General features: G+C 65.1%; 49 protein-coding genes, 3 tRNA genes and 3 pseudogenes (1 of these 55 cut by a window edge). 22 read left to right on the top strand and 33 right to left on the bottom strand.

Translation table 11 applies throughout. The features are described from left to right. Positions 1–427 precede the first annotated feature (427 nt). Positions 428–503 (top strand) — tRNA-Ala (locus tag DYQ94_RS12120). 48 nt (positions 504–551) lie between these two features. Further along, positions 552–627: transfer RNA gene (locus DYQ94_RS12115), tRNA-Glu, on the top strand. Positions 628–835: 208 nt separating this feature from the next. Here the strand turns inward: DYQ94_RS12115 and DYQ94_RS12110 are convergent. Next, positions 836–1,012 carry a hypothetical protein gene (locus DYQ94_RS12110; protein ID WP_043889232.1) on the bottom strand — a complete coding sequence of 59 codons (177 nt, stop codon included), beginning with the start codon at positions 1,010–1,012 and terminating at the stop codon, positions 836–838. A 346-nt stretch (positions 1,013–1,358) separates the two neighbouring features. Then, a tRNA-Leu gene (locus tag DYQ94_RS12105) sits at positions 1,359–1,445 on the bottom strand. 139 nt (positions 1,446–1,584) lie between these two features. On the opposite strand from DYQ94_RS12105, the gene DYQ94_RS12100 reads away from it, so the two are divergent. The 4 genes and pseudogenes from DYQ94_RS12100 to DYQ94_RS12085 all read left to right on the top strand — a co-directional run. Next, a complete protein-coding gene (locus DYQ94_RS12100) occupies positions 1,585–1,965 on the top strand; it encodes a response regulator (protein WP_046342825.1) in 381 nt (126 codons plus the stop codon). A gap of 197 nt (positions 1,966–2,162) precedes the next feature. Next, a pseudogene (locus tag DYQ94_RS12095) lies at positions 2,163–2,591 on the top strand (histidine kinase); the annotation flags it as partial. Positions 2,592–2,603: 12 nt separating this feature from the next. Continuing rightward, positions 2,604–2,948, top strand: a pseudogene (locus DYQ94_RS12090) (PAS domain-containing protein); the annotation flags it as partial. A gap of 6 nt (positions 2,949–2,954) precedes the next feature. Continuing rightward, a pseudogene (locus DYQ94_RS12085) lies at positions 2,955–5,936 on the top strand (PAS domain S-box protein); the annotation flags it as partial. 387 nt (positions 5,937–6,323) lie between these two features. Here DYQ94_RS12085 and DYQ94_RS12080 read toward each other — a convergent pair. Continuing rightward, positions 6,324–8,690 (bottom strand): Tex family protein, encoded by a 2,367-nt coding sequence (locus DYQ94_RS12080; protein WP_126966116.1) that lies wholly within the window; start codon positions 8,688–8,690, stop codon positions 6,324–6,326. A 244-nt stretch (positions 8,691–8,934) separates the two neighbouring features. After that, entirely contained in the window at positions 8,935–9,162 is a 228-nt protein-coding gene (locus DYQ94_RS12075; protein ID WP_016904406.1) for a hypothetical protein, read from the bottom strand. A 192-nt stretch (positions 9,163–9,354) separates the two neighbouring features. Between DYQ94_RS12075 and DYQ94_RS12070 the strand changes: the two genes are divergently transcribed. Then, positions 9,355–10,566 carry an NAD(P)/FAD-dependent oxidoreductase gene (locus tag DYQ94_RS12070; protein WP_126966115.1) on the top strand — a complete coding sequence of 404 codons (1,212 nt, stop codon included), beginning with the start codon at positions 9,355–9,357 and terminating at the stop codon, positions 10,564–10,566. On the opposite strand, the gene DYQ94_RS12065 is transcribed toward DYQ94_RS12070, so the two are convergent. The 5 genes from DYQ94_RS12065 to DYQ94_RS12045 all read right to left on the bottom strand — a co-directional run bounded on the left by DYQ94_RS12065 (position 10,524) and on the right by DYQ94_RS12045 (position 14,272). Continuing rightward, positions 10,524–11,039 (bottom strand): hypothetical protein, encoded by a 516-nt coding sequence (locus DYQ94_RS12065; protein WP_104574702.1) that lies wholly within the window; start codon positions 11,037–11,039, stop codon positions 10,524–10,526. The genes DYQ94_RS12070 and DYQ94_RS12065 overlap by 43 nt on opposite strands. Beyond that, positions 11,009–11,209: a PspC domain-containing protein gene (locus DYQ94_RS12060; protein ID WP_102256626.1), complete on the bottom strand. Its 201-nt coding sequence runs from the start codon at positions 11,207–11,209 to the stop codon at positions 11,009–11,011. Before DYQ94_RS12060 ends, DYQ94_RS12065 begins: the two co-directional genes overlap by 31 nt. A 103-nt stretch (positions 11,210–11,312) precedes the next feature. Then, on the bottom strand, positions 11,313–12,389 hold the full coding sequence (locus tag DYQ94_RS12055) for a class III poly(R)-hydroxyalkanoic acid synthase subunit PhaC (RefSeq protein ID WP_160954524.1): 1,077 nt from the start codon (positions 12,387–12,389) through the stop codon (positions 11,313–11,315). Next, complete coding sequence (phaE, locus tag DYQ94_RS12050; RefSeq protein WP_160954587.1) at positions 12,386–13,555, bottom strand: class III poly(R)-hydroxyalkanoic acid synthase subunit PhaE; 1,170 nt, start codon at positions 13,553–13,555, stop codon at positions 12,386–12,388. The genes DYQ94_RS12055 and phaE overlap by 4 nt, the downstream gene beginning before the upstream one ends. A gap of 54 nt (positions 13,556–13,609) precedes the next feature. Continuing rightward, positions 13,610–14,272, bottom strand: coding sequence for a CDP-alcohol phosphatidyltransferase family protein (locus tag DYQ94_RS12045; protein WP_180497015.1), 663 nt, complete (start codon positions 14,270–14,272; stop codon positions 13,610–13,612). An 82-nt stretch (positions 14,273–14,354) separates the two neighbouring features. Here DYQ94_RS12045 and DYQ94_RS12040 point away from each other — a divergent pair, with 82 nt between their 5' ends. Next, complete coding sequence (locus tag DYQ94_RS12040; protein WP_126966112.1) at positions 14,355–15,116, top strand: 3-hydroxybutyrate dehydrogenase; 762 nt, start codon at positions 14,355–14,357, stop codon at positions 15,114–15,116. A 321-nt stretch (positions 15,117–15,437) separates the two neighbouring features. Here the strand turns inward: DYQ94_RS12040 and DYQ94_RS12035 are convergent, their stop codons facing one another. The 3 genes from DYQ94_RS12035 to ppsR form a co-directional block, all read right to left on the bottom strand. Beyond that, positions 15,438–15,926, bottom strand: coding sequence for an NUDIX hydrolase (locus DYQ94_RS12035; RefSeq protein ID WP_024939182.1), 489 nt, complete (start codon positions 15,924–15,926; stop codon positions 15,438–15,440). Positions 15,927–15,990: 64 nt separating this feature from the next. Next, positions 15,991–16,500, bottom strand: coding sequence for a DUF1249 domain-containing protein (locus DYQ94_RS12030; protein WP_016904415.1), 510 nt, complete (start codon positions 16,498–16,500; stop codon positions 15,991–15,993). Positions 16,501–16,697: 197 nt separating this feature from the next. Beyond that, positions 16,698–17,519, bottom strand: coding sequence for a posphoenolpyruvate synthetase regulatory kinase/phosphorylase PpsR (gene ppsR / locus DYQ94_RS12025; protein WP_024939184.1), 822 nt, complete (start codon positions 17,517–17,519; stop codon positions 16,698–16,700). A 142-nt stretch (positions 17,520–17,661) separates the two neighbouring features. Here ppsR and ppsA point away from each other — a divergent pair, with 142 nt between their 5' ends. After that, positions 17,662–20,040: a phosphoenolpyruvate synthase gene (gene ppsA, locus DYQ94_RS12020; protein WP_102581613.1), complete on the top strand. Its 2,379-nt coding sequence runs from the start codon at positions 17,662–17,664 to the stop codon at positions 20,038–20,040. Next, positions 20,040–21,005 (top strand): mechanosensitive ion channel family protein, encoded by a 966-nt coding sequence (locus DYQ94_RS12015; RefSeq protein WP_126966110.1) that lies wholly within the window; start codon positions 20,040–20,042, stop codon positions 21,003–21,005. Before ppsA ends, DYQ94_RS12015 begins: the two co-directional genes overlap by 1 nt. A 196-nt stretch (positions 21,006–21,201) precedes the next feature. Here DYQ94_RS12015 and orn read toward each other — a convergent pair whose 3' ends face one another. The 3 genes from orn to mntR form a co-directional block, all read right to left on the bottom strand. Beyond that, complete coding sequence (orn, locus tag DYQ94_RS12010; protein WP_024939185.1) at positions 21,202–21,786, bottom strand: oligoribonuclease; 585 nt, start codon at positions 21,784–21,786, stop codon at positions 21,202–21,204. Positions 21,787–21,856: 70 nt separating this feature from the next. Beyond that, on the bottom strand, positions 21,857–22,360 hold the full coding sequence (gene tadA, locus DYQ94_RS12005) for a tRNA adenosine(34) deaminase TadA (RefSeq protein WP_425519419.1): 504 nt from the start codon (positions 22,358–22,360) through the stop codon (positions 21,857–21,859). Between the two features lie 8 nt (positions 22,361–22,368). Then, positions 22,369–22,836: a manganese-binding transcriptional regulator MntR gene (gene mntR, locus DYQ94_RS12000; RefSeq protein WP_024939187.1), complete on the bottom strand. Its 468-nt coding sequence runs from the start codon at positions 22,834–22,836 to the stop codon at positions 22,369–22,371. Between the two features lie 144 nt (positions 22,837–22,980). Between mntR and DYQ94_RS11995 the strand changes: the two genes are divergently transcribed. Both DYQ94_RS11995 and DYQ94_RS11990 read left to right on the top strand, forming a co-directional pair. Further along, positions 22,981–24,327: an Nramp family divalent metal transporter gene (locus DYQ94_RS11995; protein WP_126966109.1), complete on the top strand. Its 1,347-nt coding sequence runs from the start codon at positions 22,981–22,983 to the stop codon at positions 24,325–24,327. Positions 24,328–24,850: 523 nt separating this feature from the next. Then, positions 24,851–25,675, top strand: coding sequence for an alpha/beta fold hydrolase (locus DYQ94_RS11990; protein ID WP_024939189.1), 825 nt, complete (start codon positions 24,851–24,853; stop codon positions 25,673–25,675). 662 nt (positions 25,676–26,337) lie between these two features. Here the strand turns inward: DYQ94_RS11990 and DYQ94_RS11985 are convergent. The 5 genes from DYQ94_RS11985 to DYQ94_RS11965 form a co-directional block, all read right to left on the bottom strand. Beyond that, positions 26,338–27,966, bottom strand: coding sequence for an MFS transporter (locus DYQ94_RS11985; RefSeq protein ID WP_047128763.1), 1,629 nt, complete (start codon positions 27,964–27,966; stop codon positions 26,338–26,340). Between the two features lie 85 nt (positions 27,967–28,051). Then, entirely contained in the window at positions 28,052–29,893 is a 1,842-nt protein-coding gene (locus DYQ94_RS11980) for an amidohydrolase (protein ID WP_184429100.1), read from the bottom strand. A 113-nt stretch (positions 29,894–30,006) separates the two neighbouring features. Then, entirely contained in the window at positions 30,007–30,444 is a 438-nt protein-coding gene (locus tag DYQ94_RS11975; protein ID WP_126966107.1) for a DoxX family protein, read from the bottom strand. After that, positions 30,441–31,097: a hydrolase gene (locus DYQ94_RS11970; RefSeq protein WP_039521767.1), complete on the bottom strand. Its 657-nt coding sequence runs from the start codon at positions 31,095–31,097 to the stop codon at positions 30,441–30,443. Before DYQ94_RS11970 ends, DYQ94_RS11975 begins: the two co-directional genes overlap by 4 nt. Beyond that, positions 31,094–31,567: a helix-turn-helix transcriptional regulator gene (locus DYQ94_RS11965; protein ID WP_047128765.1), complete on the bottom strand. Its 474-nt coding sequence runs from the start codon at positions 31,565–31,567 to the stop codon at positions 31,094–31,096. Before DYQ94_RS11965 ends, DYQ94_RS11970 begins: the two co-directional genes overlap by 4 nt. A 462-nt stretch (positions 31,568–32,029) precedes the next feature. On the opposite strand from DYQ94_RS11965, the gene DYQ94_RS11960 reads away from it, so the two are divergent. The 4 genes from DYQ94_RS11960 (at position 32,030) to DYQ94_RS11945 (ending at position 37,971) form a co-directional block, all read left to right on the top strand. Next, complete coding sequence (locus DYQ94_RS11960) at positions 32,030–35,122, top strand: triple tyrosine motif-containing protein (RefSeq protein WP_126966106.1); 3,093 nt, start codon at positions 32,030–32,032, stop codon at positions 35,120–35,122. Beyond that, positions 35,115–35,756 carry a response regulator gene (locus DYQ94_RS11955; protein WP_024939195.1) on the top strand — a complete coding sequence of 214 codons (642 nt, stop codon included), beginning with the start codon at positions 35,115–35,117 and terminating at the stop codon, positions 35,754–35,756. Before DYQ94_RS11960 ends, DYQ94_RS11955 begins: the two co-directional genes overlap by 8 nt. Before the next feature lie 413 nt (positions 35,757–36,169). Further along, entirely contained in the window at positions 36,170–37,297 is a 1,128-nt protein-coding gene (locus DYQ94_RS11950) for a Cache 3/Cache 2 fusion domain-containing protein (protein WP_065031540.1), read from the top strand. Positions 37,298–37,341: 44 nt separating this feature from the next. Beyond that, positions 37,342–37,971, top strand: coding sequence for a DUF8082 domain-containing protein (locus tag DYQ94_RS11945; RefSeq protein WP_102256639.1), 630 nt, complete (start codon positions 37,342–37,344; stop codon positions 37,969–37,971). 89 nt (positions 37,972–38,060) lie between these two features. On the opposite strand, the gene DYQ94_RS11940 is transcribed toward DYQ94_RS11945, so the two are convergent. Further along, positions 38,061–38,624 carry a TetR/AcrR family transcriptional regulator gene (locus DYQ94_RS11940; protein ID WP_024939198.1) on the bottom strand — a complete coding sequence of 188 codons (564 nt, stop codon included), beginning with the start codon at positions 38,622–38,624 and terminating at the stop codon, positions 38,061–38,063. 85 nt (positions 38,625–38,709) lie between these two features. Here DYQ94_RS11940 and DYQ94_RS11935 point away from each other — a divergent pair, with 85 nt between their 5' ends. Further along, positions 38,710–39,453, top strand: a complete 744-nt coding sequence (locus DYQ94_RS11935; RefSeq protein WP_160954526.1) for an SDR family NAD(P)-dependent oxidoreductase — start codon at positions 38,710–38,712, stop codon at positions 39,451–39,453. Between the two features lie 366 nt (positions 39,454–39,819). On the opposite strand, the gene guaA is transcribed toward DYQ94_RS11935, so the two are convergent. From guaA to folD, 3 genes are all read right to left on the bottom strand, one after another. Beyond that, the gene (gene guaA / locus DYQ94_RS11930; protein WP_160954527.1) at positions 39,820–41,385 is read right to left on the bottom strand and encodes a glutamine-hydrolyzing GMP synthase; all 1,566 of its coding nucleotides are present in this window, start codon (positions 41,383–41,385) and stop codon (positions 39,820–39,822) included. A gap of 100 nt (positions 41,386–41,485) precedes the next feature. Then, complete coding sequence (gene guaB, locus DYQ94_RS11925; protein WP_016903541.1) at positions 41,486–42,943, bottom strand: IMP dehydrogenase; 1,458 nt, start codon at positions 42,941–42,943, stop codon at positions 41,486–41,488. Positions 42,944–43,033: 90 nt separating this feature from the next. Continuing rightward, entirely contained in the window at positions 43,034–43,918 is an 885-nt protein-coding gene (folD, locus tag DYQ94_RS11920) for a bifunctional methylenetetrahydrofolate dehydrogenase/methenyltetrahydrofolate cyclohydrolase FolD (RefSeq protein ID WP_054591959.1), read from the bottom strand. A gap of 49 nt (positions 43,919–43,967) precedes the next feature. On the opposite strand from folD, the gene DYQ94_RS11915 reads away from it, so the two are divergent. Then, complete coding sequence (locus DYQ94_RS11915) at positions 43,968–44,288, top strand: DUF1244 domain-containing protein (protein ID WP_016903543.1); 321 nt, start codon at positions 43,968–43,970, stop codon at positions 44,286–44,288. Positions 44,289–44,415: 127 nt separating this feature from the next. On the opposite strand, the gene DYQ94_RS11910 is transcribed toward DYQ94_RS11915, so the two are convergent. The 9 genes from DYQ94_RS11910 to cmk all read right to left on the bottom strand — a co-directional run bounded on the left by DYQ94_RS11910 (position 44,416) and on the right by cmk (position 54,744). Next, on the bottom strand, positions 44,416–46,272 hold the full coding sequence (locus DYQ94_RS11910; protein WP_160954528.1) for a monovalent cation:proton antiporter-2 (CPA2) family protein: 1,857 nt from the start codon (positions 46,270–46,272) through the stop codon (positions 44,416–44,418). Positions 46,273–46,444: 172 nt separating this feature from the next. Next, on the bottom strand, positions 46,445–47,338 hold the full coding sequence (gene galU / locus DYQ94_RS11905) for a UTP--glucose-1-phosphate uridylyltransferase GalU (RefSeq protein WP_016903544.1): 894 nt from the start codon (positions 47,336–47,338) through the stop codon (positions 46,445–46,447). Next, positions 47,338–49,245, bottom strand: coding sequence for a polysaccharide biosynthesis protein (locus DYQ94_RS11900; protein ID WP_024939212.1), 1,908 nt, complete (start codon positions 49,243–49,245; stop codon positions 47,338–47,340). Before DYQ94_RS11900 ends, galU begins: the two co-directional genes overlap by 1 nt. 13 nt (positions 49,246–49,258) lie before the next feature. Further along, positions 49,259–50,236 carry an MraY family glycosyltransferase gene (locus DYQ94_RS11895; protein ID WP_160954529.1) on the bottom strand — a complete coding sequence of 326 codons (978 nt, stop codon included), beginning with the start codon at positions 50,234–50,236 and terminating at the stop codon, positions 49,259–49,261. Further along, positions 50,236–51,414: a lipopolysaccharide assembly protein LapB gene (gene lapB / locus DYQ94_RS11890; RefSeq protein WP_016903547.1), complete on the bottom strand. Its 1,179-nt coding sequence runs from the start codon at positions 51,412–51,414 to the stop codon at positions 50,236–50,238. The genes DYQ94_RS11895 and lapB overlap by 1 nt, the downstream gene beginning before the upstream one ends. Positions 51,415–51,420: 6 nt before the next feature. Next, entirely contained in the window at positions 51,421–51,726 is a 306-nt protein-coding gene (locus tag DYQ94_RS11885; RefSeq protein WP_024939214.1) for a lipopolysaccharide assembly protein LapA domain-containing protein, read from the bottom strand. Positions 51,727–51,791: 65 nt separating this feature from the next. Continuing rightward, on the bottom strand, positions 51,792–52,103 hold the full coding sequence (locus DYQ94_RS11880; protein ID WP_016903549.1) for an integration host factor subunit beta: 312 nt from the start codon (positions 52,101–52,103) through the stop codon (positions 51,792–51,794). 88 nt (positions 52,104–52,191) lie between these two features. Then, positions 52,192–53,877 carry a 30S ribosomal protein S1 gene (rpsA, locus tag DYQ94_RS11875; RefSeq protein WP_016903550.1) on the bottom strand — a complete coding sequence of 562 codons (1,686 nt, stop codon included), beginning with the start codon at positions 53,875–53,877 and terminating at the stop codon, positions 52,192–52,194. 183 nt (positions 53,878–54,060) lie between these two features. Then, a complete protein-coding gene (gene cmk / locus DYQ94_RS11870; RefSeq protein ID WP_024939216.1) occupies positions 54,061–54,744 on the bottom strand; it encodes a (d)CMP kinase in 684 nt (227 codons plus the stop codon). A 172-nt stretch (positions 54,745–54,916) separates the two neighbouring features. Between cmk and ykgO the strand changes: the two genes are divergently transcribed. From ykgO to DYQ94_RS11850, 4 genes are all read left to right on the top strand, one after another. Beyond that, on the top strand, positions 54,917–55,042 hold the full coding sequence (gene ykgO / locus DYQ94_RS11865; RefSeq protein WP_005913193.1) for a type B 50S ribosomal protein L36: 126 nt from the start codon (positions 54,917–54,919) through the stop codon (positions 55,040–55,042). A gap of 240 nt (positions 55,043–55,282) precedes the next feature. Beyond that, a complete protein-coding gene (locus DYQ94_RS11860; RefSeq protein ID WP_039515118.1) occupies positions 55,283–55,612 on the top strand; it encodes a hypothetical protein in 330 nt (109 codons plus the stop codon). A gap of 264 nt (positions 55,613–55,876) precedes the next feature. Further along, positions 55,877–56,911, top strand: coding sequence for an agmatine deiminase family protein (locus DYQ94_RS11855; protein ID WP_102581598.1), 1,035 nt, complete (start codon positions 55,877–55,879; stop codon positions 56,909–56,911). 80 nt (positions 56,912–56,991) lie between these two features. Continuing rightward, positions 56,992–57,671, top strand: partial view of a carbon-nitrogen hydrolase gene (locus DYQ94_RS11850; protein ID WP_160954530.1) — the 5' portion only. The gene runs 205 nt beyond the window's last position; only the first 680 of its 885 coding nucleotides appear in the window; its start codon is at positions 56,992–56,994; its stop codon lies off the right edge, out of view.

Genomic DNA, 57,671 nt, shown 5'->3' with positions numbered 1-57,671 from the left:
CACGCAGTGCTCGTGGTGTGGCGTGTCATCTGTCGATATCGATGATGCAACAGCTCCTCATCAACGTAGTGCGCCTTGGAGCTTTGCACCTCACCTGCTGCAGCTGCCGGCACGGCTACGCGTATGCCGGTGCAAGCAAACGCGGGATGTTGCGATGCGGATCGAATGTTGTGCGCAGACTGTTGCATATGACCGACGTGCAAAAACTGCCACGGCCACTGCATCGCCACACCTTACGCAATCAGACATCGTGCATGCAGACGACATCTAGGTCGATCAGTTTGCGACGCGCGCACTCATCAAGCGCTCGCAAAGGCACGCGCCACATTGGTCCCAGCCACTGGCGAATCGGTCGCGCAAACTTTTTTGCACACACCACTTCCCAAGTGTCATCGATGTCGCTATGATTGCCGGCTCGCAGCATCGTGGGGCCATAGCTCAGCTGGGAGAGCGCCTGCATGGCATGCAGGAGGTCGGCGGTTCGATCCCGCCTGGCTCCACCAAATTCCGGACATAGGCCGTCTGGAATCTACAACCAGGTTTTGATACGCGTCCCCATCGTCTAGAGGCCTAGGACACCACCCTTTCACGGTGGACACCGGGGTTCGAATCCCCGTGGGGACGCCAATCATCCGAAAGCCTCGGCACTGCCGGGGCTTTTTTTTGCATCTAACTCAGAGCGCCCTGTTCCACCGCATGCAGTCGGTGGCGGCACGATACGAGCGCATCGTGTCACTCCATCCACACTCACGCATACGCGGATCGACGGTGTAATGCACTCCGCGATGAAGCCCCTGCCGCACTCGCGCGTCGAACGAATCCGCACAACGACGGATCAGGTCTGGCCGGCATCCAGCGCCTTGCGGCCTTCGTGGGTGAGATCGATGTCGCCGTCTTCGGCCTGGGTCGCATAGCCGGCACGCACTGCCCAGTTGGCCTCTTCGTCGGCGACCGGCGTGGTGTCATGGATGTCGCGCAAGATGCGCAGTTGCTGCGAAGAATCGAAATCCATGGGAAGCCACCTGCTTGAAAAGAGCTTTCCAAGGTACGCATCGCGCGTGATGGCTGCGTGCCTGCAGACGCATGGTGGCAATTCATGCTCATCCCGGCGGAATTTTCAGCAACCATGCTTCATCGATAAGAGGCAATGGAACACGCCGCCATGCGGTGAAGAAAGGTGACGCCGCTGCATCAGCAGCTGCGCCACGTCCACGGCAAAATGCTCTATTTTTGACGGCATCCTCAGGCGCGACGATGCAGCAGCTGCCAACGTTCGCCGGTTCCGGCGACTATCGAGCGCACAAAAGAAAAGCCCCTCTGACCGTCGCCAGAAGGGCTTTGCTTGTACCGCTACATCCTGGTGCCGAAGGTGGGACTCGAACCCACACGCTTTTAAGGGCGGCGGATTTTGAATCCGCTGCGTCTACCGATTCCGCCACTTCGGCGTGGCCGCGCAGTATAGCGACTTACGCATGAAACGAACAGTGTCAGAACGCGCCTGACGAATTCAGCTGCAAGCAATGGCGTCAGCGCTGCGGTGGAGCAGTGTCGATATACTGGCCGACTTAGGTGAAGGAGTAAGCAATGTCGGTGTTGCGTGGAGTTCGGGTGCTGGTGGTCGAGAACGACCAGATGAATGCCATGCTGCTCGATCTGCAGCTCGTCCAGGCTGGCGCGGTGGTGCTGGGTCCGGTCGGGGAAGTTGCGCAAGCGCTGACCCTGATTCAGGCCGATGCGCCGGAGATCGCAGTGCTCGACTACCGCCTCGGCAATGGCGAGACCAGCGAGCCGGTCGCCCGGTTGCTGTCGGAGCTCGGGATTCCGTTCGTACTGGCGACCGGTGTTGCCAGTGGCACCATCCCCAGCGGCTTCGAGCGCGGCGTGATCCTGACCAAGCCCTATTTGTCAGACGAACTGATCAGCGCTTTGGCTAGGGCACGGCAGCTGAGCGGCGCCGCCAGCTGAAAGCTCCGACCAGCCCCTGGGTCGCCAGCATGCGGGCCCGGCCGATGCCCTCATTCATCGCCAGCCACACCTGCAGACCGCCCGCCTGCTGCGCTTAACGTAGGCTCATCGCGCGGTCGCGCCGGCTGCCACACCCCCTCGATCACGGCCCGCTTGCCACTAGAATCGTGCATCCAGGCATGATGGGCAGGTCACCAATGGATATCGCCGTGTCGCCGTTTGCCGGTCTGTTGCCGGAGACGTGCGAGACAGCCGGGCTGTTGCTGGCATCGTCCGCATGCGCCGCCGACCCGCTGCTACGCGACAGCCCAGCGCTGCGCACGACGCTTTCGCTGTGCCTGCATGCACAGGCGCCAATGTTGCTGGTCTGGGGCGAGCAGTCGCGCTGCATCTACAACGATGCCTGCGCCGCGCTGTTGGGTGAACGCCACCCGGCAGCATTCGGCCAACCCTTCGCGGAACTTGCAGACGGCGCTGAAGCCAACCACAGCGATGCCGATGCGCGTGCAGCATTGACGCTGTCGACGTGGTCCTGCAGCCCGGTGCTGCAGGCGGGCAAACCTCTGGGCATGCTGTATGTCGCCGGCACGCCCGCCCCTGCTGCAGGGCCGCCCCGTCGCGAGTCCGCGCCCGCAGCGGTGTCGCCTTCGCTCGACCAGGCGCCGGCCTTCATGGCGGTGCTGCGGGGACCCGGCTACATCATCGAAAGCGCGAACCAACGCTTCCACGAGCTGGTCGGCCAGCGACCGTTGCTCGGCCGTCCGTTGCTCGAGGCGATGCCGGAAGTCGCAGACCAGGGCTATCTCGAGCTGCTCGATGAGGTGCGGCGCAGCGGCCGCCCCTTCATCGGCGAGTCGATGTCCGCCTATCTGCAGCGCACGCCTGGCAATGTGCTCGATCAGACCTTCGTTGATTTCCTGTATCAGCCGATGCGCGAGCGCGACGGCCGTATTGACGCGATCCTGGTGCACGGATTCGATGTCACCCAGCAACGCAGCATGGCAAGTCGCGACAGTTTCCTGCTGATGCTCGAAGACGCGCTGCAAAACGTTTCCGATCCGCGTCAGATCATCGACACCAGCGTGCGCTTGCTGGGCGAGCATCTGCAGGTCAATCGCTGCGCGTTCGGCCTGGCGGCGGCCGACGGCAGAACCATGCACGTGATCAGCGACCATGTGCAGGACATGCCTAGCCTGCAGGGCGATTTTCCGCTGGAAGTGGCGCAGGGCCTGCGCGACGCCTTGCTGGAAAACCGCCCCTGGTTCACCACCGATGCGATGGCGCCCGGCGCACCGGACTACGTGGCGCAGCAGTACCGACGCTCCGGCCTGCGCGCGTCGCTGGCGATTCCGCTGCACAAACACGGCCGCCTGGTCGCGGCCATCGGCGTGCATCAGCGCGCACCGCGGCGCTGGCTGTCCGCCGAGATCGAGCTGGTCCGCCTGGTTGCGGCGCGCTGCTGGGAATCCATGCAACGCGCCAAGGCGCAGCAGCAACTGGCCGCCAACGAGGCGCGGCTACGCCGACTGGCCGATACGCTGCCACAGATCATCTTCATTGCCGACCCGGAGGGTGAGCCGCATTACTTCAACCGGCGCTGGTACGAATACACCGGACTGGATCCTGCCGACCACCAGACCGCCGCGTGGCATCAGGCACACACCGCCGATGGCCTGCAGCTGTCCGCGCAGGCCTGGGCGTTGGCCATCGAGGGCGAACGCGCCTACGAAATGGAGTGCGAGCTGCAACGCCACGATGGCCAGCGGCGCTGGCATCTGGCACGCGCCCTGCCCGTGCGCGGCGACGACGGCAGCATCAGCGAGTGGATCGGCACCTACACCGATATCCATGACCGCCGTGCGTTCGAGCAACAGCTGCGCGAAAGCGAAGTGCGCTTCCGCGCCTTGTGCGAGACGGTGCCGGCAATGATCTGGATGGCCGATGCGCAGGGCGACTGCGTGTACTGGAATCCGCGCTGGTACCACTTCACCGGGCAGGCCGAAGACCAGGCAATGGACCAGGGCTGGTGGGATGTGATGCATCCGGACGACGCCGAACGCGTGCGCCACGCGTTCGGCCAGGCCTTGGAGCAGCGAGGCGAGTTCCTGGCCGAGTACCGCGTATGTCGTCACGACGGGCAATACCGTTGGTGCATCGATACCGCGTCGCCGCATTTCGCCAGCGACGGACGCTTCCTCGGCCATATCGGCTCGCTGACCGATATCTCCGAACGCAAGCTGATCGAGGATGAAACCGCCTCCGATCGCGCCATCCTGAGCCTGATCACCACCGGCGCGCCGCTGCCGGTGGTGCTGGACGCCATCGCAGCGAGCGTGGAAGCGCGTGGCGAGATTGCGCTGTATTGCGCGGTGATGGTGCTGGATGACGTACGCAAGATGCTGAGCTTCGGCTCGGCGCCGCATTTTCCGGTCGAGTACCGCGGGCATTTCGAAGCCTCGCCGATTGGACCGAACGGGCCGCCCTGCGCGCGCTCGGCCTATCTCGGTCAGCAGGTGATCTGCGAGGACATCCAGGCCGACCCCAGCTTCAGCGACCACCACGCGATTTCGGCGGCGCTGGGCATCGTCGCCTGCTGCGTGACGCCCATCCTGGACAGCAACGGCCAGGTGCTGGGCACGCTCAACATCTACTACGACCGCGTCCACCTGCCCTCGCTGCGCGAACAGGCGATGGCGCGCTCTGCATCGCATCTGGCCGGCATCGTCATCGAGCGCACGCGCGTGGATGCCAAGCTCAAGCAATCGCTGCAGGCCGAGACTGTCGCACGCAGCCAGGCCGAGCATGCCAACCGGGTCAAGGACGAGTTCCTGGCCACGCTCAGCCACGAATTGCGCACGCCGCTCAATGCCATCCTGGGCTGGTCGAGGTTGATGCAGTCGGAGGTGTTCGAGCCGGCCAATCTGGGCAAGGGGCTGGTCATCATCGAACGCAGTGCGCGTGCGCAGACGCAGATCATCGACGACCTGCTCGACATGAGTGCGATCCTGTCCGGCAAGATCCGCCTGCAGGCAGAGCACTTCGATATCGCAGGACTGATGCGCAGTACGGTGGAGTTGATGCAGCCGTCTGCACTGGCGCGCGACATCGCGCTGGAACTGGATGCACCCGGCGAGGGCGAGCTGTGGTTCTTCGGCGATGCCGGGCGGCTGCAGCAGGTGCTGTCCAACCTGCTCAGCAATGCGCTCAAGTTCACCTCACCCGGCGGAACGGTGCGGGTGGCGCTGGACATCGAGGACGAACGGCTGCGACTGTGCGTGCAGGACACCGGCATCGGGATTGCGGCCGAGTTCCTGCCGCATGTGTTCGACCGCTTTCGGCAGGCCGATGCCGGCACCACGCGGCGCGTGGGCGGGCTGGGGCTGGGCTTGTCGATCTCGCGCCAGTTGGTCGATCTGCACGGCGGCAGCCTGGGTGCCTCCAGTGCGGGCGAAGGCAAGGGGTCGACCTTCACCATCGTGCTGCCGTTCCAGCACGGGGTCAGCGATCTGCGTCCCGCGTCGGCCGGGTCGCTGCAGGTCGGTCCGCTGCCGAGTGATTGTCTCGGGCGCCTGGATGGCGTGCGCCTGCTGCTGGTCGACGACGACCAGGATTCGCGCGAGGCGGTGGTGCAGTTTCTGATGCTTGCCGGCGCGCAGGTGCAGGCGGCCGGCTCGGTGGAAGCGGCCGAACAATGCCTGGCAGAGACGCCCTTCGATGTGCTGGTCAGCGATATCGCCATGCCGGTGCGCGACGGCTACGACTTGATCCGCACGGTGCGCTCCGGCCGCGCCGACCTGCCGCGGCACATCCCCGCGATCGCCCTCACCGCCTATGTGCGCGAAGAAGACCGCGACCGCGCTGTGGTCGCCGGATTCGATGCGCACATGGGCAAGCCGGTGGAACCACCCGGCCTGGTCGACCTGATCGAACGCCTGATCTTGCCGACGCGCGCGCTACGCAGCGAGGCGTGAGATCGCCTGGAAACGCAATAAAACAGCGTGGTCAACCACGTGCTGCTTGCAGCACACACACACAGACCATCCCAACAGGTCCTTGCCCGCCCACCGTCGCGGGACCTTACGCGGCATGGATGCCGCGTAAGAGCCTACAAGGACGTACTTGCGGCGTGTCCTGCGATGGTGGGCGGACAAGGGCCCTGCAGCAAGGCCTCAGACCAGCCGCCTTACGACTGATCGTATCTGCATAGGCGCACCGCGGTGGTCGGAGTGCACGGACCCGCAGCCAAGTTGCAGATCAGCCTGCCCAAGCGCGATCCAATCGCAGCCGGACCCGCCGCCTTGCGAGCGGGTTTATCTACACTGCCCGGCCACGCCAGGACAGCCGCCGGGCACGCTGGCTCAGCCGCGCTTGGCGCGCGCGAATGCCGCGGCCAGCGCGTTGTCGGCCGGCGGCGCAGTGGTGCGCGGCTTGCTGTTGCCCTGCGCCGGGCCACGCCCACCGCCACCCTCGCGCCGGCCCTGCCCCGCGCCGCCGTTGCCGCGCTGATCGCGCGATTGGGCTGCAGCATCGGCCGGCGGTGGCGTATCGGACAGACGGCAGGTCAGCGCGATGCGTTTGCGCGCCACGTCCACTTCCAGCACCTTGACCTTGACGATGTCGCCGGCCTTGACCACATCACGCGGATCCTTGACGAAGGTGTCCGACAACGCGGAGATGTGCACCAGGCCATCCTGATGCACGCCGATGTCGACGAACGCACCGAATGCGGCCACGTTGCTGACCACGCCTTCAAGCACCATGCCGGGCTTGAGGTGCTTGATGTCCTCGATGCCTTCGGCGAACTGTGCCGCCTTGAACTCGGGGCGCGGATCGCGGCCGGGTTTTTCCAGCTCCTTGAGGATGTCGCGCACGGTCGGTACACCGAACTGCTCGTCGGTGAACAGCTCCGGCTTGAGTCCACGCAGGAAGCTGCCATCGCCCAGCAGGGCCTTGATCGGCTTGCCGGTGCTGCCGACGATGCGCTCGACCACCGGATAGGCTTCCGGATGCACCGCCGACACGTCCAGCGGCTCGTCGCCATCGGCGATGCGCAGGAAACCGGCGCACTGTTCGAAGGTCTTGTCGCCCAGACGCGGCACCTTGAGCAGGTCCTTGCGGCGCTTGAACGGACCGTTGTCGTCGCGATGGCGCACGATGTTTTCCGCCACCGTGCTCGACAGCCCGGACACGCGCGACAGCAGCGCCGCCGACGCGGTATTGACGTACACGCCGACCGCATTGACGCAGTCTTCCACGCGCGCCTCCAGCGCCTTGGCCAGACGATATTGATCCACGTCGTGCTGGTACTGGCCCACGCCGATCGCCTTGGGCTCGATCTTGACCAGCTCGGCCAGCGGATCCTGCAGGCGCCGCGCAATCGACACCGCACCGCGCAGCGACACGTCCAGATTGGGGAACTCCTTGGCAGCAAACTCGGACGCCGAATACACCGACGCACCGGCTTCGCTGACCACGATCTTCTGCAGCTTGCTCGCCCCGCACAGCGCGATCGCCTCACCGGCGAGCTTGTCGGTCTCGCGGCTGGCGGTGCCATTGCCGATCGCGATCAGCTCCACGTTGTGCTGCATGCACAGCTTCTTGATCGTCTGCAGCGACTGCTCCCATTGCCGCTTGGGCTCGTGCGGGTAGATCGTCTCGGTGGCCACCAGCTTGCCGGTGGCATCGACCACGGCGATCTTGCAACCGGTGCGGATACCCGGGTCCAGCCCCAGCACCACGCGCGGGCCGGCCGGCGCGGCCAGCATCAGGTCCTTGAGGTTGTCGCCGAACACGGCGATCGCCTCGGCCTCGGCCTTCTCCCGCGCCTGGTTGAACAGGTCCAGCAGCAGATGCATGTGCAGCTTGGCGCGCCAGGTCAGCCGGCAGGCATCCAGCAACCAGCGATCGGCCGGACGGTTCTGGTTGGAGATGCCGGCATTGCGCGCCACACGGCCTTCGGCGTACTGATGGCCGGCCTCGGCATCGTTGCCCGGCTCCAGATCCAGGTACAGGAACTCCTCGCGGCGCGCACGAAACAGCGCCAGCAAGCGGTGCGAGGGAATCTTGGACAGCGACTCGGCATGATCGAAGTAATCGCGGTACTTGGCACCGGCCTCTTCCTTGCCCTCGGCAACGCGCGCGCGGATCACGCCGTTGTCGTTCAACCAGCTGCGCAGCTCGCCCACCAGGGCGGCGTCTTCGCCCCAGCGCTCCATCAGGATGGCGCGTGCGCCTTCCAGCGCTGCCTTGATATCGGCCACGCCCTTTTCTGCGTCAATGTACGCCGCAGCAGCGACTTCCGGCGCCTGGTTCGGGTCGGCCATCAGGCCATCGGCCAGCGGCTCCAGACCGGCTTCGCGCGCAATCTGCGCACGCGTACGGCGCTTGGGCTTGTAAGGCAGGTACAGGTCTTCCAGCCGCGACTTGCTGTCGGCCGCCACGATCTCGGCGCGCAATTCGTCGCTGAGTTTGCCCTGCTCGCCGATGCTGGACAGGATCGCCGCGCGGCGCTCTTCCAGCTCGCGCAGATAGGTCAGGCGCGTTTCCAGATTGCGTAGCTGGGTGTCGTCCAGCCCGCCGGTGACTTCCTTGCGGTAGCGCGCGATGAACGGAACGCTGGCGCCTTCGTCGAGAAGGGCAATGGCGGCGCGCGCCTGGGCGGGTTGGGCACCGATCTCGTCGGCGATGGTGCGAGCGATTTGCTGGGCAAGCTGGCTGTCGTGCATGGCGGCGCGGCCGGAGCCGCTTCACTGAAAAAAGCATTTTCGCAGTGCTGGCCCGCCGCGGGAACCCGTTGACAGGATCGCCATAACCCTATGCCGGCGCGCCCGTCGATGGCTGACAAGCGCTAGCGGGCGATCGTCAGGTGGTTACCGATGGTGCGGAAGCGCTGAAGTACCGTTGCGATACCTGCAGCAGTGGACACTTGGCGCCCACTGACGGTGGGCGCACTCGTCCGGTCGGCTGCGCTTAGCTGGCGCGACCTGCGTAATGCGTGGCCGCACGCTCGACCAGAATGCTTTCGTGCAGCGATTCCAGTGCCATCACGCGGATCTTGCCGACGTCCTTCAACGGCACCATGCGCTCGACATAGATCTCCGGGCCGGCGTCGGTCATCGCGCGCGACTTGCTGAACCCGTAAGGCACAACTCCCTTGTCGCCATCTTTGCTGCCACCGACATACAGAACGATCGACATGCCCACACCCTCATTAACAACTGTGACTACGTTAGTGGCGCGAGCATAACGACCGTGCCGTGAGGAGCTTTCCACGCACGTTAACGCCGGCTGTTTGCGGTTTGGTGACGGCGGGATCCCCTCGCCTGTCTGCACAACCGCTTCACCCGACCTGCCGGTCCAATTGCGCTCCTCCCGCACGTACGACACCGCATGGACCTCAAGAGTGGCTACCCGTTCTGGTCGATCCGCAACGGGTTGATGCGCGCCTATCCGCGTCTGGAGCGGGACACCGATTGCGAGGTGGCCATCATCGGCGGCGGGGTCACCGCCGCCCTGATCGCGCACGAACTGCTTAAGCACGGGCACGAGGTGGTGGTGGTCGAGCAGCGCGAGATCGGCTGGGGCAGTACCTCGGCCAGTACCGCCTTGCTGCAGTACGAAATCGACACACCGATGATCGAGTTGGCCAGGCATTACGGCATGCCGGCGGCAGCGTTGGCATACGCTGCGTGCGCGCAAGCCATCGTCGACCTGCAAGGCCTCTGCAATACGCTGGGCGGTTGCGACTTCAGCCGTCAGGACAGCCTGTACTACGCCAGCCGGTCGCGGGATCTCGACGACCTACGCAGCGAACTGCAGGTGCGAAAGACCCACACCCTTCCGGTCGAATGGATCGAGCGCGCGCCGTTGTGGCACAACTACGGCGTACGCTCCGAGGGCGCGATCCTCAGCCGCCTGGCCGCCAGCGTCGATCCGTATCGGCTGTGCTACCGCCTGTTTGCAGAAGGCGAGCACTACGGCGCGCGCATCTACGACCGCACCACGATTGCCACCCTCACACCCCACGACCGGCATGTCGCGTTGCGCACCCGCGACGGGGTCACGCTGCGCGCCCGGCACGTCATCATGGCCGCAGGCTACGCAAACCAGCAGTGGCTGTCGCAGCGCGTGGCACGTAACCGCAGCAGCTACGCATTCGTGACCGATCCGCTGCACGACGGCGAGATGGGCGCGCTCAAGCACACCATGATGTGGGAAACCGCGCGTCCCTATCTCTACCTGCGCAGCACGCCGGATGGACGCGTGGTGGCCGGCGGCGAAGACGACAACATCGATCTGCCCGCACGTCGCGACGCACGTGTCATGCGCAAGCTGAAGACGCTGCTGAAGAAGATCCACCAGACGATGCCGGACATCAGCCTGCGCCCGGTGTTCGCCTGGGGAGGCACCTTCGCCGAAACCGCCGATGGACTGCCATTCTTCGGCCCGCATCCGCAACATGGGCCGCGGGTGTCGTTCGCGATGGCATACGGCGGCAACGGCATCACCTATAGCGCGATCGGCGCAGGCTTATTGCGCGCGCAACTGGAAGGCAGGCCTCACCCGTTGTCGGACCTGTTCGGTTTCTCGCGGTTGCGCTGAGATCCCCACGGCCACCAGCCGTGGCCATGCAGAGCATATGCGTCGGCGGCCCGTTCCAGCGGATTGCGTACGTGGATGCCGCCGCACAGCAGATACACCGGCAAAAACAACGGTCCGAGCAGCATGTACTGGTAGACATGCGCACGTTCGTGGTCGCCCAGGCGCACCGGCGGGTGCTGACAATGCCCTGCCGCATGCGCATACGTGCTGCACTGCAGATCCAGTGAGGCGCCCTTGAGCAGGATCACATTGCCTAGCGTCATTGCCCCGCCCGGTCCCCATGGCCAGGCATGGAACACCACGGCCAGTTCCTGCCCGGACCAGCGCGGACGCGCGCCGAAACAGCTGCCGGCGGCACCGATGGCAAGGCCGAGCAAGGTATTGGGCAGGGTCCACAACGCGCCCAGCACCTGCACGGACGACCACCGGCGCCGGGCGGGCGTCAGTCGGCCTGGTTGGGGATCAGCAGCCACAGGATCAGATAGACCAGGATGCCGGGGAACGCGGCCGAGGCGATCGACACGATCACGAACAGCACCCGCAACAGCGTGGAGCTCCAGCCGAAGCGGCGGGCGATGCCGCCGACCACGCCGGCGATCATGCGGTCGTTGAGGGAACGGGACAATGCGGTGGTCGTGACCATGGAAGGCTCCTTCAAACGTGATGCCCAGTCTAAAAAGCGCAGCGGCTGCGCCTTGTGACGGCTGCGGCTGCTCGCTGTAGGCACAGCGCACCCCCAAGCCGCGTCACGCGTTGTCGCCACGCTCCTGCAACCAGCGGTGGATCGCCACCGGCACCTCGCGCTGCGCACGTCCGGAGACGTAGATGCCGATATGCCCGCCGCGGAAACTCAGCTCGGTGTAATCGTCGCTGCCGACCAGGCCGCGCAATGCACGCGAGGCGTCGGGCGGCACCAGGTGATCGTGTTCGGCGTAGATGTTGAGCACCGGCATGTCCACCGCCTGCAGGTCGACCACCTCCCCGCCGATGCGCACCTGCCCGGTCACCAGCCCATTGCGCTGATAGAACTGGGTGACGAACTCGCGGAAGGCCTCGCCGGCCAGATCGGGCGAATCGAAGATCCACTTTTCCATGCGCAGGAAATCTTCCAGCGCCTGCTTGTCGTCGAGGATGTCGAGCAAGCCGACGTATTTCTGCAGGTTCAGCCGGAACGGCTTGAGCATCAGGTAACTGGCGTTCATCAGATCCGCCGGCACGTTGCCCATGGTGTCCACGAACAGATCCACATCGACCATGCGCGCCCAGTTGGAGAGCATGTTGTCGGGGGTGTGGAAATCCACCGGCGTGACCATGGTGATCAGATTGCGCACCTTCGGCCGCTGCAGCGCCGCATAGCACAGCGCAAACGTGCCGCCCTGGCAGATGCCGAGCACATCGACTGCCTCCAGCCCCGACTGCGCGCGCAGGTGATCTACCGCGCCATCGATATAGCGCAGCAGATAGTCCTCCAGGGTGAGGTAACGCTCGGAGCGGTCCGGGTAGCCCCAATCCAGCACGTAGACGTCCTGGCCGTGGCCCAGCAAGCCCTTGACCAGCGAGCGGTCGGCCTGCAGATCGACCATGTAGGGGCGGTTGACCAGCGCGTAGACGATCAGCAGCGGCGTCCTGGCCACCGGCGCCTGCTCGCCGACAAAGCGGTACAGCACCACCTTGCCGTCGCGCCAGATTTCCTCGCGCTCGGTCACGCCGTAATCCACGTCTTCCACGCCGGGCAGCAGCTTGAGCCCCTCGCGCAGCTTGCGCTGCATCGACAGGGTTTCCTGCATCAGGTCTTCGGCGCTGAATCCCAACGGGCCTTTCATGTCTGCGCTCCACGTGGCTTGCGTGCGGTCGACTTACCGGAAGCTGTGCCGGCCGATGGCCTGGCGGCGCTTTTGGCCGCCTTCGTGTTCTTGGCTGGGGCGGTTTTCGCTGGCGGTTTCTTGGCCGGGCTGGTCGCCGCTGCCGGCTTGGGCGCAGTGTCCGCCCTGGATGCCGGCGCGCCCCTGGCCGTGGCCGGCGCAACCGGGTCAGCTGCCGCTGCAGCGGGCTTGCCGGCCGGGCTGGCCGCAGTGCGCAGCATGCGCCGCACCGCACGTTCCAGCTCGGCGATGCGGCGATGCGCGGCGTCCATCTCCGAACGCGTCGGCATCCCGAAACGCTCGCTCAACTGTTCCACTTCTTCCTGCAACGCGGCGCGCAGGCGCATATGCGCATTGGCAAAGCCGCCGTACACCTCGCGAAACTGGTCGGACAAGGCGACGTCGGCATACGACTCTTCGGCGGCCTCGATCCACAGATCGAACAAGGCACGCGCACTGGTCAGCTGACTGCCGCTGCTTTCGTGCTCACCCAGCTTGGAGGCGAACCGGCCGAACGCCTGCTCGATGGCCGACTTGAGTTGTTCGCCGTAGGCCTGCGATTGCGCCTGGTACTCCTGCTGCGCACGGGCCAGCGTCTGCAGGCGTGCCTGGTGATTGCGGCTCACGCCGAATGCCGGCATGTCCAGCCAGGGCGCGTTTTCTTCCCGCCACTTCGCCAGCGCCTGCGCGGCGTCCTGCAGCCACGGGTCGAAGCCGCCGGGGCTGCCGCCACGCAGCGAGCCCAGCGTCCACTGCATCAGCTGCTCGCCCTGCCCCTGCACGGCGCGTCGCCAGGCTTCGGAGACCTCATTGGCCGAGGTGTCGCGCCCGGCAAACTGCGCGGCCACCTGCTGCATGGTGCCGAACCAGTCGCCGGCCTGATGACGGAAGCGGTCGATGGCCTCCTGCGCCTGCGGTGCGGCCTGGGTGGGCAGCAGTTGCGACCACCAGTCCATCGCCTTGCGCCAATCCTGCGGTGCGTCGCTGCCCGGCCCCGCCCCGAGAACGGCGCCGGGCTGCGCAGCGGCGCCGGACTGGCCGTGGCGCATGGCATCTCCCCAGGCGCTCCAGTACTGGCGCGCCTTGTCTTCGAAGTTGCCGTTGTCCGAACCGCTGGTTGCCATGATCCCTTCCCGTGACTGTCCACCAGCCATCCTACCGCGTGTGCCCGGCCGTACCGGTCAGGGTTTGGGGATGCGCAGCGTCTTGCTGATCATCAACGAGCCGGACACCGCAAACAGCAGCACCAGCGGGTGGAATTGCCACGGCCCGAGCTGCCACTGGCCCCACCACAAGGTCTGGCCGATATGGCCGCTGCTGGCAGCCACCGCCAGCAGGATCACCAGCAGCAGGCTGGTGGGGATCGGGGTGCCTTCGAAGTACGGCACCTTGTCGGCCTCGCCGGCGATCTCTTCGGCAGTCACGTTGTAGCGAGCCAGCCGGCTCACGCCGCAGCAGACGAAATAGCTCAGCACCAACCAATCCCAGCCGCCGCGCATGCCGCAGGCATAGCCCAGCGCCGCCGGCGCCACCCCGAACGAGATCACGTCGGCCAGTGAGTCCAGCTCGCGGCCCAGGGTCGAGGACGCCTTGCGCCAGCGCGCCACATGCCCGTCCAGCGCATCGAACACGAACGCCAGCGGGATCAGCGCCATGCCCAGCAGCAGGTCGCCGCGATGGCCTTCCTGCAGGAAGCGCATCGACGCAAATACCGCGCCGGTGCCGCAGAAGGCGTTGGCCAGGGTGAACCAGTCCGCGAGTTGGAAATCGCGCAGCATCGAGAAATGGCGTTTCATGCGGAACCTGAGAAGAGCAAGGCGCAAAGGGTAACGCGCGCACGCCATGCAGGCGACCGTTTCGCGCTATCGGCTAGGCTGGCGATCAGCGTGGCCGCTCCGGCCGGGCACGATCGACGACGAGGACAGCATGAAGCGCAGCATCCTGATCACCGGCGCAGGCAGCGGCATCGGCGCCGGCATCGCCACCGAGCTGGCCGCCGGCGGCCACCATCTGATCGTCAGCGATATGGACCTGGCGGCAGCCGAACGCACCGCGCAGCGCCTGCGCGACGCCGGCGGCTCGACCGAAGCACTGGCGCTGGACGTGACCGATGACCACGGCATCGCGCAGGCCTTGGCGCGCGTGACGCGCGCGCCGCAGGTGCTGGTCAACAATGCCGGCCTGCAGCAGGTTGCCGCGCTGGAAGACTTTCCGATGCAGCGCTGGGCCTTGCTGGTGGATGTGATGCTGACCGGCGCCGCACGGCTCAGCCGCGCGCTCCTGCCCGGCATGCGTGCGGCCGGCTACGGGCGCATCGTCAACATCGGCAGCATCCACTCGCTGGTCGCCAGCCCCTACAAGAGCGCGTATGTCGCCGCCAAGCACGGCCTGGTCGGCCTGGCCAAGGTCATCGCCCTGGAAACCGCCGACTGCGACATCACCGTCAACACGCTGTGCCCGAGCTATGTGCGCACCCCGCTGGTGGAGCGCCAGATCGCCGACCAGGCGCGCACGCGCGGCATCGCCGAAGACGCAGTGATTCGCGATGTGATGCTCAAGCCGATGCCCAAGGGCGCCTTCATCGACTACGACGAACTCGCCGGCACGGTCGCGTTCCTGATGTCGCATGCCGCGCGCAACATCACCGGGCAGGCGATCGCCATCGACGGCGGCTGGACCGCGCAGTGAGCACGGCTGGCGAAATTTTCACCAGCTTCCGTGGCCGCCTTACGCCGCAAGGCGCGCGCGCAGTTGTCCACAGACTTGCGCAGGATTCATCCACAACCGGTGTGGAGAAGTGCGTGGAGGCGGAATGCAGGCTGCAGGTCGCCACAGCGTGCAGCGCCGGCTTGCGGTTGCGCTCGCCAGGTCGATCGCATGCGCATTGGCGCCAGCAGATCGAAGTCCATTAAGGACGGCGGAGGCTTAACTTCGGCACTGCGTTGACCGCGCCAGCCAGCAGTAACAGCCGCGCTCGCCTGGGCGGCGGCGCACTCCCTCAATCCCCGCTCAGATGCGCGAATACGTCCACGACTGCATGCGCCCGTCGCGATACGGCATCACGCCATGAAACGGACGCGGGTCGCCATCGAAGACCAGTGGCAGGAAATTGCGGTCGCCTTCCCACATCGGTACCTGGTCCATGCGGTCGATCGCCACCCATTCCAGCGTGCCTTCCGGGTTGGAAGCCTGCGGCTCGCCTTGGAAGCTGCGGATCAGGAACACGAAGCCCAGCCAGTCCTCGCCCTGCTTGCCGAAGCCCGGCCAGCTGATGGTGCCGCGCAGCTGCATGTCGCCGCACTCCACGCCGGCCTCTTCGCGGATCTCGCGGCGCATGCCGGCCAGTACGTCCTCGTCCGGCTCCACCTTGCCACCGAGCCCGTTGTATTTGCCCAGGTGCTGATCGCCGGGGCGGGCATTGCGATGGATCATCAACACCTGTGTGCCGTCGGGCGACAACAGGTAGCCGAGCGTGGCGACGATGGGGGTATAGGGCATGGCGGGCGAGCTGGAATCGAGCGCATCAGTATGACCGATGCTGTGCAAGCGGCGTGGCGCAGCCTCAGCCGACCGCAGCCTGCGAGCCCGGGCGCGGTGGCGCAACGTAGTCGGTATCCAGACGCAAGGTAGCCACGCCATGGCCGCGCTCGGCCAGATAGTCCAGCCACTTGCCCAGGAACGTATTCATCCGCATGCGGTGGCTGATCAGCTCGGCCGGCGGCGGGAACATGCCCATCACGTCCTGCCAGCGACGGCCGACGTAGCAATGGGTGGTCTCGGCCTGGCGCGCATCGCGGTACAGGCGCACGTAGGCCGACGGGTCAGGCTCGCCGGTGACGGGATCGCACAGGTCGTAGGTCAGCCGCAGCTCGACCGTGTAGCGGTGGCACTCGATCACGTCCAGACGCAGGTCCAGGCCATCGCCGATCGACGAGACATAGGAGCCGGGAGCGAGATCGGCCGGTGCGAACAGCCGGGTCAGATGCTGGAAGTTTTCTGCGTACAAGCCCATCAGCCAGCCGAACCGGCTCAACTTGGGGATGCGTTCGAGTTTACTCAGTGCTTGCGCCATGAACCGATCCTACACGCTGCGCTGCCGCACGGGCAGCATTGACGACCGGCCACCGGCAGGCCTACCTTGGCGGAGCCCTGCCCCGCCCGCTTGATTTGCTTGACGCTCGCCGACCGGCCGCGACACGTCACGGCAGCCTTAGATAGTGAATACGCTACGCGCGGCCCAATCCCCAATCCCGCCAACCAGCTCCTGCCTCAAAACATCTCGCGCTGCAGCCCCAGCGTGGACAACACCTTGCTGGAAATTTCCTCGATCGAGGTATTGGTGGTGCTCAAGGTCGGAATGCGCTCCATCTGGAACATGCGCTCGGCGGTGGCCACCTCACGCCGGCAGGTCTCTGCCGCGCTGTAGCGTGAATTGGCGCGCCGCTCCTGGCGGATCTGCTGCAACCGCTCCGGGTCGATGGTCAGGCCGAACAACTTGCTGCGGTAATTGCGCAGGCGTGGAGGCAGGCGCTCGTTTTCCAGATCTTCCTCGGTCAACGGGTAGTTGGCGGCACGGATGCCGTAATGCAATGCCAGGTAGATGCAGGTCGGCGTCTTGCCGGCGCGCGACACCGCCACCAGGATCACGTCGGCCTCGTCGTAATTGAGTGCGATACCGTCATCGTGGCTCAGCGCGAAGTTCATCGCGTTGATGCGGCGGTGATAGGTCTCGAAGTCCACCATGCCGTGCGCACGGCCCACGCGCGAATGCCGCGGCGCATTGAGTTCGCGTTCCAGCGGCTCGATGAAGGGCGCGAACACGTCCAGCATCAAAGCGCCGCTTTCGGCCAGGATCATGCTCAGCTGGGGATCGACGCAGGAATTGACCACCACCGGGCGCACCTGGTACCGCTCACCTGCCGCACGCACCCGCAGCGCCGCATCGCGCGCTTTTTCTGCATCATCAATGAACGACATGCGGTCGGTGACGAAGTTGAATCCACTGAACTGCGTGAGCAGGCTATGCCCAATCGTTTCAGCGGTGATACCGGTTCCATCGGAGACGTAGAACACCGGTCGAATTGTTGACATCAAGACCACCTCTTTGAACTGGTGTCCAAAACTTACGGGTTCATGCTTGTGCAGATTCCGCTGTGCACTGCATCATAGCGGCTTCTTCCTACGGACGCGGCCATCCAGCCCGCTCGGGCGATGGCCATACGGAGCATCGCGCTTGAACGAGAATATCCTGTGGTTGCATGAGCTACGCCTGGCCGATCTGGCCCGCGTAGGTGGTAAGAATTCCTCGCTCGGCGAGATGATCGGCAACCTGGCCGGGCTTGGCGTTTCGGTTCCCGGTGGATATGCGACCACTGCCGAGGCTTTCAAGGACTTCATCGCGCATAACGATCTGTCCAAGCGCATCTTCGACAAGTTGGCGACGCTGGATGTCGAAGACGTGGCTGCCCTCACCGTTGCCGGCAAGGAAATCCGCGGCTGGGTGATCGATGCTCCGCTGCAGCCGGAACTGGACCGCGATATCCGCACCGCGTACGCACAGCTGTGTGCGGAAAACGGCGGTGGCGAAGTGGCCGTGGCGGTGCGTTCGTCGGCCACTGCCGAAGATCTGCCCGATGCCTCGTTCGCCGGCCAGCAGGAGACCTTCCTCAACGTGACCGGTGCCGACGATGTCGTGCACAAGGTCAAGGAAGTGTTCGCCAGCCTCTACAACGATCGCGCAATCGCCTACCGCGTGCATCATGGCTTCAAGCACGAAGACGTGTTCCTGTCGGCCGGCGTGCAGTTGATGGTGCGCTCGGGCGTCGGTGCGGCCGGCGTGCTGTTCACGCTGGACACCGAATCGGGCTTCCGCGACGTGGTGTTCGTCACCTCCAGCTTCGGTCTGGGCGAGATGGTCGTGCAAGGCGCGGTCAACCCGGACGAGTTCTACGTCTACAAGCCCACGCTGACCGCAGGCAAGCCGGCGATCCTGCGCCGCTCGCTCGGCAGCAAGGCGATCCGCATGGTCTACTCGGATGTGCCCGGCGAACGCGTGCGCACCGAAGACACGCCGGTGGAACTGCGCAGCACCTTCTCGATCAGCGATGAAGACGTGCAGGAGCTTTCCAAGCAGGCGCTGGTGATCGAAAAGCATTACGGCCGCCCGATGGACATCGAGTGGGCCAAGGACGGTGTCAGCGGCAAGCTGTTCATCGTGCAGGCGCGTCCGGAAACCGTGAAGTCGCGCAGCCACGCCACCCAGATCGAGCGTTTCTCGCTGGAAGCCAAGGACGCCAAGATCCTGGTCGAAGGCCGTGCGGTGGGCGCCAAGATCGGCAGCGGCGTGGCACGCGTGGTGCGCTCGCTGGACGACATGAATCGCGTGCAGGCCGGCGACGTCTTGATCGCCGACATGACCGATCCTGATTGGGAGCCGGTGATGAAGCGTGCATCGGCCATCGTCACCAATCGCGGCGGCCGCACCTGCCATGCGGCGATCATCGCGCGCGAACTCGGCGTGCCGGCCGTGGTCGGCTCGGGCAACGCCACCGATGTGATCAGCGACGGTCAGGAAGTGACGGTGAGCTGCGCCGAAGGCGACACCGGTTTCATCTACGACGGCCTGCTGCCGTTCGAGCGCACCACCACCGATCTGGGCAACATGCCGCCTGCCCCGCTCAAGATCATGATGAACGTGGCCAACCCGGAGCGCGCGTTCGACTTCGGCCAGTTGCCCAACGCCGGCATCGGCCTGGCGCGTCTGGAAATGATCATTGCCGCGCACATCGGCATCCATCCCAACGCGCTGCTGGAATACGACAAGCAGGACGCTGACGTCCGCAAGAAGATCGACGCCAAGACCGCCGGTTACGGCGACCCGGTGAGCTTCTACGTCAATCGCCTGGCCGAGGGCATCGCAACGCTGACCGCCTCGGTGGCACCGAACACGGTGATCGTGCGCCTGTCGGACTTCAAGTCCAACGAGTACGCCAACCTGATCGGCGGCTCGCGTTACGAACCGCATGAAGAGAACCCGATGATCGGCTTCCGTGGCGCCAGCCGCTACGTCGATCCGTCCTTCACCAAGGCCTTCGCGCTGGAGTGCAAGGCGGTGCTGAAGGTGCGCAACGAGATGGGCCTGGACAACCTCTGGGTGATGATCCCGTTCGTGCGCACGCTGGAAGAGGGCCGCAAGGTGATCGAGGTGCTGGAGCAGAACGGGCTCAAGCAGGGCGAGAACGGCCTGAAGATCATCATGATGTGCGAGCTGCCGTCCAATGCGCTGCTGGCCGACGAGTTCCTGGACATCTTCGACGGTTTCTCGATCGGCTCCAACGACCTGACCCAGCTGACCCTGGGCCTGGACCGCGACTCGTCGATCGTGGCGCATCTGTTCGACGAGCGGAACCCGGCGGTCAAGAAGCTGCTGTCGATGGCGATCAAGTCGGCGCGCGCCAAGGGCAAGTATGTGGGCATCTGCGGCCAGGGGCCGTCGGATCATCCGGAGCTGGCCGAGTGGTTGATGCAGGAAGGGATCGAGTCGGTATCGCTGAATCCTGACACCGTGGTCGACACCTGGCTGCGTCTGGCCAAGTTGAAGAGCGAGAGCTGATGGGCATGTTGGGTGCGGTGTTGGCGGCGGCTGCGGGAGCAGTCGCCGCAAGGCCGGTGGCGGCCAGGACGGTGGAGCCGGCGTTCAACTGGGCCAATATCCCGTGGGCGCAATACGCGCTCAACTGGGGGCTGGCCCTGCTGATCGTGGTGGTCGGCATGTGGCTGGCCAAGCAGCTCAGCCAGTGGCTGCACCGTGCGCTGACCCGCGCGCGCGTCGAGATCACGCTGACCAACTTCCTGCGCAACGTGCTGTACGCGTTGCTGCTGGTGCTGGTCTTCGTCAGCGCGCTGAGCAAGATCGGCGTGCCGCCGACCTCGCTGATCGCGGTGCTGGGTGCGGCCGGCCTGGCGGTTGGTCTGGCGTTGAAGGACTCGCTGTCCAATATCGCTGCAGGCGTGATGCTGATCGTGCTGCGGCCGATGCGCGATGGCGACCATGTGGTGATTGCCGGCCAGGAAGGCATCGTCGACGAGATCCGGATCTTCCAGACCCGGATCCGCTCGTTCGACGAGCGCATGATCACCCTGCCCAACAGCACCATCACCACCTCGCCGATCGTCAACTACAGCACCCTGCCCAACCGGCGCCTGGAAGTGACCGTGGGCGTGGGCTACGGCGACGATCTGAAGAAAGCCCAGCAGCTGTTGCTGCAGATCGCCAAGGACAATCCGAACCTCCTGGAGTCGCCGGCACCGTTCGTGCAGGTCACCAATCTGGGCGAAAGCACGGTGGATCTGATGTTGTTCGCGTATGCGACCAACGGCAATTTCGGCGCGGCCAAGAGCACCACGCTGGAACAGATCCGCAACCAGTTGCTGGAAAACGGGCTCAACATCCCGTATCCGCAGCGCGACCTGCACGTGTATCACCACGATGCCGACGGCAAGCCGATCTCCGACCTGCTGCTAAAAGGCATCGCCGACGACGGCGACCTGAGCAAGGGTCCGCCGCTGGCGCGCTGATGCATTGAATCGCTTGATGGAAAAGCAAAAGGCCGCATCGAACGATGCGGCCTTTTTATTGGATGCGTTGCAACTATGTGGCTTTTTGCCTGCCTGACCGGCAGCAAACGTTACCGGACATACACCTGCGCGTGATCCGCAACTGGGCGCCGTCAATCAACACGCCAACAGCGCGCAACGCCGCCGTCGCCAGCGCTCAGGCCGGCACGTCGGCCTGGGAATCGCCGCCCAGCGCGCCCATGAACTGGCGGTAGTGGCGCAGCTCGTCGATCGAATCGCGCACATCGCTCAACGCGGTGTGGGCCGAGCTCTTGGCAAAGCCATTGGCCACCGTCGGCGCCCAACGCCGTGCCAGCTCCTTGATGGTGGACACGTCCAGGTTGCGGTAGTGGAAGTAGCGCTCCAGGCGCGACATCTGGCGGTGCAGGAAGCGCCGGTCCTGGCAGATCGAATTGCCGCACATCGGCGAGGCGCCGGCGCGGATCCATTCACTCAGGAAGGCCACCGTCTGCGCCTCGGCCTGGGCATGGGTGACCTGGCTGTCGAGCACGCGCTGCCACAGCCCCGAACGGCGGTGCTGATTGCGGTTCCACTCGTCCATGGCTTCCAGCGTCGCCAGCGGGTGGGCGATGGCCAGCTCCGGCCCTTCGGCAAGCACGTTCAACTGCGCATCGGTCACGATGGTGGCGATCTCGATGATGGAATCGCGATCGGTATCCAGGCCGGTCATTTCCAGATCGATCCAGATCAGTCGGTCGTTGCCTGCAAGGGTGTCTGCCATATCGCCGTCCTGTGGAGGGCCGTCGCCGGCCGGATGCTGAAGGGCGCGCATCATACCGCGGCCGCGCCGCTCAGGGCGCGAGGGGCGGCTTGCCGCGCTTGGCCCTGAAGTAATTGGTCAGGCGCAGGCCGGCCTCGGCGGCCAGCACGCCACCGCTGACCTGCACGCGGTGGTTATGGCGCGGGTCGGCGGGCAGATCGAACACGCTGCCGCAGGCGCCGGTCTTGGGGTCGCTGGCGGCGAATACCACCCGCGCGATGCGCGCGTGGATCATCGCCATCGCGCACATCGCGCACGGCTCCAGCGTGACATACAGCGTGCAGCCGATCAGCCGGTGGTTGGCCAGGCGGCGGCCGCCTTCGCGCAGGGCCATGATCTCGGCATGCGCGCTGGGATCGTGGCTGGCGATATTGAAGTTCCAGCCCTCGCCCAGCACGGTGCCCCCGGCATCGATCAGCAGCGCGCCGACCGGGATCTCGTCAAAGTCGCGTTCGGCACGCTCGGCCAGTTGCAGGGCGCGTTGCATCCACTGCTGGTCGATCAGCGTCTGCGCCGCGTCTACCGACGTTTCCACCGGCATGCTCACGCGGCGCTGCCGCCCTGGCGATCCAGGAAGGCGGCGAACGCGGCCACGGTGGCTTCGCTGACATGGTGCTCGATGCCTTCGGCGTCACGGCGCGCGGTGGCCTCGTCGATGCCCAGGGCGAGCAGGAAACGTTCGACGATCTGATGGCGCTGCCGGCTGGACGCGGCCAGCGCCTCGCCGGCCGGGGTCAGGAACACACCGCGATACGGGCGCTGCACCACCCAGCCGTCGCGCACCAGCCGCTTGAGCATCTTGGCCACGGTCGGCTGCGCCACGCCCAGGCGCGCGGCAATATCGACCTGACGCGCTTCGCCACCGTCGACCAGCAGATCGGAGATCAGCTCTACATAGTCCTCGACCAGCTCGGCGCGGCGCGCTTCGCGCACCTGACGGAAGCTTTCCATATGCACCTGCGCGTCGATCAGCGCCGGCGCGGCTGCTTCCAGCTTTTCGCTCTTGCCCACCCTCATCCCCGTCATCACGTCCGGCGCCAGTGCCGGGACGCGTAGTTTGAAGCACGCAGCCGATCATTACGATTTAAATTGCCAATGCTCAATAGCATAGCCCTTGCTATATCATCGGGGTGACTCCCAGCCTGCCTGCTCCGCATGTCCGTCGATCTCCGTCCTCAACCAGCCTCGCCCCTCCCCCTGCCTGCCGCGGCCAATGGCGGGTTGGGCGATCACCACGCCAGTGTCGCCGTACCCAAGGGCGGCCACTGGTGGTTCCGGCTGCTGGCATTCCTGGGCCCGGGCTATATGGTGTCGGTCGGGTACATGGACCCGGGCAACTGGGCCACCGACCTGGCCGGCGGCTCGCAGTTCGGCTATCTGCTGCTGTCGGTGATCCTGCTGTCCAACCTGATGGCGATCGTGCTGCAGAGCCTGTCGGCACGGCTGGGCATCGCGACCGGACTGGACCTGGCGCAGGCCTGCCGGGCGCGCTACCCGCGCGGAGTGAACCTGGCGCTGTGGGGCATCTGCGAACTGGCGATCATCGCCTGCGATCTGGCCGAGGTGATCGGCACCGCCATTGCGTTGAAGCTGTTGTTCGGCATTCCGCTGACCGTGGGCGCCATCATCACCGCGGTGGATGTGGTGCTGGTGCTGTTGCTGATGAACCGCGGTTTCCGCGCGCTGGAAGCGTTCGTGATCGCGCTGCTGTTGATCATCTTCGTCTGCTTCGGCATCCAGATCGCGCTGGCGGCACCGCCGATCGCCGCCGTGCTGGGCGGATTCATTCCGCATGCGCAGGTGGTCACCGACCCGCGCGCGCTGTATCTGGCGATCGGCATCATCGGTGCGACGGTGATGCCGCACAACCTGTACCTGCATTCGTCGATCGTGCAGACACGTGCGTATCCGCGCACCGATGCGGGCCGCAAGTCGGCGCTGCGCTGGGCGGTGACCGACAGCACCGTGGCGTTGATGTTCGCGCTGTTCATCAACGCCTCGATCCTGATCCTGGCGGCGGCGGTGTTCCATGCGCAGGGCCGCACCGATGTGCAGGAAATCGAACAGGCTCACGCCCTGCTCGCGCCGATGCTGGGCGTGGGTCTGGCCTCGACGCTGTTCGCAGTGGCGTTGCTGGCCTCCGGCGTCAATTCCACCGTCACCGCCACGCTGGCCGGGCAGATCGTGATGGAAGGCTTCCTGCAACTGCGCTTGCCGCCGTGGCTGCGCCGCCTGCTGACACGTGGCATCGCCATCGTGCCGGTGGTGATCGTGACCTGGTTGTATGGCGAGGCCGGTACCGCGCGGCTCCTGGTGCTCAGCCAGGTGGTGCTGTCGATGCAGCTGCCGTTTGCGGTGATCCCGCTGGTGCGCTTCGTATCGGATCGTGAGTTGATGGGCGCGCTGGTGGCACCGCCGTGGCTGGTGCGCATCGCCTGGGTCATTGCGGCGGTGATCGTCGGCTTGAACCTGAAGCTGCTGTGGGACACCGCGCTGCAGTGAGTGGCGAGCACAACCGGCGTGGTCGATGCGATGCGGCAGCTGCGTGCGCTGCAGAGCCAGGCAGCGATGCACGGAGGGGCGTTGATCGGCACTGCATTGCGTCGTGCGAGCTGGATGCCCGGATGATCCATCACGGCGCATCGACTGCAGCGAACGAGCTGATCCGCAACGCTGGGGATAACCGCTGTAGAGCGCACGCAGATGCAATCTGCGCTGCGACGCAGGCGGTCTACTGCTCGCATGCACCGGCACGCCCGTGGCCTGCGTCGCACCGCGTGGCGCGGGCCCATGCAAGCACGATGCGTATCGCATCGTGCCATCGCCGGGCTGCATGCCCCTCGCCCCAGGAGTGTTTATGGATCCGTTAGAGGCGCATCCGGCCGATGCCGGACGCCGCAGCTTTCTCATCACCGGCACGGTCGCCGTAGCAGCGTTGTCGCTGCCCGCGTTCGCCACTGCCGCACCTCCCGCACGCGCCCGCGCCACCACCCCACCCCACTCGTCCACTCACGGAGTCAACCCGATGTCCAATTTCGTCAAACGCCCCGACGGCGCCAATATCTTCTACAAGGATTGGGGCAAGGGCCAGCCGGTCGTCTTCGCACATGGTTGGCCGCTCAGCGGCGATGCCTGGGACCCGCAAATGCTGTTCATGGGCCAGCACGGCTACCGCGTGATCGCACACGATCGCCGCAGCCATGGCCGCTCGTCGCAGACCTGGGACGGTAACGACATGGACACCTATGCGGACGATCTGGCTGCAGTGATCGACGCGCTGGACCTGAAGGACGCGATCCTGGTCGGCCATTCCACCGGCGGTGGCGAAGTGGCGCATTACGTTGGCCGCCATGGCAGCAAGCGAGTGGCCAAGGTGGTACTGGTCGGCGCGGTGCCGCCGCAGATGGTCAAGAGCCCAACCAATCCGGGCGGCCTGCCGATGAGCGTGTTCGACGGCATCCGCGATGGCGTTGCCAAGGACCGTTCGCAGTTCTATCAGGACCTGACCACGCCGTTCTTCGGTGCCAACCGTGACGGCAACAAGGTCACCCAGGGCATGCGCGATGCGTTCTGGCTGCAGGGCATGCTGGGCGGTCACAAGGGTCAGTACGACTGCATCAAGGAATTCTCCGAGGTCGATTACACCGCCGACCTGAAGAAGATCGACGTGCCGGCGCTGGTGGTGCATGGCGACGACGACCAGATCGTGCCGATCGATGCATCGGGCAAGTTGTCGGCCAAGATCATCAGCAACGCCGAACTGAAGATCTACCCCGGCGCGCCGCACGGGTTGACCATTACCCATGCCGATCAGTTCAACAAGGATCTGCTGGCCTTCGCCAAGCGCTGATTCTTGCTTCACTGCGTAAGACAAAGGCCGGCTCGTGAGAGCCGGTCTTTTTTTGGTGCGCGTTGCTTTGCTGCGCGCAGATCCGTTGTGATCAGGCTGGCGGCCTCAGCGTCGATAGGCCTGTTGCCAGTGGCGCCCCAATGCGCCCCCTGCAGGCGAGCTTGCGGACCCAAGACGTGCGCGCAAAGATGCCGAAACAGCAAGCGGGATGGCGACGGTGCAACTTCGCAGCGTGGTCGCAACACCGCGCAACGGACCAGCTTCGGGCATGGACCGGCCAGCCACAGGTGAGCACAGCAACCAGTGCCCGCAAGAAACCGCCACGCAGCACGACCACCGGCAACGCGATGCTCAGCCATGGCGGTGCCAGCAATGGCAGGTCAGGCAGTCGCAGCCAATGTCGATCGGCAGCGCGAGCGATACGCCGACCGCTGAAGGACACGTGCGCTGCCCTGGCTGACCGTATGGCCGATCGGGCGCAGCCAGCAGGCGGGTTGCGCCCGCTCCGCTTGGCCAAAAGGCGCTCCGGCCCTGGGTCTGCGCAGGCCGGTTACCAGCGCCGGCAACCGGCCTCACGCACGGCAGGCGCAGCCGACCTGGCAGCAGAAAGCGACATCGATTTCAGCGCCGGGCCGATCGGGAGCGTCGTGCTGATGAAGTTCTCAGATATCGGCATGGGCGTGCGGCGGCACCGCCACACCCCCGCCACCGACGAAGTGGCGGACCACCGGCGCGCGCTCGCCTTGATGCAGGGCGCGGATCTGCTCCTGCAGCTGGCGGTCGTCGCCGGTGACGCGCTCGTGCTGACGCAGATGTTCCAGCCACGAAGCGACGATGAAGTATTCCAGTTGCACGCCGGGTGTTGCCGCGTCTTCGGCGATACCCCAGACCACCGCACCATCACGACGCCGCGCGTTGCCCAGTTGCGTCATCAGCTGCAGGAAAGTTACGCGCGCATCGGCAGCGATGCGGTATTCGACCGTCACCAGCACCGGGCCGCGATCGTGTTCGACCGCATCCGATTGCGCCGGCACAGGCCAATGTCCGCCAGGGGCGAGGTCCAGCTGTTCGGTGCCGGCAATGCGCGCGCGCTTGACCAGCAGCGCCGCGATCACCGCGCCAACGGCGGCAATCTGCAGGGCTGTCGCGATCGAGGTGCGTTGCGCCAACGCGCCCCAGACCAGCGAGCCGGCCGCCATACCCGCAGAAAACACCACGATGTACAGCGACAATGCGCGTGCGCGCACCCAGGCAGGCACCGCCGTTTGCGCGGCGATCTGCAAGGACGACAGCACGGTGATCCAGGCCAGGCCGTTGACCACCATCACCACGCACAGCACTCCGATCTGACGCGACAATGCCAGCCCCAGCAATGAGGCTGCGCACACGATGGTGGCCACGAACACCAGTAGGTCGCGGTCGTAGCGCGCACGCAGGCGTGGCAACAGCAGCGCGCCACTGATCGCACCGATGCCGATGCAGCCCAGCAACACGCCATAACTGCCGGCACCCAACTGCATGTCGCGACGGACCACCAACGGCAGCAATGCGGTCAACGCGCTGGCGAACAGGAAGAACCCGGCGGCCTTGATCAGCACCGCCTGCAAGCGCCCGGCGCGTGCGGCGTAGCGCAGACCGGCACGCAGGCCCGCGCCGAAGCTCTCCGGCGGCAATGCAGAGACATGCGCATCGCGACGCCAACACCACAACACCAGGAGCATCAGCCCGAAGGTCACGCCATTGAGCAAAAATGCCCACGGCGGCCCGAATTGCGCCACGATCAAACCGCCAACCGCTGGGCCGATCGAGCGGGCGATGTTCATGCCGATCGAATTGAGCGCTACCGCCGAGGCCAGCATCGGCCGCGGCACCAGCTCCGACACGATTGCCGCCTGCGCAGGCATCGCCATTGCCGCGCCCATGCCCATTGCAAAGGTCAGTGCCACCAGTACCCACGGGGTTAGCAACTGCAGATGCGATAGCAAGGCCAAGGCTGCGGCCACCAGCAACATCCAGCCCTGGGTAAGCATCAGGTAGCGGCGGCGGTCGACGATGTCCGCCAGCGTGCCGGCCACCAGTGCGAACAACACCACCGGCAAGGTGGTGGCCGACTGCACCGCCGCCACCATCAACGGCGAGCCCGTCCGTTCGGCCATCACCCAGGACGCGGCGACATCGTTGATCCAGGTGCCGATGTTGCTGCCTAAGATGGCCAGCCATAAGGCACGAAAGATCGGCTCGCGCAGCGGCGCCCAGGCACCGCTATCGGCGGGTGCGGCAGAAGAAGTCATCGCGGCAAGGCTCCAGTGGACGGGGTGAGACAAACAAGGTGACGGGCCTGGATGCGCCGGCAGGCGCATCGCTGTGGTGCCGATCTCAGAACGCGAAACACGCGCAACCCAATGCGCCCCAGAAGCCGCGCAGGTCATCGCTGGGCGCAGCATGCTGCGCTGCATGTCCATGCGGCCCGTGCGCGCGACAGCCATGGCCATGCGTGTGCGTGGTGCTGGCAAGCCCGCTGACCGCACCACCCACGTGATAGCCGCCGAACCGGTTGACCGGCGACCAGTCCGGCATCGCCGGCGGCAAGGTGGGCGCCAGTGCGGCGAAGTCGCCGTCGCCATGGACGACGCGCCCACCCAGCACGGTCAGCACGCTGGTGATGTCGGCAATGGCGGCATCGTCGACGCGGAAGTAATCGTCGGACAACACGATGAAATCGGCCAGTTGCCCCGCCGCCAGCGTGCCCTTGTGGCCCTCATCGCCGGAGAACCACGCGCTGCCCTGCGTCCACAGCCGCAACGCCTGCTCACGGTCGAGCAGGTTCTCTTCGCCGTACAACGCCAGACCGCCCACTGTGCGTCCGGTGACCAGCCACGACAGCGCCACCCACGGGTTGTAACTGGCCACGCGCGTCGCATCGGTACCGGCGCCCACCGGCACGCCGGCGGCCAACATGCGACGCACCGGTGGCGTGTGCCGCGCAGCCTGTACGCCGTAGCGCTCGACAAACGCTTCGCCCTGATACGCCATGCGGTGCTGCACGGCGATGCCGCCGTTCAAGGCGCGAATGCGGTCGATATTGCGTGGCGTGATGGTTTCGGCGTGATCGACGAACCAATGCAGGCCATCGAACGGAATGTCGGCATTGACCTTTTCGTACACATCGAGAATGCGTCCGATGCTTTCGTCGTAGGTGGCATGGATACGGAATGGCCAACGCTTTTCGACCAGCAACCTCACCACCTGCTCCAGCTCGGGCTCCAGTTCCGGCGGCAGCTCCGGGCGCGGCTCGCTGAACTGCTCGAAATCCGCCGCCGAAAACACCAGCATTTCGCCGGCGCCGTTGTGCCGCAGCAGATCGTCGCCCTTGCGCACCGGCAGCATCTCGGTCCAGCCGCGGAAGTCGTCGACTTCCTTGCCCTTGTTCTGGGTGAACAGGTTGTAGGCGATGCGCACGCTCAACTGGTCGGCCGCGTGCAACTGTTCGATGACTTGGTAGTCCTCCGGATAATTCTGGAAACCGCCGCCGGCATCGATCACCGAGGTGATCCCCAGCCGGTTGAGTTCGCGCATGAAATGGCGTGTGGAATTGGCCTGATACTCCAACGGCAGTCGCGGGCCCTTGGCCAGGCTGGTGTAGAGAATCAGGGCATTGGGCTTGGCCAGCAGCAAGCCTGTGGGATTACCCAGCTTGTCGCGCTCGATGCGCCCGCCGGGCGGATCGGCAGTGGCCTTGTCGTAGCCACAGGCGCGCAAGGCCGCGCGGTTCAGCAGGGCGCGGTCGTACAGATGCAGCAAAAATACCGGTGTATCCGGTGCGATGGCATTGATCTCGTCCAGGGTCGGCAAGCGTTTTTCGACGAACTGATGCGCGGTGAATCCGCCGACCACACGCACCCATTGCGGCGCTGGGGTGCGGTCGACCTGCGCCTTCAACATCGCCATCGCCTCGGCAAGCGAGCGCACGCTATCCCAGCGCAGCTCCAGGTTGTAGTTGAGCCCGCCGCGAATCAGATGGGTGTGGCTGTCATTGAGGCCGGGCAACAGGCGTCGGCCTTGCGCATCGATGCTGCGGGCGCCAGCTGCCAGCGCCATGATCTGCGCATCGTCGCCCACCGCCACGATGCGTCCATCGGTCACTGCAATGGCGGTGGCGCTGGGCTGACGTGGATCGAGGGTAGTGATGCGTGCGTTGCGAACGACCAGATCGACCATCGGAGACTTCCCTGAAGCAGACCAGGCGCCGGGCAAGGCGCCCAACGCAAGACCGGCGGCGGCGGCCTGCATCCACAGGCGCCGCCCGGCATGGTGATCATTCGGTACGCCGCTCATGCCGCACCACGCCTGCGCAGCCCATCCAGCGACCATGCGCCACCGCCAGCGGCAACCAGCCCCAGCAATACCAGCAGCCACATCAGCGGGTATTCCATCCCGCCGTGCATCCAGAACCAGCCCTTGGGCACGCCCACCACGACGGTGGTGGCGATGAACACCGCCGCCAGTGCAGCACTGACGCGCGTCCACAGACCCAGTAACACCGCCAGCCCAGAGAGCGTCTGCACCGAGGCCAGCAGCAACGGCAACGGTTGCGCAGACGGAAAGCCGAATTGCTGTAATTCAGCGGCAAATCCAGCCAGCCCCGGCCCACCAAACCATCCCAGCAACTTGCCCAGGCCATGCGGCAACAGGAAACCGCCGCCGGCAATGCGCAGCATCAGCAATGCCGCTGCAAGGCCGGCGTTGCCACGTGGTGCCGATGCGTTCAATGCCCGCCTTCCTGCGCGCCGAACATGGTTTTGGCGTACTGAATGCCGATGCCGTAGCCGCCCGCATGCGCACGCGCGATGCCGGTGGTGAGGTCGTAGGTGTCGCTGCGTGCCCAGTCGCGCTGCAGTTCCAGCAGGTACTGCACGCTGGTGATGGGCGCGGCGCCGGCCTGCACCATCCGCGTCACCGCGCGCTCGTGCGCTTCGTCGCTGACATCGCCGCAGGCATCGGTGATGACGTAGACCTCGAATCCCTGCTCGACCGCCGACAGCGTCGGGCCGACGATGCAGACGCTGGTCCACAGCCCGGCAATCACCAGACGCTGCTTGCCGATGGCGTTGACGCGATCGATCACACCCTGGTCTTCCCAGGCATTCATGCTGGTGCGATCAAGCACCGGTTCGCCGGCAAAGATCTCCGGCAGCTCGGGAAACAGCGGGCCGGAGAACGACTTCTCTGCAACGGTGGTCAAGATCACCGGCACCTTGAAGCCTTTGGCGCCCTTGGCAATCAGCGACACGTTGTTGCGCAGCGCCGAGATGTCGATGGTATGCGTGGCGAACGCCATCTGCGATTGATGGTCGATCAGGATCAGCGCGTGATCACCGGGCGACAACAGGGATTTACCGGGGACGGCGGTGGCGGTGGTCATGCGTGATGCTCCAGGGAGGATGAAAAAGAACCAGCGATGTGCCGATGCGCACGCGGCTGGGGGCGCGCGGCGCAGGGATCGTTCGCCACTTGCGCGGCAAAGCGCGCCGGCGTGCAGCCGGTGGCGTTGCGGAAGCTGCGGACGAAATGGCTTTGATCGAAGAAGCACAGATCGGTGGCGATCTGGCTGATGGTGTGGCCGCCCTCGCGCAGCATGGCCTGGGCGCGCTCGAGGCGACGACGACGCAGATACTCCATCGGGCTGGCGCCCAGCGCATCGCGAAACACGCGCGCAAAATGGAAGCGGCTCATGCAGGCGGCGCCAGCCAGTTGCGTCACGCCGATGGGCTCATACAGATGCGTGTCGATGTACTGCAGCGCTCTGGCCACGGCACGTGCGCGCGGGGCGTACAGTGCGTTGGTGTTGCCTGCATGCAGATCGGGGCGACCGGCGGCGGTCAGACGTGCCATGTGGCGTCTCCGGCGGGGAATGGCGCCATGGTGGGGCGAACCTGCCGATCGCCCCACCCCTGATGGTGAGGCCGATCGCTCACTCTTTCGGGTGAGCGACACGCGTGCTGCCACAAGCACGCATGGGATCGCATGGGTGCATCGCCATGGCATGCACCGCGCATGCACGCCGATGCAGCGGCGATACCGCGCCGTTGTTTCTGTCGCGCTTTGCAGTGTCCAAGCCGACACCCGCACCACACGCAAACCAAGCGGACGCCAGCGCACGAATGGCACGCTACAAGGCGGCGCTATTACTGCTGCAGCCAACCGATGGCATCCAGCTCGGCGCACACTGCATTGCAGCGACACGCACGCACCCCACGCAACATGCCGGTCCATGCGTAGCCGATTTCCTGCCCGACCTGCCTCCCCCGAAAGAGGTGGTGGTGCTTGGCCCCGATCTCGCCCGACAATGCTGCAATGCCGCGCGAGCCCCCCATCCGATTCCACCTGCTCTGGCGCCTGTGCGCGGCGGTGATCGTTGTGATGTGCAGTTGCGGGTGGCCGTGCAATCCCGTGTACGCCCAAGGCATCGCCGCAACGCGTGCGGGGCTGCTGCAATTCCACCACACCGCCTGGAGCACCGAGCGCGGCGCACCGGCCGATATCTGGGATATCCAGCAAGCCGAGGCCGGGCCATTGTGGCTGGCGACCGGATTTGGCCTGTTTCAGTTCGATGGCGACCGTTTCGCGCGGCAGGCGGCGCCGGATGGCGAGGCCTATGCGTCGCACAACATGACCACGCTTGCGCTGGCGCCGGACGATACCGCCTGGATCGGCTACTTCAACGCCGGCATCGACCGCGTTGCCGACGGTCACCTGACGCACTTCAGCCCGGGCAAGGACGTGCCCGCCGGCATGGTGTTCCGCATTGAGCACGACGGCAGTGGGCGCTGGTGGGCCGCCATCGATGGCGGTTTGTGCTGGTTCGACGGGCAACGCTGGCAGCGTGCAGGCGCCGACTGGGGCTACACCGCCGAGCGCGCGCATTGGCTGCTGCGCGATGTGCGCGGCACGCTCTGGGTCAGCGACGGTACCCAGATTCTGTCGTTGCGGCCTGGCGCCAAACGCTTCGAACCCAGCGGCCAGCAGGTGGGTCTCTACGTCACCATGGCCGAAAGTCCGGGCGGAGCGATCTGGGTCGCAGACCCGTACCGCGGCGTGTTTGCGTTGACCGATGCGCAGGGCCACGTGCTGCCCGCCACGGCCCGTGCCCGGCTGCAATTTCCCGGGCTGTTCGCGCGGCGCATCCGGTTCATGCGCGATGGCGCGCTATGGGGCAGCGACTACGCGGCGCATGGCCTGTTCCGGATCGCCCTGCCCACATCGCCCACGCCGGTGCTGGAACGCTTCGGAACCGTACAAGGCCTGACCTCGGCCACTGCCGGCCCCTTGCTCGAGGACCGCGAAGGCAATCTGTGGGCCGGCACCAATCTGGGCCTCAACCGGTTCCGACATCGCGCGTTGCTGCCGTTGGCGTCCTTGCTGCCGGGCCAGGCGATGGCCGTGGCGACCTTCAATCCCGCCCCGGGCACCGCCGCACGCCCGCTCCTGGCCAGCCTGCGCGATGGCCGGCTGCTGGCCTTGAGCCGCGATCGCGTGGAAGGTTTGCAGCGTGGTGCGTCCCATCACATCCTGGATGTGCCGGCGACCGCCAATGGCTGGGTGCTTGGCGAGCACGCCTTGCTACGTCTGCAGGTCGGCCGCGTGCAACCGGTGGCGCTGCCGCTCGGCCTGGCGACCGGCGCCATCCGCGCCTTCGTCGTGGACAACCGCAACCATCCCTGGATCTGCCCGGATGCCGGCGGCCCCTACGCTTTCGACGGCAACGCCTGGCAGCCGCTGCCCGATCTGCAGGATAGCCCGTGCACGGTGCTCGCCAATACGCGCGATGGCGGCCTGTGGGTGGGCACCATCAAGGGCGATGCGCGCCTGCTGCAGGGCCGGCAGGTGACGCGCTACAGCGCAGAAAATGGCCTGTCGGTGGGGCCGATCACCGCCATCTGGCAAGGCCCGTCGCTCACGCTGGTCGCCGGCGAAACCGGGCTGGCAGCGCTGGGCGCCGACGGCCGGTTCCGGCAAGTGGCCGATCAGACCAATCCGCTCCTGCAGGGCATCACCGGCATCGTGCAGGACCGGCACGGCACGCTGTGGTTGAACGGCAACCGCGGCGTGGTGCAGATCGCTCAACGTGCGCTGCTACAGAGCGTGCAATCGGGCTTGGTCAGCCCGGCGCTGCGCCTGTACGACATCATGGACGGGTTGCCCGGTGTCGCCCAGCAGGCCACACCGGTCCCCACGGCCATCGCCGCCGACGACGGCCTGTTGTGGTTCACCACCAACCAGGGCCTGGCCTGGCTGGACCCGGAACAGACCTACCGCAACCCCACCGCGCCGGAGGTCTTCATCAACGACGTGGTCGCCGACGACCGTCCCTACCCGCGCACCGCCGGGCTGCGCCTGCCCAAGTGGACGCACCGCCTGCGCATCGGCTACGACGCTGTGAGCCTGACCCGGCCCGAACGCGTGCGCTTCCGCTACCGGCTGGAGGGCGTGGACGCGCAATGGCAGGACGCCGGCAACCGTAACGAGGCGTTCTATACCAACCTCGCGCCCGGCCGTTACCGCTTCCGCATTGCCGCCGCCAACAACGATGGCGTGTGGAACGCGCGCGGCGACACGCTGGATTTCGTCATCGAAGCGGCCTTCGTGCAAACCTGGCAATTCAAGATGTGCGTTGCGATCGCCCTGCTGCTGACGCTTGCGATGCTGTGGCGCATGCGCACCCGGCGTATTGCCGGACGCCTGCGTGCACGCCTGGAAGAGCGCTACCGCGAACGCGAACGCATCGCGCGCGAGTTACACGACACCTTGTTGCAGGGCACGCAAGGCCTGATCCTGCGGCTACATGCCGCCAGCCGCTCGTTGCCGCAGGACGACCCGCGGCGGCTGGAGCTCGAACAGGCGGTCGACCTGGCCGAGAATGCGCTGGTCGAAGGCCGCGACCGCGTCAACGGCCTGCGCGACAGTTATTCGCTGCGCCAGGATCTGGCCGCCGCACTGCAGCGCGCACGCGAGGCCACCATGCCACCGCCGTCTGCCGAACTGCAGGTGTCGGTCGAAGGACGCCCGGTGGCGCTGCGTCCGATGGTGGCCGACGAAGTGTTCCAGCTTGGCCGCGAAGCATTGGCCAATGCCGATCGCCATGCAGGCGCCGCGCGCATCGCGCTGGAACTGCGTTACGGTTCACGTGACTTCGTGCTGCGCATCCGCGACGATGGCTGCGGCCTGGATCCGGACGTGCTGCATGGGCATGCACGCACCGGCCACTGGGGGCTGACCGGCATGCAGGAACGCGCCAAACGCATCGGCGCCAAGATGCAGTTGTGGTCGCGTCCAGGCAGCGGCACCGCAATCCAGATCACGCTTCCGGCCCGCACCGCCTATGCGACGCCACCGCGCTGGTGGTGGCGATTTCGACCTGCACGATCCACGGAGAGCTCCAATGGCTGAGATGGTCAAACCGACCGACGTGCTGGTGGTAGACGATCATCCGCTGCTGCGCGACGGTCTCAGTGCCATGCTCGCCGCCGAGCACGACATGCGTGTGGTCGGCGAAGCCGAAGACGGCGAACAGGCCGTGGCCTGCTACGCCAGCCTGCGCCCGGACGTGGTGCTGATGGATCTGCAGATGCCGCGCGTGGATGGCGTCGAAGCCATCCAGCGCATCCGCCGTGTCGACCCCGCCGCCAAGGTCATCGTGTTGACCACCTATACGGGCGATGTGCGTGCGGTGCGCGCACTGCAGGCCGGCGCCTGCGGCTATCTGCTCAAGAGCGCGCTGCGCCGCGAGCTGGTCGACACCATTCGCGACGTGCGCCGCGGCCAGCGGCGGCATGTTCCTGCGTCGGTGGCCGAAAACATCGCCGCCCACGTGCTCGACGACGCGCTATCCGCCCGCGAGACGGAGGTACTGAGCCTGGTGGCCACTGGATGCTCCAACAAGCAGATCGGCAATGCCTTGAGCATTTCCGAAGAGACGGTCAAGGCGCATATGAAGAACATCCTGGCCAAGCTCGGCGTGCGCGATCGCACCCATGCGGTCACCGTTGCCCTGCGCCGGGGAATCCTGTCGCTGGAAACCTGAGCCGCCTGCGACCAGGCAGATCGCAAGCGCAGGTCGCTCTTCAAACACCGCTGCATCCGGTCATCGCGGTAGCGCGGCAACGGCAGGCGCGACACCAAGACGCCACCGCGCGCATCGGCCGGCTCACCGACGGCACCGCGATGGATCGCCCCTGGAGGGCTAGCCCATCTTGCCGCCCACCGCGCCCGCCAGCCCGAACTCTGTAACCCGATCCATCATTCTTGAACGCAAGGCGCACAATGCGATCGACGCGCACTGTCAAATCGATCGGCTTGAGCTATCGTATGCACCGCCAGCGGCGTGGGGGCCGCTTCAGCATCATGCGCAACAGCCGATAACGGCTAGGTCCGACCGCTGCCGGGGGGCTGCGACGGCGTTCGATCCAATCACTAAACGCGTTCAGGGGAATTGCGATGCTTCGTCACTCTTTGCGGGTGCGCCTGCTGTTGCCGGTGCTGGCCTTGGTGCTGGTCGTGGTGGTGGCACTGACGGTCATTCTGGCCATTACCGAAGCGAACCGGGTCAAGTTCGAGACCGGCGACGCGATCGAGCGCCAGTCGGTGTCCTTGCAGACCCTGTTCTCGGTCACCCGCGCGATGATGCTCGATCGCGTCAATTCCTCCATGCGCCAGCTGCGCAAGGAAGCCAACGCACACGGCGCCGCCAGCGTCGGCAACGAAGTGCGCGTGGGCGAGCGCAGCGCCAACGACCTGCTGCTGGGCCAGAAGGCGCAGGCCAACGTCTTCGACATGCTCGACGATGTCACCGCCATCCACGAAGGCACCGCCACGCTGTTCTCGCGTACCGGCGATGACTTCGTGCGCATCTCCACCAACGTCAAGAAGGACGACGGCAGCCGCGCCATCGGCACCGTGCTCGATCCCAACGGCCAGGCCGCCGCCAAGCTGCGCAACGGCGAAAGCTTCTACGGCGTGGTCGACATCCTCGGCAATCCGTACGTCACCGGCTACGAGCCGATCTTCGCCGGCAACGACAAGCGCGTGATCGGTGCCTGGTACGTCGGCTACAAGGCCGACACCCAGGCGCTGGAAAACGTGGTCAGCAGCCGTCGCGTGCTCGACTCCGGCTTCATCGCCGTGTTCGACAGCAAGAACAAGCTGCGCTTCCAGTCCACCACCGGTGCCACCACCGACACCGCCACCATCGAGCGGATCGTCAAGGAAACGCCCAACGACTGGGTCGTCACCAAGCAGGAAGTGCCCGATTGGGGCTTCACCCTGGTTTCGGCTTATCCCAAGAGCGACGTCAATGGCGTGATCGTGCGCCAGTCGCTGTGGATCGCCGGCATCGGCCTGCTGGTGTGTGCGCTGTTGCTCGGCCTGCAGTGGGCGTTGATCTGGAGCCGCGTGTTGCGCCCGATCCAGCACCTGACCACCGTGGCCGAAGAGCTGAGCCTGGGCAAGTGGAACCACACCATCGACGAGGTCAACCTCAAGGATGAAATTGGTACCCTGGCGCGCGCCATCTCCCGCCTGTCCAACAGTGTCCGGCTGGCCATGGAGCGGCTCAGCAAACGCTGAGCTGCGCGCACCCACTCCGTACCAGATGATGCAAGGAAGACGCCATGTCCACTGAATTCCGTCCGCTGATCGAGGTCCTGCGCGAACTCAAGGCGCTGGCACTGAAGAAGGCGTCCGGCTTTCTGTTCATCGTCACCGAGGAGAACCACTCCTGCATCATCCGCCTCAACGCCGGGCAGATCGAGGAAGTGGTGTTCCGCATGCTGCGCAATGACGAGGCGGTGCAACGCCTCACCATGGTCAATGCGGCCAAGGCCCGCTTCCAGGCCGACCCCGGCGCCGGCATGGGCAAGCCCTCGCTGCTGAGCGATGATTCGCGGCAATGGTTGATGGGCGGTTTCGAACAGGATCTGGGTGGTGCACCGGCACCGCCGCGGGCAGCGGTTGCAGCGGTTGCAGCGGCTCCGGCACCGGCCGCCGCAACGCCGGTCGCCGCACCGAACGCAGCACCTGCAGGCGCTGGCTCCCCACCCGACGAGCGCGTCCGCGATGCACTGGAAAAAGTCGCGCTGAATTATCTCGGCCCGATCGCGGGTATGCTCTGCGACGAAGCCTGGGACGCATCGAGCGACATCGAACAAGTGCTAAATCAGCTGGGCGCCAACCTCTCCACGCCGCAGGAAACACAGAAGTTCATGGCCGATGCGCGCGTGGCGCTGGCCAAGCTGCGCTGACAGGCAACTGCAGTGGATCCAGGATCAAACCGCGCATTGCGCGGTTTTTTTCGCGCCCACTCGTGCGGAGATAGCGGAATTATCGCTGGCTAATCCAGACTTTTCACGCTTATGCCATTCAAGAACAAGTCGACGAAATGCCCGATACGCGATTTCGATGATTGGTCATTTTCGACTGCAAGGGAGATGGCAGTCACCACGCAGATGAAGTCCTCATACGTGACGTCGCCACGGATCGCACCCGCGTCCTGCCCGCGCTGAAGCAGCCGGCGCCCTTCCGCGGTGATCGCATGACAGCCGGGCGTCCCGCATTGGATAACAGCTCCGATCGAAGCAGCAAGACTCTGATAAATGCTCGTGTTCCTGGCAAGTTCTTCCAGGTACGCGCGTACCGCCTCGCCTGGAGCAAGGTCTCGGTCGCGCGCACGGCTGGCTTGCGCCAGCGACAGGAAACGCTCGTTGCTGGTCGCGGCTAACAGTGCCTCGCGCGTGGGAAAGCGACGATAAAGCGTACCGATGCCGACACCTGCGCGCCTGGCAACTTCCTCGAGCGGGACACCAGCTCCTTTTTCCAGAAAAAGCGCTTCAGCTGCAGAAAGGATGAGTTCCCGATTTTTCTGCGCGTCAGCCCGAAGGGCAGGTTCGTCACTCACACGTTTCCTCCCTCTCTTGTCAACTGGAGGTTACCTCCATATCATAAGTGGAGCAATCCTCCATATTTGAAGAAGGCACCGGAAGATGACGAACCGTTTCGAAGACAAAGTGGTGGTGATCACCGGGGGCAGCGACGGCATCGGCCTGGCAACGGCGAAGCTGTTCGCAATGGAAGGCGCGCACGTGTACATCACCGGGCGTCGGCAGGACGCACTTACCGAGGCCGTGAAGGAGATCGGCCACGAAGCAGTCGGTGTGCAAGGCGATGTCACCAACTCCGGCGACGTCGCTCGGCTTTACGAGCAGATCCAACGCGATCACCACAAGGTCGATGTCGTGTTCGCCAATGCGGGCATCTACGAGGTCGTCTCCCTCGATGCGATCGACGCTACGCATTTCGACACGACCTTCGACGTCAATGTGAAAGGCATGGTGTTCACCGTGCAAAAAGCGCTACCGCTGATGACTGCGGGCAGCGCTATCGTCCTCAACGGCTCCATCGCCGGCAGCAAGGGCCTGCCAGGCCAGTCTCTTTACAACGCCAGCAAGGCCGCGGTGCGCTCGTTTGCCCGAAGCTGGACCACCGACCTCAAGGAGCGAGGCATCCGCGTAAACGTCGTCTCGCCTGGTGGCACGCAGACGCGCCTGATACGCAGCTACCTCGATTCGCAGCCCGAAGTTGAAGAGGCGCTGAGCAAGAGTGTTCCGCTCGGGCGGTTGGCCGAACCGAACGAGGTAGCACGGGCAGTCCTCTTCCTGGCATCCAGCGAGAGCAGCTTTGTCGCCGGCCATGAGCTTTTCGTCGACGGTGGTGTCGCTGCAGTTTAGGCATTGGGCGAGGCGCGTGCGGTGCATGGCGATCCTGCTTGTCGAAGCCGTGCGGATCGTGCAGGCATGACTGCGGCTCTGGTCGAAACGCTTCGTCGAGCGCAGGGTATCCCGCTATGTGGTCTTGTTTGACGCAGAGACCTGACGCAGCCCGCGCGTCTAGGGCACGGTCCTGTCATCCAGCAACAGCACGAGCGCAGGCCAGCATCCCATCATCCGCGAAGGTCGAACGTACCTAAGTGCAGCACGCCTCACCCTCCCCCGCCAACGGCGGGGTCCGGGCGCATGCGCACCCGGACTATTTCACCATCATCGATACTTGCGTCATCTTTTCGACGACTGGCGACAGTCACCGAAAACCTGATGTCACTCCCACTCGATCGTCGCCGGCGGCTTGCCGGAGATGTCGTAGACCACGCGCGAGACGCCGCGCAGTTCGTTGATGATGCGGTTGCTCACCGTGCCTAGGAAATCGTACGGCAGGTGCGCCCAGTGCGCGGTCATGAAGTCGATGGTCTCCACCGCGCGCAGTGCGATCACCCATTCGTAGGCGCGTGCATCGCCGACCACACCGACCGACTTGACCGGCAGGAACACCGCAAACGCCTGGCTGGTCTTGTCGTACAGATCGGCCTTGCGCAGTTCGTCGATGAAGATCGCATCGGCCTTGGCCAGCAGCTCGGCGTACTCGCGCTTCACTTCGCCCAGGATGCGCACGCCCAGGCCGGGGCCCGGGAACGGATGGCGGTACACCATCGTGCGCGGCAAGCCGAGTTCGACACCGAGGCGGCGCACTTCGTCCTTGAACAATTCGCGCAACGGCTCGACCAGGCCCAGCTTCATGTGCTCGGGCAGGCCACCGACGTTGTGGTGGCTCTTGATCACGTGCGCTTTGCCGGTCTTGCTGCCGGCCGACTCGATCACGTCCGGGTAGATCGTGCCCTGCGCCAGCCACTTGGCATTGGCCAGCTTGTTGGATTCCTCGTCGAAGATGTCCACGAACAGGTTGCCGATGATCTTGCGCTTGGCTTCCGGGTCGCTGACGCCTTCGAGCTTGGCAAAGTAACGATCGGCCGCATTGACGCGGATCACCTTCACGCCCATGTGCTCGGCGAACATCGCCATCACCTGGTCGCCTTCCTGCCAGCGCAGCAGGCCGGTATCGACAAACACGCAGGTCAGCTTGTCGCCGATCGCCTTGTGCAACAGCGCGGCGACCACCGACGAATCGACGCCGCCGGATAGGCCCAGGATCACTTCGTCATCGCCCACCTGCTCGCGCACGCGCGCGATCTGGTCGTCGATGATGTTGGCCGCCGTCCACAGCGTCTGGCAGCCGCAGACATCGACCACGAAGCGGCGCAGCAAGGTCTGGCCCTGCAACGTGTGGGTGACCTCGGGATGGAACTGCACGCCGTACCAGCGCTTGTCCTCGTTGGACATCGCCGCCACCGGGATGCGGTCGGTCACCGCGGTGACGGTGAAGCCCGGCGGCACCTGCGACACGTGGTCGCCGTGGCTCATCCACACATTGAGACGCGATGCGCCGGCATGATCGGTCAGCCCTGCGAACAAGGCATCGGCGGCCACCACATCGACTTCGGCATGACCGAATTCGCGCTGGTCCGCCGCCTCGGTCGCGCCGCCCAGCTGCGCTGCCAGCGTCTGCATGCCGTAGCAGATGCCGAACACCGGCAAGCCGCTGTCGAACACTTCCTGCGGCGCGACCGGCGCACCCGGCAAGGTGGTCGACTCTGGACCACCGGACAGGATGATGCCCTTGGCGCCGAAACTGGCGATCTCCGACGGGTCATGATCCCAGGCCCAGATCTCGCAATACACCCCGATCTCACGGATACGCCGCGCAATCAGCTGGGTGTACTGCGCGCCGAAATCGAGGATGAGGATCTTGTCGCTGTGGATGTTGGTCATTGGCGCCGGGAATCGGGAACGGGGAATCGGGAATGGGCAAAGCGGCGCAGACGCTGGTTCATCGATTCCCGACTCCCGATTCCCCATTCACGCAGAGGCATCAGCCCATGCGGTAATTCGGCGGTTCCTTGGTGATCTGCACGTCGTGGACATGGCTTTCGCGCTGGCCGGCACCGGTGATGGTGACGAACTTCGGCTTGGTGCGCATTTCCTCGATGGTCGCGCAGCCCACATAGCCCATCGTGGCGCGCAGGCCGCCGATCAGCTGATGGACGATGCCACCGACCGGGCCGCGGTACGGCACGCGCCCTTCGATGCCTTCCGGCACCAGCTTGTCGGCATCGCTGGAATCCTGGAAATAGCGGTCCTTGGACCCCTTCTCCATCGCGCCCAGGCTGCCCATGCCGCGGTAGCTCTTGTAGCTGCGGCCCTGGAACAGCTCGACCTCGCCCGGGGCTTCCTCGGTGCCGGCGAACAGGCCGCCGACCATCACCGTGGAGGCGCCGGCGACCAGCGCCTTGCCGATGTCGCCCGAATAGCGGATGCCGCCATCGGCGATCAGCGGAATGCGGTCCTGCAGCGCCTCGGCGACCATGTCCACCGCGGTGATCTGCGGCACGCCGACACCGGCGACCACGCGCGTGGTGCAGATCGACCCGGGGCCCACGCCGACCTTGACCGCATCGGCACCGGCGTCCATCAGTGCCAGCGCGGCATCGCCGGTGACGATGTTGCCGCCGATCACCTGCAGCTGCGGATACGCCTTCTTGACCCAGGCCACGCGATCGATCACGCCCTGCGAATGGCCGTGCGCGGTATCGACGATGACCACGTCCACGCCGGCCGCCGCCAGCAGTTCGATGCGCTGCTCGGTGTCGCCGCCCACGCCGACCGCCGCGCCGACCAGCAGGCGCGTGGAACCGTCCTTGGCCGCGTTGGGGTTGTCGGTCTTCTTCTGGATGTCCTTGACCGTGATCAGGCCGCGCAGCTCGAAGCTGTCGTTGACCACCAGGATCTTTTCGATGCGGTTGCGATGCAGCAGCTCCAGCACTTCCTCGTCACTGGCGCCTTCGCGCACGGTGATCAGGCGATCCTTCTTGGTCATGATGTGGCGGACCGGATCGTCGAGCTTCTTCTCGAAGCGCATGTCGCGGCTGGTGACGATGCCGACCAGTTCGCTGCCATCCACCACCGGCACGCCGGAGATGTTGCGCGCGCGGGTCAGCTTGAGCACCTCGCCGATGGTCGTGTCCGGGCTCACCGTGAACGGCTCGGTGATCACGCCGGATTCGAATTTCTTGACCCGGGCCACTTCGCCGGCCTGCTGCGCAGGGGTCAGATTCTTGTGGATGATGCCGATGCCGCCCAGCTGGGCCATGGCCACCGCCAGGCGGTGCTCGGTCACTGTGTCCATCGCGGCCGAGAGAATCGGCAGCTTCAGGCGCAGATCGCGGGTCAGCCGGGTTTCCAGGCTGACGTCCTTGGGCAGGACGATCGAATGAGCGGGGACGAGGGAAACGTCGTCGTAGGTGAGAGCTTCAGCCTGGATGCGGAGCATCGGCGGACCCGAGTTTGGGGAAGCGCGGCATTTTACCCTGAAAGCCTTCACGAAGACACAACGCGACTGCAATGCAGCGTTACGCGCGCCTCAGCCAGCCGCGTCGGCCGCTTCCAGCGTGTTCTGCATCAGCGTGGCGACCGTCATCGGCCCGACTCCACCCGGCACCGGCGTGATCCAGGCCGCACGTTGCACCGCTGCGTCGAAACCGACATCGCCGACCAGGCGGCCGTCGTCCAGCCGATTGATGCCGACATCGATCACCACTGCGCCCGGCTTGACCCATTCGCCCGGAATCAGGCCCGGGCGACCGACCGCCACCACCAGGATGTCGGCATTGCGAACGCTGGCTTCCAGCACCTCGGGCGGGGTGAACTTGTGGCAGCTGGTGACCGTGCAACCGGCGATCAGCAGCTCCAGGCCCATCGGCCGGCCGACGTGATTGCTCACGCCCACGATGGTCGCGTTGCGGCCGCGCACCGGCTGATCGGTGTGCCCCAGCAAGGTCACGATGCCGCGCGGCGTGCACGGACGCAGGCCGAACTCGCGCAGCGCCAGGTGCCCGACATTCTGCGGATGGAAGCCGTCGACGTCCTTGCGCGGATCAATGCGCTGGATCAGGCGATTGGCATCGGGGATGCCCGGCAACGGCAGCTGGATCAGGATGCCGTGGATCTTGGAATCGGCATTGAGCTGGTCGATCAGCCGCGCCAACTCCGCCTCGCTGGTGCCCTGCGGCAAGTCGTAATCGAAGGCCTCGATGCCAACCTTTTCCGCGGCACGCCGCTTGTTGCGCACATACACCGACGAGGCCGGGTCGCCGCCGACCAGCACCACCGCCAGCCCGGGGCGCGTCTTGCCGGCGGCCAGGCGCGCATCCACGCGCAGCTTCAGCCCGTCGAGCAGTTCCTCGGCGATGCGGCGACCATCGAGAAGGCGGGCCGGAGCAGAGGCAGCTGGCGCGGAAACGGTCATGGGGCGTCAGGTGTAGAGTCGAAGGCCGTCTATTGTCCCCGATTCCGTCATGACCGACACCACCTCGACACCCGATTCCATCACCACGTCCATCGAAGCGGCCGCATTTCGCCGTCTGTTGCAGCATCTCAACCAGCAGCGCCCGGATGTGCAGAACATCGATCTGATGATCCTGGCCGGCTTCTGCCGCAACTGCCTGGGCGACTGGTACCGCGAAGCCGCCGAAGCGCACGGCCAGCCGATGAGCAAGGAGCAGGCACGCGAAGCGGTCTACGGTATGCCGTTTGCCGACTGGAAACAGCAGCACCAGAAAGACGCCACGCCCGAGCAACTGGAAGCCTTCGCGGCCGCTCAACGCCGGCACGGCTGAGCCGGTCGACTTGTCAGCTCAGGCCGGCAGCTTGGTGCTGGCCGCTCTATCACCCCAGGTTTTTTCTCGACCAGCCGAGGCAATCCCAGCGCCGAACCCGCTGCGGTGCTCGCCAGCCACACACGACTCAGTCGCGGGTCACGGCTTCGGGCTGAGTGGCCTGCGGTACCGCATCGGGATTGAGCGTGCGGCTCTCCCGCCGCGGCGGGGTGAACGGCGTGGGCTTGGGCACGGTGGGCGTGAGATTGCCGTACATCAGCCCTGCCACCGCACCGGCACGCGTATTGCCGGCTGCAATCTCCAGTTCGAACCGCTCGGCATCGCGACGCCGGATCGCGCGCGCGATGGTGACCGCCTCGTCCTCGTCCACGCCCAGCTCGACCAGGGCCGCCTGCCCGAACGCCACCGCCGACTCGAAGGTCTCGCGAATCTGGTAGTCCACCCCGGCAGCGACCAACTGCAATGAATGCTCACGGTCGAACGAGCGCACCAGCAACCTGGCGTGCGGGAACTCGCGCCTTGCCAGCTCGACGATGCGATTGGCCGCCTCGCGGTTGTCGATGCATATCGCGATCGCGCGTGCGCTGTGCGCACCGGAGGCATGCAGCACATCGAGCCGGGTGCCGTCGCCGTAGTAGATCTTGAAGCCGAACTGTTCCGCGCTCTGGATCATCTCGATGTCGTTATCGATGATGGTCACATCCACATCGCGCGCCAGCAGCGACTGGCTGGCAACCTGCCCGAAGCGCCCGAACCCGATGATCAGTACGCTGCCGGTCTGGCCACTGACGGCTTCCACGCCTTCCAGCGACGGCTGGGCGGCCGGCGTCAGCCGTCGCTGCAACAGCACGAACAGCGGCGTCAGCGCCATCGACAACACCACGATCGCGGTCAGGCTGGCGTTGACCTGCGCGTCGATGACGCCGGACGCCGATGCTGCCGCGAACAGCACGAAGGCGAACTCGCCGCCCTGCGCCATCAGCACGCCACGATCCAGCGCCTGGCGATGGTCGCTGCGCATCAGCCGCGCCACCACGTAGATGCACACGCCCTTGCCGAGCATGAGCGCCAGCACACCGGCAACGATCAGCCGCCAGTCTGCCGCAACCACACGCAGGTCCAGGCTCATGCCGACGCCCAGGAAGAACAGCCCCAGCAGGATGCCGCGGAACGGCTCGATATCCGCCTCGATCTGATGCCGGAAAGTGGATTCGGACAGCAGCACACCGGCCAGAAACGCGCCCATCGCCATCGACAGCCCACCGACCTGCATCAACAGCGCCGCGCCCAGCACCACCAGCAAGGCCGCCGCCGTCATCACCTCGCGCGCCTTGGACGCGGCCAGGATGCGGAACAAGGGATTGAGCAGCCAGCGCCCCGCCACCACCAGGCCGACGATGCAGGCCAGACCGATGCCGATGTCATGCCAGCGCTGCGTCGCCGCCTGCGGGTCGCCGCTGGCGCCCATCCAGGCCACGATCGCCAGCAGCGGCACGATCAACAAGTCCTCGAACACCAGGATCGCCACGATCTTCTGACCCGGCGGCAAGGCGACATCGCCCCGCTCTGCCAGCAACTGCATCACCACCGCCGTGGAGGTCAGCACGAAGCCGGATGCGGCCACGAATGCCACCGGCGGCGCGAAGCCGAGCAACAGGCCGATGCCGGTCAGCACCAGCGCGCACACTGCGATCTGCAGCGTCCCCAGGCCGAAGATCTCCTTGCGCAGGCTCCACAGGTGGGACGGCCGCATTTCCAGCCCGATCACGAACAGGAACATCACCACGCCCAACTCGGCCACGTGCAGGATCGCCTGCGGGTCATCGAACAGGCCGAGGCCGAACGGACCGATCGCCAGACCCGCGGCCAGATAACCCAGTACCGAACCCAGGCCCAGACGTCGGAACACCGGGATGGCGACCACGGCAGCGCCCAGCAAGGCCACCACGTTGATCAGTTCGCTGGATTCGGTAGGCTGGCTCATGCCGAGGATTCTAGCCGCAGGCGCGTACCACGGACTTGCACCAGCGTGCCACGCTAGCAAAGCCGCCTGACGTGTCGATCAGCCAGTGGTACGGCGTTCTCGCCCAGCGAGGCCCCAAACAACGAACGACGCCGGATGGCGTCGTTCGTGGATGCAGGCGATGGCCAGGCAATCAGCCGCGCGCGTCGGCCTCGGCCAATGCGGTGCGCAGGATTTCCTTGGCCGGCCCGCCATGCTTTTCGTGCTCGAGCGCGAAATGCACGGTGGCCTCGATCAGGCCGATATGCGCGCCGCAATCGAAACGACGGCCCTCGAAGCGGTAGGCGTCGACGGTTTCCTGCTGCAGCAGTCCGGCAATCGCATCGGTCAGCTGGATTTCGCCACCGGCACCGGCGCCGGTCTCTTCGAGCAGTTCGAAGATCTTCGGGTTGAGCACATACCGGCCGACCACGGCCAGATTGCTCGGTGCCACTTCCGGCTTGGGCTTTTCGACGATGGCGTTGATGCGCCCCTTGCGACCATCGAACGCATCGGTGGCCACGATGCCGTAGCTGGCGGTCTTGTCGTGCGGCACATCCTCCACGGCGATGACGCTGCCGCCCGAGGCTTCTGCCACATCGGCCATCTGGGTCAGCGCACCGGCGCCCCGGTTCCAGATCAGGTCGTCCGGCAGCAACACCGCAAACGGCTCGTCACCGACCACGGCCTTGGCACACAGCACGGCGTGACCCAAACCGAGCGCTTCGGCCTGCGTCACGAAAATGGCGCGCACGCCTTCCGGCAAGGCATGTCGCACCAGCTCCAGCTGTTCGAGCTTGCCGGCGCGCTCGAGCTTTTGCTCCAGCTCGTAGGCTTTGTCGAAGTAGTCGGCGATCGAGTGCTTGTAGCGATTGGTCACGAAGATCAGCGTGTCGCAACCGGCCTGGATGGCCTCGTCGACGGCGTACTGGATCAAAGGTTTGTCGATGATTGGCAGCATTTCCTTCGGCACCGTCTTGGTTGCCGGAAGAAAGCGGGTCCCAAGACCTGCGACGGGGAATACGGCCTTGCGAATACGCTTGCTCATTAAAGTCTTCTGACCTCACGTGCGGGGAATGGAACGACCGTATCAGATCGCGCGTCGACTTTCCGTCGAGCAGCCGCAAAATCCGGCATCAGACTGCCCAGCACAGTCTCCATCGCCTTGATGTCATAGCGGTTAACCGCCTCACGCAAGCGCGTCACCAGCTGCAACACCTGCTCGTGCGAGAACTCGCGCACACCGGCTTCCAGAATCTTGGGATGCGCGGTGGGGCGATAGTCTTCGTCGGAATAGAACAGGGTTTCGTGCAGCTTCTCGCCCGGACGCAGACCGGTATAGAGGATCGCCACATCCTTGCCGGGTTGCTTGCCGGCAAGACGGATCATCTGCTCGGCGAGCAGGCGGATCGGCACCGGCTCACCCATGTCCAGCGTATAGATCGCACCATGCGAGGCAGAGGCCGCGGCCTGCACCACCAGCTGGCAGGCTTCTGGAATGGTCATGAAGTAACGCGTCACATCCGGATGGGTCACCGTGACCGGGCCGCCCTGGCGGATCTGCTCACGGAACAACGGCACCACACTGCCGGCCGAATCCAGCACGTTGCCGAAACGCACGGTGATGAAGCGCGTTGGCGCATCGCGCGCGTCCAGGCTCTGGCAGATCATCTCCGCATAGCGCTTGCTCGCGCCCAGCACGTTGACCGGCTCGACCGCCTTGTCGGTGGAGATGAAGACAAAGGTCTCGATGCGTGCGCGCTGGCAAGCGCGCGCCACGTTTTCGGTGGCCAGCACGTTGTTGCGTACCGCCTCGCGCAACTGTTCTTCCAGCAGCGGCACCTGCTTGTAGGCGGCGGCATGAAAGACGGCATCCGGCAGCGCGGTGTTCAAGGCATGCGCGACCACCGCCGGATCGCCGCAATCGCCAAGCACGCGCACCACCTCGATATCGGGGAACAACCGACGCAGGTCCGAATCGACGGTCAGCAACGCCAGCTCATCGATCTCCAGCAGCACGATGCGGCGCGCACCGTGCCGGGCGCACTGGCGGCAGACCTCCGAGCCGATCGAACCACCCGCGCCGGTCACCATCACCGTCTTGTTGGTCAACCAGTCGCGAATCAGGCGCCAATCCGGGGTAACCGGCTTGCGGTTGAGCAGGTCCTCGATCGCGACTTCTTTCAGTTCGCCAGGCAGCGAGCGCCCTTCCAGCACGTTGATCAGCTTGGGCACCATGCGGAACGGCAGCCCGGTACTTTCGCAGATGGCCACCACGCGCTGCATGCCCGAGGCATCCAGCGACGGGATCGCGATGACCAGCAGTTTGGCCGCCGTCTCCTTGGCGATGGCTGCAGCCTGGTCCAGGTTGCCCAGCACATTCAGGCCCTGGATCTTGGCGCCATGCAGATTGTTGGCATCGTCCAGATAGCCGACCGGCACGAATGCGCCGGTGCGGCGCAGATCACGGACCAGACCTTCGGCGGCACGGCCTGCGCCAAGGATCAAGACGCGTTGCGCAGCATCGCCGGAGTGCGCGATCTGGTAATCCTTCCAGGCGCGATACAGCAGCCGCGGCGTGCCCAGCAGCGCGGACAAGGCAAAGGGATAGACGACCAGCACCGACAGCGGCACTCCGTCCAGGCGGTCATAGGACAGCGCCAGCACAATCGCGACCAAGCCGAGAAAACTCGACTTGAAGATGTTCCACAGGTCCGGCACCGAGGCGAATCGCCACAGCCCGCGATACAGGCCCATCTTCCAGAACACCAGGCCTTGCGCGACCAGGACCACCGCGGTGCGCCAATCCCATAACGGCAGATCGGGAGCCTCGCGCAGCATGGAGTAGCGGCCTGCATGCAGCAACTGCCAGCACACCCACACCATCAACAGGTCATGCAGCACCACCGCTGCTTGCGGCAGGGCCTTGGTCAAACGATCACGCCAGGAAATCATAAAAGTCCGTTACTCAGGAATTGCGCAATCCATCGCGCAGGAAATGCCAGATTGCGGTGGCACCCAGTCCCCATACCAGGGCTCCGGATACCTGCAGCCAAGTTGCATCATGACGAAGTAACACATACAAGCAGACGACGGCGACGCTGAAAGCGAAATAAATACCGGTTACCGGAACGTGCGTCTCAAGCCTGCGTGCCAGACGCTGATAGAGATGTTGGGCGTGTGGCTCCCACCACCGTTGCCCGGCGAGCATGCGAGACAGCAGCGTGAAGCCGGCGTCTACAAGAAATGCTGTCAATGGCAACCAACTGATCCACCAACTTACCTGCCCGCTCGCTACCGTGAGTGCGAGCAATGCAGCCAGCACATATCCCAACGCGCCACTGCCGCCATCACCCAGAAAGATGCGCGCACGCGGAAAGTTGAACGGCAAAAATCCCAGGCAGGACGCGGCGACGGCAAGACCGGCCCAGGCCCAGGCACCAGGCGAGACCGCAGCAAACGCCAGCGCGGCCAGGGCCGCCTGGCTGCTGGCCAGGCCGTTGATGCCGTCCATGAAGTTCCAGACGTTGATCAACACTACCGACGCCATGGCGGTGAGCACGCCATCCCAGAGCCTGCCGGTGTAATGGCTGACCAGCCAGCCCAGCATGACCGACGCCAATAGGTGGATCGCAAAACGCAGCCTGGCCGAGAGCGGACGATGGTCGTCCCACCAACCCACGCCAGCCACCAGCACCAGCCCGGCCGCGAACCAACCAAGAATCGGGCCTGCAGCCGGCCAGATCACGCCGGCTGCCACGCACCCGGACAGCAGCGCCGCCACGATTGCCATGCCACCGCCACGTGGGGTCGCGACCACATGGCTGCGGCGTTCACCCGGATGATCGAGCAGCCGCCGATGCAGCGCGTAACGTCGCAACAACCAGGTTCCCAGTGCCGCGACCGTCAGGTGCAACAGACACCACCACAGCCAGACCTGCGGCATCAGACCACCGCGTAGTTCAACAGCGGCTTGACCGTGCCCCATTCCTTGCAACTCGGGCATTGCCAGTGATGGGTCTTGGCGCCGAAGCCGCAGCGGGTGCAGCGGTAACTCGGGTTGCGCACCAGCAACTGGTCGGTGATGTGCTTGAGGTCCTGCAAGGTGCCGACCGGGTCGCTGCCTTCGGCCAGGGTCAGGTCGATCAACGCCGATTCGCCGCGGACCGAGGGCCGGTCCTTGAGCTGGCGGCCCAGGTAGGCCAACGCAGGTGCCACACCGTCCTGGGCTTCCATCAACTGGGTCAATGCCAGCACCGGGGCGATGCCGCGATAGTGCTCGGTCATCTCGGACAGGAAATTACGTGCGCCGGCGATATCGCCGACCCGGCGATAGGCCGCCATCAATGCGGGAATGATCTCCGGCAGGTATTCCGGATCGTGCCGCGCAGCGCGCTCGAACGCGCGCACTGCCGCTTCGTCGTGTCCGCGCTCGGCTTCGATGCGTCCCTCCAGAATGCCGGCGCGCACCGAGGTGCCATCGGCCTGGTAGGCGCGCGCGATCGCCTGCAATGCTTCGTCGGGCTTGCTCAGGCCACGATAGCGGTCGGCCAGCTCGCACTCGAATTGCGAAATCAGCTTGCCCATCGGCTCGCCGGTGACTTCTTCGTAACGGGTGGCGTTGTCGATCGCCTTTTCCCAGTCGCGCTCGGCCTGATAGATGCCGATCAGGTGACGCAGCGCCTGCGGCGCACGCTGATCCAGTTGCGCCAGTTCGGTGAACACGGTCTCGGCGCGATCCAGCAGGCCGGACTTCATGTAGTCCTCGCCCAGCGCCAGCAAGGCCTGCACCCGCTGCTGATCGGTCAGGTCGGCGCGTTGCACCAGGCCCTGATGCAGCCGGATCGCGCGGTCGACCTCACCGCGACGGCGGAACAAATGCCCCAACGCGACCTGGGTCTCGAAGGTTTCCTTGTCCAGTTCGGCGATATGCAGAAACAGCTCGATCGCCTTGTCCGGCTGCTCGTTGAGCAGATAGTTCAGGCCACGAAAGTAGGTGCTGGACAGGCGACTGACCTGGGTATCGCCGTGGCGTTGACCACCGCGGCGGCCAACGACCCAGCCCCCCAGCGCTGCCAACGGCACGAACAGGAAGAACCAGATCCACTCGGTCAGAAAGTCCATACGCGCTTACAGTCCATCAAAGGGGCGCGGCTCGACTGCGGCAGGCGCAATGGGCCTGGCGTCGGCGCGACTGACTGCAACCGCCTTGTTGGCCTGGCGCAGTTTGGAATAGAGGGGAATGACCACACTGACCAGCACCATGCCGGCGCCGATCAACACACCAACCAGCAGCGCGACGATGATCGCGATTCCGGAGGTCGTGTGCACACTAGAGAAAAGGAAGTCGAGAGTGACGTCCTGGGAATTGACCGCACCGATAATCAGACCGACCAGCAGGAAGGCCAACATCACCAGCAAGCGAAACACCTTCATGGCCAGACTCCGTCGAAAGAGGCTTAGCTTAACCGAGCCGACATAAACGCAGCGGCAGAATGACCTCAGTCAGCCGCATCCAGCAGATCGACCGGGACCACGGAGCTGACACGCTCGCGCAATTCCTTGCCAGGCTTGAAATGCGGAACATGCTTGCCCGGCAACGCGACCGACTCGCCGGTCTTCGGATTACGGCCAAGACGTGGCGGGCGGTAATGCAGCGAGAAGCTGCCGAACCCGCGGATTTCGATCCGATCACCATCGGAGAGCGCCTGCCCCATCATTTCCAGCAGCGATTTGACTGCCAGATCCACGTCGTCCGCCTTCAGATGCGCTTGACGTCGCGCCAGGATTTCAATCAATTCGGACTTGGTCATGGGAAGACTTGCTTTTTTCGACTGACACATCGGAATCGGCCCGGGCAAGCCCGGGCCGATCCATCACGCTCTTGCGAGCGCTACGCGCTTACTCGGACTTGTTGCTGTTCAACTGTGCACGCAGCAGCGCGCCCAGCTGGGTCATGCCACCGGATGCGGCCGAAGACTGATATTCCTCCAGCGTTTCGCGCATTTCGGCATCGTCCTTGGCCTTGATCGACAGCTGCAGGGTGCGGCCCTTGCGGTCCATGCCCACGAACTTGGCTTCGATCTTGTCGCCGACCTTCAGGTGCTGGGTCGCGTCGTCCACACGCTCGTTGGCGATGTCGCGTGCAGCGACGTAGCCTTCGATGCCGTCGGCCAGGTCGATCGTGGCGCCCTTGGCATCCACTTCACGCACCACGCCTTCGACCTTCGAACCCTTCGGGTTGGACGCCATGTACTGGCCGAACGGATCCTGCTCCAGCTGCTTGACGCCCAGGCTGATGCGCTCACGTTCCGGATCGACTGCCAGCACAACGGCTTCCAGCGTGTCGCCCTTCTTGTAGTTGCGCACGACATCTTCGCCGGTGGTGTTCCAGCTGATGTCGGACAGGTGGACCAGACCGTCGATGCCGCCGTCCAGACCGATGAAGATGCCGAAGTCGGTGATCGACTTGATCTGACCGGACACCTTGTCGTTCTTCTTGTGGGTGGCAGCGAAGGTTTCCCACGGATTGGCGGCAACCTGCTTCATGCCCAGCGAGATGCGGCGACGCTCCTCGTCGACATCCAGCACCATCACTTCGACTTCGTCACCCACCTGCACAACCTTGGACGGGTTGACGTTCTTGTTGGTCCAATCCATCTCGGAGACGTGCACCAGACCTTCGACGCCCGGCTCGATCTCGACGAATGCGCCGTAATCGGTGACATTGGAGACCTTGCCGAACACGCGGCTGTTGGCCGGGTAACGACGTGCGATGTTGTCCCACGGATCTTCGCCCAGCTGCTTCAGGCCGAGGCTGACGCGGTTACGCTCGCGATCGAACTTCAGCACGCGCACGTCCAGCTCGTCGCCGACGTTGACGACTTCGGACGGATGGCGCACGCGCTTCCAGGCCATGTCGGTGATGTGCAGCAGGCCGTCGATACCGCCCAGGTCCACGAACGCGCCGTAATCGGTCAGGTTCTTGACGACACCCTTCAGGATCGCGCCTTCCTGCAGCTTGTCCATCAGCTGCTCGCGCTCTTCCGAGTGCTCGCTCTCGACCACGGCACGACGCGAGACCACCACGTTGTTGCGCTTGCGGTCCAGCTTGATCAGCTTGAACTCGAGTTCCTTGCCTTCCAGGTAGGCCGGGTCGCGCACCGGGCGCACATCCACCAGCGAACCAGGCAGGAACGCGCGGACATCCTTGATGTCCACGGTGAAACCACCCTTGACCTTGCCACTGATGCGGCCGGTGATGGTTTCGTTCTTTTCCAACGCCTCTTCCAGCTCGTCCCACACCATTGCGCGCTTGGCCTTCTCGCGCGACAGCACGGTCTCACCGAAGCCGTTCTCGATGGAATCGAGGGCAACCTTGACCTGGTCGCCTACGCCGACATCGATCTCGCCAGCGTCATTACGGAACTGCTCGATCGGCACGATGCCTTCGGACTTCAGGCCAGCGTTGATCACCACCACGTCGCCGCGCACTTCCACGACGGTACCGGTGACAATGGAGCCCGGCTTCAGCTTCGCCAGATTGGCTTGACTGGCTTCGAACAGTTCAGCAAAAGATTCTGTCATTTGAATTTTACTCAGTTGAACACACGGGCGTTGATCGTCGAATGCGACAGATGCCAAGCGCCCAGCCTGTTGGTCGACTCCGGACAGCGAGTCGGTTAAGTAGTAGTAGAACCGCCACACGGGATGTGCGACGGAGCCTTGGAACGCCTTACGGTCGGCGGGACATGCCCGCTTGCGGAACGCTTACGACGACGTGCGAACGGTCAACAACCCGACCACACGCTGGACGACATCCTCGATCCCCATTCCGCTGGTATCGATCAGCACGGCGTCTTCGGCCGGCCGCAATGGCGCCACCACCCGCTGCGCATCACGGGCATCTCGAGCCATGATCTCGCGCAGCAGGTCGTCGAAGATAACCGAAACACCCTTTTCCATCAACTGTTTATGGCGACGGCCCGCACGTTCTTCGGCACTGGCGGTCAGAAACACCTTGAAGGCAGCATCGGGGAAGATCACCGTGCCCATGTCGCGCCCGTCCGCGACCAGGCCGGGGGCCTGCCTGAATGCGCGTTGGCGTTCCTTCAACGCGCTGCGCACCTCGGGAATGGCCGCAATCGCCGAGGCCAGCGCGCCGGTGGTCTCCAGGCGCAGTTCGCCGGTGGCGTCCACGCCATTGACCAGCACCCGCAGCCCTGCCTCGCCGGCATCGTCGAACTCCACCCTGGTGTCGAAGGTGCAGCGCACCAGCGCGGCCGGATCGGAGACATCCAGATCGGCCCAGCTCGCTGCCACGCCCACCGCGCGATACAGTGCGCCCGAATCGAGGTAATGCCAGCCCAGCCGGGCGGCCACGATCCGGCTCACGGTGCCCTTGCCGGCGCCGGAGGGACCATCGATGGTAAGGACGGGCGAAAGGTCGGTCATTCAGGTTTCCGGAAGGTCATCAGGCGGTAGTGTAGCGCCGCTCGCGGGGATTGCGATGCAACCACTTGAAAGCACGACGAAAAGCCGGTTAGAATTGCCGGCTTAATTCCGGGTGCACCCTCGATTGCGGGCACTCTTCCATCGAATCCAACCGTTTACGCCGAGGTGTGCCATGAAAGTCCTGTCCTCCCTGAAGTCTGCGAAGACCCGTCACCGCGACTGCAAGGTGGTCCGCCGCCGCGGCAAGGTCTTCGTGATCTGCAAGTCGAACCCGCGTTTCAAGGCGCGTCAGCGCTAAGCTTTCGCCGCGCGTGCAAGACCCGAGAAAGCCGCCTCCGGGCGGCTTTTTCTTGGCCGATCCTTCACGCCGACGATTGCCTGATGCAGGCTGAACTGCGCGGATGCCCGGCCGGCTCCGCGTGACGGGTGCGCTGGCAGGCAATACGCCGCAGCGTTGTGTACCACCGATCGGCAAGCACGCTGGCCCTGGTTTTGCTGTAATCACCATCCGAATCTTGTCCACTGGGGAGTAGATGACATGCGCAACCGTTTGTTTGTCCTGCCGCTGATCGCGCTGATGGGGATCAGTGCCGCTGCGTCGGCCGATACGCTGCTGATCGACCGCGCACAGCAGAAGCCTGCCGCTGCCCTGCCCTTGCGCGGCGACAGCATGAGCCAGGTCGAAGGCCGTTATGGCGCGCCGCAGGAAAAGCTGGCGCCGCGCGGTGGCCAGAAGCGCCAGTGGCCGACGATCCATCGCTGGGTATATCCGGCCTTCACCGTGTACTTCGAAAAGAGCCGGGTGATCGACGTGGTGGCCAACCAGGCCGATGCCAACGAGATCGGGCCCAAGCCGCCGATCAAATGATCGCGGGTTGTTCGGGTTCCATCGGAGGGTGACTGCAACAGTGATTTGATCCAATGGTGTGCGGGAAGCGATCACTGCGAGTCGGTAAGGCGAGTCCTTCGCAAGAGCCGATTCAACGCGAGTCCCTCGCAAGAGCCGACTTGAGGCGAGTCCCTCGCAAGAGCCAACTTAAGGCGAGTCCCTCGCAAGAGCCCGCACATCCATGTGCGGGGATTTGAATTAACAGCCTGGGCTCGCCTGGGCATTGATGGGTAATTTTTGGGTATGACCGATAGCGTTCGCTTTCCTGCCGAGTGGGAATCTCAGTCCGCCGTGTTGATTGCGTGGCCGCATGCGGGTACCGATTGGGCCGAGCGTCTTGCCGAGGTGGAAGACACCTATATCGCGCTGGTCACGGCGATTTCCCGCTTCGAGCCGGTGATCGTGTGCGTGGCCGATGACGACCTGCAGATCTACGCGGAAGCGCGGCTGCGCTCGGCACGGGTGGACATGGCGCAGGTGCGCTTCGTGGTTGCGGCCTACAACGACACCTGGCTGCGCGATTCGGGCCCGATCACACTGCGCCAGGACGGCGGTTTCCGCCTGATGGATTTCCGCTTCACCGGCTGGGGCGGCAAGTTCGAGGCCAGCCTGGACGATCAGCTGGTCACCTCGCTGGATGCGGCGCAGGTATTCGTGCCCTCGCAGGTGCAGACGGTGGACTTTGCGCTGGAAGGCGGCGCGATCGAGACCGATGGTGCGGGCACCTTGCTGACCACCTGGAAGTGCCTGCACGAGCGGCATCCGCAGCGCACACGCGATTCGCTGAGTGCCGATCTTGCCGCGTGGCTGGCGCAGGACCGCGTGCTGTGGCTGGATCACGGCTATCTGGAAGGCGACGACACCGACGCGCATATCGATACGCTGGCACGCTTCGCCGGCCCGGATGCGATCGTCTACCAGGGCTGCGATGTGGCCAGCGATTCGCATTACACCGAACTGCAGGCGATGGGCGCCGAACTGGCTGCGTTGCGCAAGGCCGATGGGCAGCCGTATCGGCTGTTCGTGTTGCCGTGGGCCGAGCCGATCCTGGACCAGGGCCGGCGTCTGGCCGCCTCGTACGCCAACTTCCTGATCGTCAACGGGGCGGTGCTGATGCCGGCTTACGGCGACAAGGCCGATGCGCGCGCGCAGGCGGTGCTGGCCGAGGCGTTTCCGCAGCACGTCATCGTGCCGGTGCCGTGCCGCCCATTGATCTGGCAGAACGGCAGCCTGCATTGTCTGACCATGCAGCTGCCCGCCGGTCTGCTGGCTGCCTGAGTCACTCCTGTTCCGGCCGGCAGGCCGGTGTTACACCATCGCGCGCTACCTTAGTGCGCCACTTCGCTGGACGAATCGCCATGACCCGTCATCTCCTTCCCGTAGCGCTAATCCAGGAGCGCAACCACGGCGACGCCGCGGCCAATCTGGCCATCATCGAATCGCGCGTGGCCGAAGCCGCCGCTCAGGGCGCCAAGCTGGTGCTGCTGCAGGAACTGCACAACGGTGCGTATTTCTGCCAGCACGAGTCGGTGGACGAATTCGAGCTGGCCGAGCCGATCCCCGGCCCCAGCACCGAGCGGCTGGGCGCGCTGGCCAAGCAGCACGGCGTGGTGCTGGTGGCCTCGTTGTTCGAGCGCCGCGCGGCCGGGCTGTATCACAACACCGCGGTCGTGTTCGAAAAGGACGGCCGCCTGCTCGGCAAGTACCGCAAGATGCATATCCCGGACGATCCGGGCTTCTACGAGAAGTTCTATTTCACGCCGGGCGATCTGGGCTTTGCGCCGATCGATACCTCGGTCGGCCGCCTCGGCGTGCTGGTGTGCTGGGACCAGTGGTACCCCGAAGCGGCGCGCCTGATGGCGCTGGCCGGTGCGGAGCTGCTGCTCTACCCCACCGCGATCGGCTGGGATCCGGATGACCAGCAACCCGAGCAGGAGCGCCAGCGCGATGCCTGGGTGCTCAGCCATCGCGGCCATGCGGTCGCCAACGGGGTGCCGGTGCTGTCGTGCAACCGCGTCGGCCATGAGCCCTCGCCGTT

It is taken from the genome of Xanthomonas sp. LMG 8993 (assembly GCF_009835065.2).
Lineage (GTDB): Bacteria > Pseudomonadota > Gammaproteobacteria > Xanthomonadales > Xanthomonadaceae > Xanthomonas > Xanthomonas arboricola.
The sequence above is the reverse complement of the archived record's forward strand: the minus strand, read 5'-3'. Positions and strand labels throughout refer to the sequence as shown.

Coding starts and splice junctions, on each gene's coding strand:
- DYQ94_RS11990 (WP_024939189.1), top strand. CDS start 24,851: ATGTCCAATTTCGTCAAACGCCCCGACGGCGCCAATATCTTCTACAAG.
- DYQ94_RS11965 (WP_047128765.1), bottom strand. CDS start 31,567: ATGGCACGTCTGACCGCCGCCGGTCGCCCCGATCTGCATGCAGGCAAC.
- orn (WP_024939185.1), bottom strand. CDS start 21,786: ATGGCAGACACCCTTGCAGGCAACGACCGACTGATCTGGATCGATCTG.
- DYQ94_RS11885 (WP_024939214.1), bottom strand. CDS start 51,726: ATGAAGGTGTTTCGCTTGCTGGTGATGTTGGCCTTCCTGCTGGTCGGT.
- DYQ94_RS11985 (WP_047128763.1), bottom strand. CDS start 27,966: ATGACTTCTTCTGCCGCACCCGCCGATAGCGGTGCCTGGGCGCCGCTG.
- DYQ94_RS11900 (WP_024939212.1), bottom strand. CDS start 49,245: ATGATTTCCTGGCGTGATCGTTTGACCAAGGCCCTGCCGCAAGCAGCG.
- DYQ94_RS11935 (WP_160954526.1), top strand. CDS start 38,710: ATGACGAACCGTTTCGAAGACAAAGTGGTGGTGATCACCGGGGGCAGC.
- guaA (WP_160954527.1), bottom strand. CDS start 41,385: ATGACCAACATCCACAGCGACAAGATCCTCATCCTCGATTTCGGCGCG.
- cmk (WP_024939216.1), bottom strand. CDS start 54,744: ATGACCGACCTTTCGCCCGTCCTTACCATCGATGGTCCCTCCGGCGCC.
- DYQ94_RS12015 (WP_126966110.1), top strand. CDS start 20,040: ATGGGCATGTTGGGTGCGGTGTTGGCGGCGGCTGCGGGAGCAGTCGCC.
- DYQ94_RS12030 (WP_016904415.1), bottom strand. CDS start 16,500: ATGGCGCAAGCACTGAGTAAACTCGAACGCATCCCCAAGTTGAGCCGG.
- DYQ94_RS12040 (WP_126966112.1), top strand. CDS start 14,355: ATGAAGCGCAGCATCCTGATCACCGGCGCAGGCAGCGGCATCGGCGCC.
- DYQ94_RS12070 (WP_126966115.1), top strand. CDS start 9,355: ATGGACCTCAAGAGTGGCTACCCGTTCTGGTCGATCCGCAACGGGTTG.
- DYQ94_RS12035 (WP_024939182.1), bottom strand. CDS start 15,926: ATGCCCTATACCCCCATCGTCGCCACGCTCGGCTACCTGTTGTCGCCC.
- DYQ94_RS11980 (WP_184429100.1), bottom strand. CDS start 29,893: ATGGTCGATCTGGTCGTTCGCAACGCACGCATCACTACCCTCGATCCA.
- DYQ94_RS11895 (WP_160954529.1), bottom strand. CDS start 50,236: ATGCCGCAGGTCTGGCTGTGGTGGTGTCTGTTGCACCTGACGGTCGCG.
- ppsR (WP_024939184.1), bottom strand. CDS start 17,519: ATGTCAACAATTCGACCGGTGTTCTACGTCTCCGATGGAACCGGTATC.
- galU (WP_016903544.1), bottom strand. CDS start 47,338: ATGAGCAAGCGTATTCGCAAGGCCGTATTCCCCGTCGCAGGTCTTGGG.
- DYQ94_RS11960 (WP_126966106.1), top strand. CDS start 32,030: ATGCCGCGCGAGCCCCCCATCCGATTCCACCTGCTCTGGCGCCTGTGC.
- DYQ94_RS11910 (WP_160954528.1), bottom strand. CDS start 46,272: ATGAGCCAGCCTACCGAATCCAGCGAACTGATCAACGTGGTGGCCTTG.
- DYQ94_RS12100 (WP_046342825.1), top strand. CDS start 1,585: ATGTCGGTGTTGCGTGGAGTTCGGGTGCTGGTGGTCGAGAACGACCAG.
- ykgO (WP_005913193.1), top strand. CDS start 54,917: ATGAAAGTCCTGTCCTCCCTGAAGTCTGCGAAGACCCGTCACCGCGAC.
- folD (WP_054591959.1), bottom strand. CDS start 43,918: ATGACCGTTTCCGCGCCAGCTGCCTCTGCTCCGGCCCGCCTTCTCGAT.
- DYQ94_RS11945 (WP_102256639.1), top strand. CDS start 37,342: ATGTCCACTGAATTCCGTCCGCTGATCGAGGTCCTGCGCGAACTCAAG.
- DYQ94_RS11860 (WP_039515118.1), top strand. CDS start 55,283: ATGCGCAACCGTTTGTTTGTCCTGCCGCTGATCGCGCTGATGGGGATC.
- DYQ94_RS11855 (WP_102581598.1), top strand. CDS start 55,877: ATGACCGATAGCGTTCGCTTTCCTGCCGAGTGGGAATCTCAGTCCGCC.
- DYQ94_RS12080 (WP_126966116.1), bottom strand. CDS start 8,690: ATGCACGACAGCCAGCTTGCCCAGCAAATCGCTCGCACCATCGCCGAC.
- DYQ94_RS12075 (WP_016904406.1), bottom strand. CDS start 9,162: ATGTCGATCGTTCTGTATGTCGGTGGCAGCAAAGATGGCGACAAGGGA.
- DYQ94_RS11880 (WP_016903549.1), bottom strand. CDS start 52,103: ATGACCAAGTCCGAATTGATTGAAATCCTGGCGCGACGTCAAGCGCAT.
- DYQ94_RS12110 (WP_043889232.1), bottom strand. CDS start 1,012: ATGGATTTCGATTCTTCGCAGCAACTGCGCATCTTGCGCGACATCCAT.
- DYQ94_RS11950 (WP_065031540.1), top strand. CDS start 36,170: ATGCTTCGTCACTCTTTGCGGGTGCGCCTGCTGTTGCCGGTGCTGGCC.
- rpsA (WP_016903550.1), bottom strand. CDS start 53,877: ATGACAGAATCTTTTGCTGAACTGTTCGAAGCCAGTCAAGCCAATCTG.
- DYQ94_RS11995 (WP_126966109.1), top strand. CDS start 22,981: ATGTCCGTCGATCTCCGTCCTCAACCAGCCTCGCCCCTCCCCCTGCCT.
- DYQ94_RS12045 (WP_180497015.1), bottom strand. CDS start 14,272: ATGGCGTGCGCGCGTTACCCTTTGCGCCTTGCTCTTCTCAGGTTCCGC.
- DYQ94_RS11915 (WP_016903543.1), top strand. CDS start 43,968: ATGACCGACACCACCTCGACACCCGATTCCATCACCACGTCCATCGAA.
- guaB (WP_016903541.1), bottom strand. CDS start 42,943: ATGCTCCGCATCCAGGCTGAAGCTCTCACCTACGACGACGTTTCCCTC.
- DYQ94_RS12060 (WP_102256626.1), bottom strand. CDS start 11,209: ATGGTCACGACCACCGCATTGTCCCGTTCCCTCAACGACCGCATGATC.
- DYQ94_RS12055 (WP_160954524.1), bottom strand. CDS start 12,389: ATGAAAGGCCCGTTGGGATTCAGCGCCGAAGACCTGATGCAGGAAACC.
- DYQ94_RS11970 (WP_039521767.1), bottom strand. CDS start 31,097: ATGACCACCGCCACCGCCGTCCCCGGTAAATCCCTGTTGTCGCCCGGT.
- DYQ94_RS11955 (WP_024939195.1), top strand. CDS start 35,115: ATGGCTGAGATGGTCAAACCGACCGACGTGCTGGTGGTAGACGATCAT.
- lapB (WP_016903547.1), bottom strand. CDS start 51,414: ATGGACTTTCTGACCGAGTGGATCTGGTTCTTCCTGTTCGTGCCGTTG.